Origin of the sequence: Burkholderia sp. AU33545, from assembly GCF_020419685.1 — a bacterium.
Lineage (GTDB): Bacteria > Pseudomonadota > Gammaproteobacteria > Burkholderiales > Burkholderiaceae > Burkholderia > Burkholderia diffusa.
The window spans coordinates 341,605-398,665 of the sequence record NZ_JAIZRQ010000001.1 but is presented as its reverse complement, the minus strand read 5'-3'; the positions used below and the strand labels follow the sequence as shown (position 1 = coordinate 398,665).

Sequence of the window (57,061 nt, the reverse complement as noted above, 5' to 3'; positions counted from 1 at the left end):
ACGACGCGTCACGCGCACCACGCCGACGCCCCACGTCACCCCGCACAGGCACGCCCGGCGTGCATCCGTGCGACTGGCACATGCCTTGCGTTAGTCGGATGCCGGCGCCGTCATGGCGCACGCCTACCAAACACGTCAAGGGGAACTCGATGAAACGTCGCAGTCTGCTGAAGTTCGGTTCGATGGCCGGTGCACTCGCGCTGGCGGGCAAGAGTCCGTTTGCGCACGCGGCCGATGCGGGCACGGGTCCGATCAAGGTCGGTATCCTGCATTCGCTGTCGGGCACGATGGCGATCTCCGAAACGTCGCTGAAGGACACGGCGCTGATGACGATCGCCGACATCAACAAGAGCGGCGGCGTGATGGGCCGCAAGCTCGAGCCCGTGGTCGTCGACCCCGCATCGAACTGGCCGCTGTTCGCGGAGAAGGCGCGCCAGCTGCTCACGCAGGACAAGGTCGCATGCGTGTTCGGCTGCTGGACGTCGGTGTCGCGCAAGTCGGTGCTGCCGGTGTTCGAGGAACTGAACGGCCTGCTCTACTACCCGGTGCAATATGAAGGCGAGGAAATGTCGCGCAACGTGTTCTACACGGGCGCCGCGCCGAATCAGCAGGCGATCCCCGCCGTCGAGTACCTGATGAGCGCGGAAGGCGGCGGCGCGAAACGATTCTTCCTGCTCGGCACCGACTATGTGTATCCGCGCACGACCAACAAGATCCTGCGCGCGTTCCTGAAATCTAAAGGTGTGAAGGACGCCGATATTCAGGAGGTCTACACGCCGTTCGGACACAGCGACTACCAGACGATCGTCGCGAACATCAAGAACTTCGCGCAGGGCGGAAAGACGACCGTGGTCTCGACGATCAACGGCGATTCGAACGTGCCGTTCTACAAGGAGCTCGGCAACCAGGGGATCAAGGCGACCGACGTGCCGGTGGTCGCCTTCTCGGTCGGTGAGGAAGAGCTGCGCGGGATCGACACGAAGCCGCTCGTCGGCCATCTCGCCGCCTGGAACTACTTCATGTCGGTGAAGAACCCGACGAACACGAAGTTCAAGGACCAGTTCGCCGCGTGGGTGAAGGCGAACAATCTGCCGGGCGGCGCGAAGCGCGTGACCAACGATCCGATGGAAGCGACCTACGTCGGCATCCACATGTGGAAGCAGGCGGTCGAGAAGGCGAAGAGCACCGACGTCGACAAGGTGCGCGTCGCGATGATCGGACAGACGGTTGCCGCGCCGTCGGGCTTCACGCTCTCGATGGACGGTAACCATCACCTGCACAAGCCGGTGATGATCGGCGAGATCCGCGGCGACGGGCAGTTCAACGTCGTGTGGAAGACGAAGACGGTCGTGCGCGCGCAGCCGTGGAGCCCGTTCATCGCGGGCAACCAGGGCAAGCCGGACATCGTCAGCTCGATCCCGGCGTTCCTGCGCCGGCAGCGCGCGGCGCTCGCCTGATGCGATGCGGAGCGCCGCGCACCGGCGTGGCGCTCCGTTCGCAGGCCGGTGCAGGCACGCCGCCGCGATTGCGGTAACGCGCCGCACTCGCTCGCGCGCCACCGCACGCGTTCGCTTTCCCACGCCCGACAGGATTTCTCGATGCCTACACGCTTTCGCCGCGCCGCCGTCGCGGTCGTCGCCTGTGCCGCGCTGACGGGCGCGCTGCCGCACGCCGCGTTCGCCCTGACGGCGGCCGATACCGCCGCGCTTGCCGGCGACGACTTCGACGCGAAAACGGCCGCGATCGAACATCTCGCCGCCGATGCCGATCCGCGCGCCGTCGCGTTGCTCAATGCGCTGTCGACCGGCGACGCGCTCGCGACCGGCGACGGCCGCCTGCTGATCCAGACCGGCGACACCGCGCACGACGCGCTCACGCAGGCCGCGACGCCGGCCGGCGACGCGCAGCCCGTGATGCTGAACAACCTGCTGCGCACGAAGATCGCGGGCGCGCTGTCGGGTCTCGCTCTGGCGTCGCCGGATGTCGCCGCGCGTCGCGACGCGATCGACGCGCTGCTGAAGTCGCCCGACCCGGCGCTCAAGCCGATGATCGAGCGCGCCCGCGCCAAGGAAACCGATCCGGCATTGAAACGCCGTCTCGACGCACTGTGGGCGATCGCCGCGCTGCACGACGCCGATCCGGCGAAGCGTCTCGAAGCCGTGCAGGTGGTGGCCGCGCGCCACGATCTCGACATGATCGAGCAATTGCGCCCGCTCGTCGCGCAGAACGCCGACGGCAGCCATGCGGAGCCCGACGCGCGCGTGCGCGAAGCCGCGCAGCAGGGACTCGATGCATTGCACACGCTGCAGCGCCGCGGCGAGATCGCGGGCACCGTGTTCGCGGGCCTGTCGCTCGGCAGCGTGCTGCTGCTCGCGGCGCTCGGCCTCGCGATCACGTACGGGCTGATCGGCGTGATCAACATGGCGCACGGCGAATTCCTGATGATCGGTGCGTACGCAACCTATGTCGTGCAGACGCTGATCCAGCGCTATGCGCCGGCCGCGTTCGACTGGTATCCGCTCGTTGCGGTGCCGGTGTCGTTCGCGGCGGCGGCGCTGGTGGGCATCGTGCTCGAGCGGCTCGTGCTGCGGCACCTGTACGGCCGCCCGCTCGAGACGCTGCTCGCGACGTTCGGCGTGAGCCTGATCCTGATCCAGGCCACGCGCATGCTGTTCGGCGCGCAGAACGTGCAGGTGGTGAACCCGTCGTGGATGAGCGGCGGCGTGACCGTGATGCAGAACCTGATCCTGCCGTACAACCGGCTCGCGATCCTCGCGTTCGCGCTCGCGGTCGTGTGCGTCGCCTGGGGCGTGCTGACGAAGACCCGGCTCGGCCTGTTCGTGCGCGCGGTCACGCAGAACCGCCGGATGGCCGCGTGCGTCGGCGTGAAGACCGCGCGCGTCGACGCGTATGCGTTCGCGTTCGGCGCGGGCATCGCGGGCCTCGGCGGGTGCGCGCTGTCGCAGATCGGCAACGTGGGCCCGGACCTCGGGCAAAACTACATCATCGATTCGTTCATGGCGGTCGTGCTCGGCGGCGTCGGCCAGATCGCCGGCACCGTGCTCGGCGGCTTCGGGCTCGGCCTCGTCAGCAAGGCGATCGAGCCGTTCTGGGGCGCAGTGCTCGCGAAGATCGCGGTGCTCGTGATGATCGTGCTGTTCATCCAGAAACGTCCGCAGGGCATGTTCGCCCCGAAGGGACGCAGCGCGGAGGCCTGACATGACTTCAATCACCGATTCGTTGTCGAATCCGGTCGCCGGCGCGCCGAAGCCCGCCGCAACCGCGCGTGCCGAGGACGGTTTCGCGCTCGGCCTGCCGCCCCGCCCCGCGCTGCTGTCGCGCCGCGCATGGCTTGCCCTCGTCGCGCTGTGCATCGCGATCGGCATCGGCGTGCCGCTCGCCGCGCTGGTCGCGCCCGAGTCGAGCGCGTTCCACCTGTCCGCGTATGCGATGACGCTCGCCGGCAAGCTGATGTGCTACGCGATCGCCGCGCTCGCGCTCGATCTCGTGTGGGGCTACTGCGGAATCCTGAGCCTCGGCCATGGCCTGTTCTTCGCGCTCGGCGGTTATGCGATCGGCATGTACCTGATGCGCGAGATCGGCCGCGACGGCAAGTACGGCAGCGACCTGCCCGACTTCATGGTGTTCCTCGACTGGCATCAGCTGCCCTGGTACTGGAGCGGCACGCAGCATCTCGCGTGGGCGCTCGCGCTGGTCGTGCTCGTGCCGGCCGTGCTCGCATGGGTGTTCGGCTTCTTCACGTTCCGCTCGCGCGTGAAGGGCGTCTACCTGTCGATCATCACGCAAGCGCTGACGTTCGCCGCGATGCTGCTGTTCTTTCGCAACGAGACGGGCTTCGGCGGCAACAACGGCTTCACCGACTTCAAGCGCATCGCAGGCTTTTCCGTCACGTCGCCCGGCACGCGCACGGTGCTGTTGCTGCTGACCTTCGCGACGCTCGTGCTGGCGTTCATCGCCGCGCGCGCGATCGTCACCAGCAAGCTCGGGCGCGTGGTCACCGCGGTGCGCGACGGCGAGACGCGGCTGATGTTCCTCGGTTACAGCCCGCTCGCGTACAAACTGTTCGTATGGACGCTGTCGGCCGTGCTGTGCGGTATCGCGGGCGCGTTGTACGTGCCGCAGGTCGGCATCATCAACCCCGGCGAGATGTCGCCCGGCAACTCGATCGAAATGGCGATCTGGGTCGCGGTGGGCGGGCGCGGGACGCTGATCGGTCCGATCGTCGGCGCATTCGCGGTGAACGGCGCGAAGAGTCTCTTCACCGCGTACTTCGCCGAATACTGGCTGTTCTTTCTCGGGCTGATCTTCGTGCTCGTGCCGCTCTTGCTGCCGCGCGGCATCATGGGCCTCGTGGAAACGCTGCTCGCAAAGGGGAAACGCGCATGAACGGCACCGCCCTCTACCAGTTCACGCCACCGGCCGAGGACGAGCTGCTGGCCGTCAGCGGCACCGCATCGATGGGCCGCGTGGTGCCGCCCGGCATCGACACGTCGCACGGCACGATCCTCTATCTCGAGGACATCGAGGTGAGCTTCGACGGCTTTCGCGCGCTGAACAAGCTGTCGCTCGCGATCGACGCGGGCGAACTGCGCTGCGTGATCGGCCCGAACGGCGCGGGCAAGACGACGATGATGGACGTGATCACCGGCAAGACGCGACCCGATGCGGGCAAGGTTTTTCTCGGCCAGACCATCGACCTCGCGAGGATGAACGAACCCGAGATCGCACGTGCGGGGATCGGCCGCAAGTTCCAGAAGCCGACCGTGTTCGAACAGCATCCGGTGTGGGAAAACCTCGAACTGGCGATGCAGACCGACAAGGGCTGGCTCGCGTCGCTGCGCGCGCGGCTCGATCGCGCCGCACAGGCGAAGATCGAGGAGACGCTCGCGCTGATCGGCCTCGAAAGCGACGCGTATCGCGCGGCCGGCGAGCTGTCGCACGGGCAGAAGCAGCGGCTCGAGATCGGCATGCTGCTGATGCAGCGCCCGGCTCTGTTGCTGCTCGACGAGCCGGCCGCCGGGATGACCGACCACGAGACGATGGAACTCGCGAAGCTGCTGAACACGCTGCGCGGCACCTGCTCGATGATGGTCGTCGAACACGACATGGAATTCGTCGCGGCGCTCGCGGGCGACACGGGCCGCGTGACGGTGATGGCCGAAGGCGCGGTGCTCGCGCAAGGCACGCTCGACCAGGTCAAGCGCGACGACGCGGTGATCGAGTCCTACCTCGGACGGTAATCCAATGCTGAAGATCGATGCACTGAACCAGTACTACGGCGGCAGCCATATCCTGCGCAACGTGACGCTGGCCGCCGACGACGGCAAGCTCACCGTGCTGCTCGGCCGCAACGGCGTCGGCAAGAGCACGCTGCTGCGCTGCCTGATGGGCGTCGTCACCGCGAAAAGCGGCAGCGTGTCGTGGCGCGGCACGGCGCTCGGCGCGCTGCCGCCGTATGCGCGCGTCGCGGCCGGCCTCGCGTACGTGCCGCAGGGCCGCGACATCTTTCCGCGGCTGACCGTCGAGGAAAACCTGCTCGTCGGCGCGGCGAGCCGCAAGGCGCCGTCGAAAGTGCCCGATCGCATCTACGACCTGTTCCCGGTGCTGAAGGACATGCGGGCGCGACGCGGCGGCGACCTGTCGGGCGGCCAGCAGCAGCAGCTCGCGATCGGCCGCGCGCTGATGAGCGAGCCGCAGCTGCTGATCCTCGACGAGCCGACCGAGGGCATCCAGCCGTCGATCATCCAGGACATCGGCCGCACGCTGCGCCAGCTCGTCGACGAATCGAAAATGACCGTGCTGCTCGTCGAGCAGTATTACGACTTCGCGCGCTCGATCGCGGACCATTACTGGGTGATGAGCCGCGGCGAGGTCATCGCGGGCGGCGATGCGCGCGACATGGAAACGAACGGTGTGCGCGAACTGATCGCGGTGTGAGCGGCGACACGGCGGCGCGCACGGGCGGCCGGTTCGCGGTGCGGCCGCACGCCGCGCTTCCAACGAACGCGGCATCTGCATTATTGTTCCGGTAGCATCCACGTTCTTCGCGCCCGTTTCCGTCGTTTCCCGCTCGCCGCCGATGTCCGCCCTCGACTCCCACGCCCCGCTGTCCCGCCCCGCCGTCGCCAAGTCGTGGCGCGGCCGTCTCGAACTCGGCTTCGAACGGCACGGCGCGCGCACGACGCTCGTCCACCGGCTGCACGACGGCCCGTTGCGCGTCCAGCGGCCGCTGTATCCGGAGGGCGACGCGATCTGTCACGCGGTCATCGTTCACCCGCCGGGCGGCGTCGCGGGCGGCGACCGACTCGACATCGACATCACGCTCGGCGACGGCACGCACGCGGTGCTGACGACACCCGGCGCGACCAAGTGGTACAAGTCGAACGGGCTCGACGCGACGCAGCGCATCGGCATCACGGTCGGCGAGCACGCGAAGCTCGACTGGCTGCCGCAAAACAACCTGTTCTTCGACGCGGCCCACGCCGCGCTCGACTTCACGGTAACGCTCGGCGCCGGCGCGAGCGCGATCGGCTGGGACGCGACGCAGCTCGGCCGGCAGGCGGCCGGCGAAACGTGGTCGGCGGGCCGCATCGCGTCGGGTTCGGCACTCGTCGATGCCGATGGACGGCCGCTATGGACCGAGCGCGCGCTGCTCGACGCGCACGATCCGCTGCGCGGCGCACTGCAGGGTCTCGCCGGCTTTCCCGTGTACGGCACGCTGTGGGCGGCTGGCGCCGCGTGCGACGCCGCGCTAGCCGAAGCGCTCGCCGGGCGGATGCCGTTCGACGACACACTGCGCGCGGGCGCGACGTGCGTGACGCCGGGCGTCGTGCTGGTGCGCGCGGTATCGACGTCGATGGAAGCACTGCAGCATCACTTCGCCGACTGCTGGCTTTACCTGCGGCCGCTCGTGCACGGCGTCGACGCACGGCCGCTGCGCCTCTGGCAGACCTGAGCGCTCGGCCCGGCACGCACCGTTTCGGCGCAGCCGCGCTGCCTACCCTGCCCACGATTCATGCATCGCGCACCACGATCGCGCATCGAGACGCGTTCCATCGACATGGCACGCGCCTTGCTGCTTACATAACGGCTACACGACGCACGAAAAACGGCGCGGTGCTACGATGACCCGCGCCCCGGCCGGAACCCCGCGCACCGATAAAAATTACGTTTTCCTGAACGATTGCCTTCATGAAACTGACTCCCCGAGAAAAGGACAAGCTGCTGATCTTCACGGCGGCGCTGCTGGCCGAGCGCCGCCGCGCGCGCGGGCTGAAGCTCAACTATCCTGAAGCGGTCGCGTTCATCACCGCCGCGTTGATGGAAGCCGCGCGCGACGGCAAGACCGTCGCCGAGGTGATGCACTACGGCACGACGCTGCTCACGCGCGACGACGTGATGGAAGGCGTGCCGGAGATGATCCCCGACATCCAGGTCGAGGCGACCTTCCCCGACGGCACCAAGCTCGTCACCGTCCACCATCCGATTCCGTGACCGAGGTAGCACGCATGATCCCCGGCGAAATCCTCACCGACGACGGCGAGCACGAACTGAATGCAGGCCGTGCGACGCGCTCGCTCGTCGTCGCGAACACCGGCGACCGCCCTGTGCAGGTCGGCTCGCATTACCACTTCTTCGAAGTCAACGACGCGCTGTCGTTCGACCGCGCGGCCGCGCGCGGCTTCCGGCTCAACATCGCGGCCGGCACGGCCGTGCGCTTCGAGCCGGGCCAGACGCGCACCGTCGAGCTGGTCGAGCTGGCCGGCGAACGCGCCGTCTACGGTTTTCAGGGCAAGGTGATGGGGCCGCTGTAAGCCGCGCCCCGCTCTTCAGGAACAGCACATGACATTACGCTTGAGCCGCCGCGCATACGCGGAAATGTTCGGGCCGACGACGGGCGACCGCGTGCGGCTCGCAGATACCGAACTGCTGATCGAGATCGAACGCGACTTCACGACCTACGGCGAGGAAGTGAAATTCGGCGGCGGGAAGGTGATCCGCGACGGCATGGGCCAGTCGCAGCGCGTGGCCGCCGACGTGCCCGACACGATCATCACGAACGCGGTGATCCTCGATCATTGGGGCATCGTGAAGGCCGACATCGCGATCAAGCACGGCCGCATCGCGGCGATCGGCAAGGCCGGCAATCCGGACATCCAGCCGGGCGTGACGATCGCCATTGGCGCCGCGACCGAAGTGATCGCCGGCGAAGGGCTGATCGTGACCGCGGGCGGCATCGACACGCACATTCACTTCATCAGCCCGCAGCAGATCGACGAGGCGCTCGCGTCGGGTGTCACGACGATGCTCGGCGGCGGCACGGGGCCGGCCACCGGCACTAATGCGACGACCTGCACGCCGGGCCCGTGGCACATGGAGCGGATGCTGCAGGCCGCCGACGGCTGGCCGATCAACCTCGGCTTTCTCGGCAAGGGCAACGCGAGCCTGCCGCAGCCGCTCGTCGAGCAGGTCGCGGCCGGCGCGATCGGGCTGAAGCTGCACGAGGACTGGGGCACGACGCCCGCCGCGATCGACAACTGCCTTTCCGTCGCCGACGACACCGACACGCAGGTCGCGATCCACACCGACACGCTGAACGAAGCCGGCTTCGTCGAATCGACGGTCGCCGCGTTCAAGGGCCGCACGATCCACACGTATCACACCGAAGGCGCGGGCGGCGGCCATGCGCCCGACATCCTGAAGGTGTGCGGCGAGGCGAACGTGCTGCCGTCGTCGACCAACCCGACGCGCCCGTACACGATCAACACGCTCGACGAGCATCTCGACATGCTGATGGTGTGCCATCACCTCGATCCGTCGATTGCCGAGGATCTCGCGTTCGCGGAATCGCGGATCCGCCGCGAGACGATCGCGGCCGAGGACATCCTGCACGATCTCGGCGCGCTGTCGATGCTGTCGTCCGATTCGCAGGCGATGGGCCGCGTCGGCGAAGTGATCATCCGCACCTGGCAGACCGCGCACAAGATGAAGGTGCAGCGCGGCGCGCTGCCCGAAGACGGCGCGCGCAACGACAACTTCCGCGCGAAGCGCTACGTCGCGAAATACACGATCAACCCGGCGATCACGCACGGGATCGCGCATGAAGTCGGTTCGATCGAGCCCGGCAAGTGGGCCGACCTCGTGCTGTGGGAGCCGGCGTTCTTCGGGATCAAGCCGTCGATGATCCTGAAGGGCGGGATGATCGCGGTCGCGCAGATGGGCGACCCGAACGCGTCGATCCCGACGCCGCAGCCGGTCCACTACCGCGAGATGTTCGCCACGCGTGGCGGCGCACTCGCGCGCACGTCGCTGACCTTCGTGTCGCAGATGGCCGCCGATGCCGGCATCGCCGAACGCTACGGACTCGCGAAGCGCATCGTGCCGGTGCGCAACTGCCGCAACGTGACGAAGGCCGACATGATCCACAACGCGTGGCGTCCGTCGATCAGCGTCGATCCCGAAACCTACGACGTGATCGCCGACGGCCAGCTGCTCACCTGCGAGCCGGCGTCGGTGCTGCCGATGGCGCAGCGCTATTTCCTGTTCTGATTTCCGGTTTTCGCTCCATGCGCACCCTCGACAAACGCATTGCCCCGAACGTGAAGCTCGCCGCGTCGCTCGTCGCGCGTGCGCCGACGCTCACGCTCGCCTATGACGCCCGCTGCAAGAGCCGCCTCGCGGCGACGCTCGACACGGGCGAGGACGTCGCGGTCCTGCTGCCGCGCGGCACCGTGCTGCGCGACGGCGACGTGCTCGTCGCCGACGACGGCGCGCTCGTGCGAATCGCCGCGGCGCCCGAGACCGTGCTGCTCGTGCGCGCGGCCGACCCGCTCACGCTGGTGCGCGCCGCGTATCACCTCGGCAATCGTCACACGCCGGTCGAGATCGGCGACGGCTATCTGAAGCTCGAAGCCGATCCGGTGCTCGCCGACATGCTGCGCCGGCTCGGCACGCAGGTCGACGAAGCGAGCGCACCGTTCCAGCCGGAAGCCGGTGCGTACGGCGGCGGCCACAAGCACGGGCACGATGCCACGTTCGCCGAGGATTACGCGCTCGCGCAGCAGGTTTTCGGCGAACACCACGGCCACTCGCACGATCACGATCACGATCACGATCACCAGCATGGTCCGGGCTGCTCGCACGGCCACCACGGTCATGACCACCACTGAACTCGTCGCGCTGCTGCATCTCGCGTCGCCCGCCCTGCCGATCGGTGCGTACAGCTATTCGCAGGGACTCGAAGCCGCACTCGACGCGAACCTGATCCGCGACGCCGACACCGCGCGCGACTGGATCGCCAGCGGGCTGACCGACGTGCTCGCGCACGGCGAGCTGCCGTTCCTCGCACATCAGCTCGCGCGCTGGCAGGCGCACGACGCCGACGCGCTCGCGCGCGAAAACGCATGGTTCGTCGCGAGCCGCGAATCGGCGGAATTGCGCCGCGAGACCGAGCAGATGGGCTGGTCGCTCGGGCAGCTTTGCGCGTCGCTCGAATGGGGCGATGCCGCGCGCCGCGCGACGCTCGCGTCGCTGTCGCCGGTCGCACTGCCGACCGCATTCGCCTACGCGGCCGCCGCGCACGACGCCAGCGCCGACGCCACGCTCGCCGCGTACGCATTCGGCTGGGTCGAGAACCAGACGTCGGCCGCGCTGAAGGCCGTGCCGCTCGGCCAGCTCGCGGGCCAGCGCATCATCGTCGCGCTGCGCGGCGCGATCGACGCGGCCGTACGCCGCGCGCTCGCGACACCACCCGACGCCATCAACACGTTCGCGCCGCAGCTCGGCATCCTGTCCGCGCGGCACGAAACCCAGTACTCGCGGTTGTTCCGCTCCTGAACCCGACCCACACCATGAACGCACCCGCTCCCTCCTCCGCCCGCCGCACGAAGAAACTGCCGCCGCTGCGCGTCGGCATCGGCGGCCCCGTCGGCTCCGGCAAGACCACACTGCTCGAAATGCTGTGCAAGGCGATGCGCGAGCGCTACGACCTCGTCGCGATCACGAACGACATCTATACGAAGGAAGACCAGCGCCTGCTGACGGTCGCGGGCGCGCTGCCCGAGGAACGCATCATGGGCGTCGAGACGGGCGGCTGCCCGCACACGGCGATCCGCGAGGATGCGTCGATCAACCTCGAGGCCGTCGACCGGATGCTGTCGCGCTTTCCGGACGCCGACATCGTGTTCATCGAGTCGGGCGGCGACAATCTCGCGGCGACGTTCAGCCCCGAGTTGTCGGACCTGACGATCTACGTGATCGACGTCGCCGGCGGCGAGAAGATTCCGCGCAAGGGCGGCCCCGGCATCACGAAATCCGACCTGCTCGTGATCAACAAGACCGATCTCGCGCCGCTCGTCGGGGCGAACCTCGACGTGATGGCCTCGGACACGAAGAAGATGCGGGGCGAGCGGCCTTACGTGATGACGAACCTGAAGGCGCTCGAAGGCCTCGCGGACGTCGTCGCGTTCATCGAGAAGAAGGGATTGTTGACGGTGTGAACGGCGGCGCGGCGGCCCGCTGCCGCCTCGCCTGCCCGGGGCGGCCTTGCGCCGCCCGCTCAGTCGCCGGATGCTTCCGACGCGTCGGTTACGCCGGGCATCGCGCCGCTGCCGCGCTCGACCGGCGGCAGCAACGCCGCGAGCACGTCGACCGAGCGCGCGGTCGCGCCGCGATGACGCGACGCGAACGCGGCACCGGCCGCGCCCATCGCGATACGGCGCGCGTGATCGGCGAACAGCGCGTCGAGTACATGCGCGAGATCGAGCGGATCCGCGACCTGCATCGCCGCGCCGGCCGCGACCGCATCGGCGGTCGCCTGCGTGAAGTTGAACACGTGCGGGCCGATCAGCACCGGCACGCCGACCGCACACGCCTCGATGAGATTCTGCCCGCCGAGCGGCAGCAGGCTGCCGCCGATGAACGCGACGTCGCTGGCCGCGTAGTACGCGCCGAGTTCACCCATCGAATCGCCGAGCAGCACCGTCACGTCGGCCGGCATCGGTTCGGCCGCGGCGGGCCGGCCGGCCGCGAGCGCCGCCGCGTCCGCGCCCCACGCTGAACGCCGCACGCACTTGAATCCGTTGCGCACGACGAGCGCCTCGACTTCGGCAAAACGCTGCGGATGACGCGGCACGAGAATCAGCAGCGCACCGGGCGTCTTCATCGCCGCGAATGCCTGCAGCACCAGCGCCTCTTCGTTCTCGCGCGTGCTTGCTGCGACCCACACGGGCCGCGTGCCGATCGCGTCGCGCCATGCGTGGCCGCGCGCCGCCAGCTCCGGCGGCGTCGTCATGTCGAACTTCAGGTTGCCCAGCACCGTCACGTTACGCGCGCCGAGCGACGTCAGCCGCTCCGCGTCGGCCGGGCTCTGCGCGAGCACGCGCGAGAAACCGCCGAACACGTCGCGCGTCGCCGCGCCGAACTTCGCCGCGCGCCGATGCGAGCGCGCGGACATCCGCGCGTTGGTCAGCACGAGCGGCACGTCCGCGCGGCGGCACTCGTCGATCAGCGTCGGCCACACCTCGGTTTCCATCACGAGGCCGAGCGTCGGCCGCCATGCGCGCAGGAAGCGCCGCACCGCGCCCGGCATGTCGTACGGCAGGTAGCAGCGCAGCACGCGGTCGCCGAAGATCTGCTCGCCGGTCGCGCGGCCGCTCGGCGTCATGTGCGTGAGCAGGATGCGCGCATCGGGACGTGCGCGCATCAGCGCGTCGATCAGCGGCTGCGCGGCGCGCGTCTCGCCGACCGACACCGCATGCACCCAGATCAGCGGCGCGCGATCGTCCGGTGAACGGCCGGCGACGTGGCCGAAGCGCTCGCCGATGTGCTCGCGATAGCCGCGCTCCTTGCGCGAGCGCACGCAGAGCCGGATGACCGCGATCGGTGCAACGAGCCACCACAGCGCGCGATAGATCGCCCTCAGCATGAGCGGACTCCGTCACCGCGGAGGATGCGGTGCGCGCTCAAACCAGCGCCCTGCCCTGCAGGCGCTCGAGAATCCCGAGCGGCGCGCATTCGCGACGCACCATCGCGTCGACCGGCAGGAAGAAGGTCTGCTCGAGCATGAACTGGCCGGACATCACAGCGTGCGAAGTCTGATCCGAGAAACATATCCACACGCTGCCCGGCGGAAACGGCATCGTCTGCTGCGGGCAGGTCTTCTGGTAGTCGAGATCGGCCTTCATGCTGTCGTGCAGGTTCAGCATCAGGTGGTCGTACGCGCTACGCGGCGACTTCGTCACGTGCAGCAGGTTCAGCAGCCACGCCGAACCCGGGAACTGCGGCCGGATCTTCGGCAGGAAGCGCTTCGCGACATCCTCGAACGGCTCGCCGACGCGCCATACGCGCGGCTGGCCGGCCGGGTTCACGTTCGTGAACACGCGCAGGATCCGCTCGCCGTAGTTCGGCCGCGACGGGAACGCGTCGACGTGCAGCCGGCTGTCGTCCTTGCGCCACGACGTCTGGCGCGTCTCGACCTGCATCAGCCGCAGGCTCGTCGGCGCGACGCGCAGCTTGCCGCGATATTCGGGAAAGAGGCCGTCGACGAGCGTGCCGGCCTGCTGCTGGAAGCGCGCGACCAGCGCGCGCACGGCCGACTGCGTGACGCTGTCGCCGAGCACGCCGGCGAGCGCACCGCCGTTCGGCGCGAGGCTGATGTTCTTGCGTTTGGGATCGGCGAGCGCCGGATCGAGCAGCGCTTCCTCGCCGCCTTCGATCGCGAAGCGCAGGTGCGGGAAATACAGCACCTTGCCTTCCTCGACCGCGGCGAGCAGTTGCTCGCGCGGCGCCGACAGGTTGTGTCCGCTCCAGTCGGCGGACGGGACTTCGATGATCTGGGATTCGCTCATGATCGGTTCGCGTGCGTGACGGGCAGGGCAGGCATGACGGGCATCACAGCAGACCGAAGCCCGCGAGCACCGCCTTCACCTGCGAGATCGACGGCGGCTGCCCCGCCGTGCCGAGATTGACGACGTTCGGCGACCAGTAGCCACCGGTGCGCCAGGCCGTCGCGAAATTGTACAGTTCGACCGTCGGACGCTTCAGCGCGGCCGCGATGTGAACCAGACCTGTATCAACCCCGACCGTCGCGGCTGCGCCGTCGATCAGGCCGACGACGGCCGGCAGCGACAGTTTCGGCGGCACGATCGCCGCCGCGCCGAACTCCTTCGCGAGCCGCTCGCTGGTCGCGCGCTCCGCGTCGTTGCCCCACGGCAGCACGAGCGACGCGCCGCGCCGCACGAGCGCCTGGCCGAGCTCGATCCAGGCGGCGTCCGGCCACTGCTTGTCGGCGCGCGACGTCGCATGCACGAACACCACGTACGGCACCGGCAGGTTCAGGCCGAGCGCCGCGACCGCGAGCGCCGCCGCACGCGTATCGAGGCCGAAGTCGACCGGATCCGCCGGCGTCGGCGCCGGGTCGCCCAGCGCGGCCGCGACCAGCTGGCGCGAACGTTCGACCACGTGCGTGCGCGGTGCGATCGGCACGCGCTTGCGATAAAAGAAGCGCACCGGCCATTCGTAGCCCGCGCCGTCGGTGCGGTTGCCGAGGCCCGCGAGCGGGCCGCGCGCCCAGCTCGCGACCCAGGCCGTCTTGATGAGCCCCTGGCAGTCGATCACGAGGTCGTACTGCTCGGCCGCGAGGCGTTTGCGAAACGCGCGGATCTCGCGCCACGTCGCACCCGAGAGCGGCTTCTTGCGCCAGCGGCGCAGCGAGAACGGCAGCACGTCGCGCACGCCGTCGACGAGCCGCACGAGGTCGACGAAGCTCTCCTCGACGAGCCAGTCGATCTGCGCGTCGGGGTGGCGACGCCGGATATCGGCGATCACCGGCATGTTGTGCACGACGTCGCCCAGCGACGACACGCGCACGATCAGAATCTTTTGCACGCTGAAAAAACGCCGGCGGACGGCCGGCGACAGGCATAAAGACGCGATTTTATCGCGCCCGGGGGACCACACAGGCAAAAAGCGGCCGCACGCCGTCGGCGTGCGCCGCTTTTCGGGGATGGCGCGACGATCCTTCGACCCTCATCGCGCCGGCGGCCCGCAGGCCGCCCAGGCTCAGAACGGCAGCTTGACGTCCGGCTTCGCAGCCGTCAGCACGCGGCGAAAATCCGCCTGGATGCGCGCGAGCCCTTCCTGCGTCTCCGATTCGAAACGCATCACGACGACCGGCGTCGTGTTCGACGAACGCGCGAGGCCGAAGCCGTCCGGGTACTCGACACGCAGGCCGTCGATCGTCACGACTTCGTCGGCGCCGTCGAACTTCGCTTCCTTCTGCAGCTTCTCGATCAGGCGGAAGTTCTCGCCTTCGTCGAGCCAGAGCTGCAGCTCGGGTGTGCTCATCGCGTCCGGCAGCGCATTGAGCACCGCGCTCGGATCGGCCGTCTTCGCGAGGATCTCGAGCAGGCGCGCGCCCGTGTAGAGACCATCGTCGAAACCGTACCAGCGATCCTTGAAGAACACGTGGCCGCTCATCTCGCCCGCGAGCGGCGCGCCCGTCTCGCGCAGCTTCGCCTTGACCAGCGAATGGCCCGTCTTCCACATCAGCGGCTCGCCGCCCTTCGCCTTCACCCACTGCGCCAGATGGCGCGTGCACTTCACGTCGTAGATGATCTGCGCGCCCGGGTTGCGCGACAGCACTTCCTCCGCGAACAACATCAGCTGGCGGTCCGGATAGATGATCTGGCCGTCCTTCGTGACGACGCCCAGGCGGTCGCCGTCGCCGTCGAACGCGAAGCCGAGCTCGGCGTCGGTGTCCTTCAGCGCCTGGATCACGTCCTGCAGGTTTTCCGGGTGTGCCGGATCGGGATGGTGGTTCGGGAACGTGCCGTCGATGTCGGTGAAACGCTCGACGAGCGTGCAGCCGAGCGCCTTGAACAGGCGCGTCGCGAGCGGGCCGGCGACGCCGTTGCCGGCGTCGACGACGAGCTTCAGCGGGCGCGCGAGCTTCACGTCGCCGACGATGCGCTCGATGTACTGGTCGGCAACGTCGAATGCCTCGTACGAGCCGCTGCCCGTCTCATAGCGCTCGTCGACGATGCGACGGTACAGCGCCTGGATCTGCTCGCCGTAGATCGCCGCGCCGCGCAGCACCATCTTGAAGCCGTTGTAGTCGGGCGGGTTGTGGCTGCCCGTGACGACGATGCACGAATCGACGCGACGCTCGCCGCCCTTCAGCGGAAGCGGCACGCTCGCCGCGAAATAGCCGACCGGCGTGGGCACCATGCCGACGTCGACGACGTCGACGCCCGCCGCACGCAGGCCATCGGCGAGTGCGCCGACGAGCTCGGGCCCCGACAGGCGGCCGTCGCGCGCGACGACGACCGCGTCACCGCCCTGTGCGCGCACTTCGCTGCCGAATGCCCGGCCGATCGCGCGCGCCGTGTCGGCGTCGAGCGTCTTGCCGACCACACCGCGAATGTCATATGCCTTGAAGATGGATTGGGAGATCATCGATTCTCTCTCGGTTGCGTGCATGGAAAATAATCTGGCCGCCTTTCGCGCATGCCCGGCATCATACATGCGGGCCCGGCGCTGCAAGGAACGGGACGGCTGGAGCGGCCCCGATCCCACTTATAATCGCGGGTTTTGATGACGCGGATTCCGTCCATTTTAATGCCTAGCCGTTCCGCCGCCGCCACCCTGCCGCCTCCGGGCGCCCTGCCGGCCGCCTCGCGCGCGCGCGGCTGCCCCGCATGCTGAAGCGATTCGGCAACCCGGACGTCGCGAAGGCCGTCGCGAATCTCGTCTGGCTGGGGCTCGAACGGCTCACGCAGATCGGCGTCGCGATCGCGATCAGCGGTCTTCTGGCCCGTTATTTCGGGCCGGACGTGTTCGGCAAATGGCAGTATGCGAATACGCTTCTCCTCGTACTGGCACCGCTCACCTGGGTGTGCGGCGCCGAAATCCTGGTTCCGACCATCGTCCACCGACCGCCCGCGCAACTCGGCGCGGTGCTCGGCAGCGCATTCGCGCTGCGCATCGGCGTGTCCGCCGCAGCGCTCGTCGCGACCTGGGTCGCAATCGGCGCCGGTGCGTTCGACCCGCTCGTCGGCGCGATGCTCGCGGGCCTCGCGGTCACGATGGTGTTCCGCGAGCCGTTCGTCGGCGTGATCAACGCGTGGCTGCAGAGCATGACCTACAGCAAGCCGCAGCTCGTGACCAGCATGCTGACCGCGCTGGCGAAGGCGCTGCTCGTCTGGCTGCTGGTCCGCGCGGCCGCCGGCCCGGCCCGCTTCGCATGGCTGTGGGCGCTGGAGGCCGCCGCGATCGGCTTCGCGCTGCTGCTCTACTACCGCCATCGTAACGGCGGTACGCTCGGCTGGACGTTCGACAAACCGCTGTTCGGGCACTTTGCCACCGCCGGCACCGTGTTCTGGCTCGGCCTGATCTGCATGTATCTGTTCCTGAAGCTCGACCGCCTGATGCTCGAGCGTCACGTGTCGTTCGCCGACCTCGGCCGCTATTCCGCGGCCCAGCAGCTCAACGAGAACTGGATCACGCTCGCACTGATGCTCGCGCAGACCATCGCGCCCGCGTTCGTGTACCGCGTGCAGGACATCGCGCGGCTGCGCCGCAACATCGTCCGGCTGATCGCGATGACCGCCGCCCTGATGACGGGCGGCGCGCTGGTGCTGGACGCAGCCGCGCCGCTCATCGTCGGCAAGGTGTTCGGCCGCGGCTACGAGGCGTCGGTCGACATCTTCCGCTGGGCCGTCTGGCTGTCCGTGCCGGCCGGCATCGAGGCGATAGGCAATCTTATCGTTCTCAAATATCAAGCAAAATTCGTGTTGCTGGCGAAATGGGTGCTCGCGCTCGCGATCGCCGCGCTCGTCAACGTGTTCGCGATCCCCCGGCTCGGCCTGTACGGCGCGCTCGTCGGGCTGGCGGCCGGCTATGTTGCCGCCGCCACCGTTAATTTTTATTACATTCGTCTCAAGCTGCGCCCATGACGCCTCCCGCTTGCCCGCCCCCGCTCGACGACGTGGCCGTGCTGATGCCGGCCTACAACGGCCACGACGACGTCGTCCGCACCCTCGCGTCGTTTCGCGAGGACGCGCCGGTGCACGTGCTGATCGTCGACGACGGCAGCACGCCGCCGATCGCGGCGCCCGACCTGCCCGGCCTCCTGGTCGAGGTGCTGCGCATGCCGCAGAACGGCGGCATCGAGCGCGCGCTCGAGGCCGGCATCGACGCGCTCGCGGCGCGCGGCTTCCGCTATGCCGCACGGATCGACGCCGGCGACCTCGCCGCGCCGCAGCGCCTCGCCAAAGAGCGCGCCTATCTCGATGCGCATCCGCGCGTGGCCTGCGTCGGCATGTGGACGCAGGTCGTGTCGCGTGCCGGCGAGCCGCGCTTCATGCTGACGCCGCCCGCCGATCCGCGCACGCTGCGCCGCACGCGCTTCCTGCGCTCGCCACTCGTGCATCCATCGGTCATGTTGCGCATCGACGCGGTGCGCGAAGTCGGCAACTATCGGGCGAAGTACCGCGCGGCCGAGGATCTCGATCTTTTTTTACGGTTAATGCAACGCTACGATTGCGCGAACCTGCCCGAGCTCGGCCTCTATTACGAGCTCAACGAGGGCGGGATCAGCGCGACCAAGCGCCGCCGCCAGCTGATATCGACGCTCTCGCTGCTGCTGCGACACTTCAACGCTCTGAACCCGTACGACTGGGCCGGCCTCGCCAAGAACCTGCTGCATTTCGTGACGCCGTACCGTACGTTGCAGCGGATCAAGCGGACGCTGTTCGCGGCGCGCCCGTCCGCCTAGCCCGCATCCGGCATTTTCGACGCTTTATTTTTTCTTTTTTTTCATGTCCGCTACCTCCTCGCTGCGCATCGCGCTCGTCTGCAACACGGCCTGGGCGATCTACACGTACCGCCACGGGCTGATCCGTGCGCTCGTCGCGCGCGGCGCCGAGGTCATCGTGATCGCGCCGCACGACCGCACGGTGCCGCTGCTCGAGCAGATGGGCTGCCGCTACGTCGCGCTCGCCGTCGCGTCGAAAGGCACGAGCCCGCGCGAGGATCTCGGCACGCTTGCCGCGCTGGTGCGCCATTACCGCGCGCTCAAGCCCGATCTCGTGTTCCATTACACGATCAAGCCGAACATCTACGGGTCGATCGCGGCGTGGCTCGCGCGCGTGCCGTCGATCGCGGTCACCACAGGCCTCGGCTACGTGTTCATCCAGAAAAGCCGCGCGGCCAGTGTCGCGAAGCGCCTGTACCGGTTCGCGTTCCGCTTTCCGCGTGAAGTCTGGTTCCTGAACCGCGACGACCTCGCGACCTTCACCGACGAGCAACTGCTTGCGCACCCCGACCGGGCGCGCCTGCTGCACGGCGAAGGCGTCGACCTCGAACAGTTCGCACCGGTTCCGCTGCCCGCCGGCCGTGGCCCGGTGTTCATCCTGATCGGCCGGCTGCTGTGGGACAAGGGCGTGCGCGAATATGTCGAGGCGGCGCGCGTCGTGCGGGCCCGCTACCCGGACGTGCGCTTCCAGTTGCTCGGGCCGCTCGGCGTCGACAATCCGAGCGCGATCGGCCGCGCGGACGTCGACGCGTGGGTCGGCGAAGGCGTCGTCGAGTATCTCGGCGAGGCGCACGACGTGCGCCCGCACATCGCGGCGGCCGACTGCGTCGTGCTGCCGTCGTACCGCGAGGGCGTGCCGCGCACGCTGATGGAAGCGTCCGCGATGGGCCGCCCGATCGTCGCGACCGACGTGCCGGGCTGCCGCGACGTCGTGGCCGATGGCGAAACGGGCTTCCTGTGCCGCGTGCGCGACAGCGCGAGCCTCGCCGAGCAGCTGATCCGCATGATCGCGTTGCAGCCGGAAGGACGCACGGCAATGGGTGCACGCGGTCGACTCAAGGTTGCAGCCGAATTCGACGAGCAGACAGTCGTCGATCGCTACAGGCGTACCATTCATACGTTGACAGGCATCACATTCTGAAGGAGCACATGAGCAATGAGCGCTAAAGGCACCATCCTCGTCACCGGCGGTGCGGGTTACATCGGTTCGCACACAACCGTCGAGCTGCTCGACAGTGGCTATGACGTCGTAATCGTCGACAACCTCGTCAACAGCAAGGCCGAATCCGTGCGCCGGATCGAACGCATCACCGGCAAGACACCGGCATTCCATCAGGTCGACGTGTGTGACGAAGCCGCGCTCATGAAAGTCTTCGACGCGCATCCGATCACCGCCACGATCCATTTCGCGGCGCTCAAGGCGGTCGGCGAATCGGTAGAGAAGCCGCTCGAGTATTACCAGAACAACCTCGGCGGCTTGCTGACGGTCCTGAAGGTCATGCGCGAGCGGAATGTCAAGCAATTCGTGTTCAGCTCATCCGCAACCGTATACGGCGTGCCGGAGCGCTCACCGATCGACGAATCGTTCCCGCTGTCCGCGACCAACCCATACGGCCAGTCGAAGCTGATCGCCGAGCAGATCCTTCGCGATCTCGAGGTATCGGACCCGTCGTGGCGCATCGCGACGCTGCGCTACTTCAACCCGGTCGGCGCGCATGCGAGCGGGCTGATCGGCGAGGATCCGGCCGGCATCCCGAACAACCTGATGCCGTACGTCGCGCAGGTGGCGGTCGGCAAGCTCGAGAAGCTGCGCGTGTTCGGCTCCGACTACCCGACGCCGGACGGCACCGGCGTGCGCGACTACATCCACGTCGTCGATCTCGCGAAGGGGCACATCGCCGCGCTCGACGCGCTCGCGAAGCGCGATGCGAGCTTCGTCGTCAACCTCGGCACGGGCCAGGGCTACAGCGTGCTGGAGGTCGTGCGCGCGTTCGAGAAGGCATCGGGCCGCCCAGTGCCGTACGAACTCGTCGCGCGCCGCCCCGGCGACATCGCCGAGTGCTACGCGAATCCGCAGGCCGCCGCCGACCTGATCGGCTGGCGCGCGACGCTCGGGATCGAGGAGATGTGCGCCGACCACTGGAAATGGCAGGAGGGGAACCCCCGCGGTTTTGTATAATCCGCTGTCCATTTTTCGAGCGATCCCATGCTCAGCTTCGCATCCGGCTTCATCGTCTCCCTGCTCGTCACCCTGTTCATCGTGCGCTATGCGCATCTGCACGAGAAATTCTCGATCGACAGCGACCTGGCCGGCGTGCAGAAATTCCACGTGCGGCCGGTGCCGCGCGTCGGGGGCATCGGGATCCTCGCCGGCGTCGTCATTGCCGCGCTGCTCCTGACCCGGCGCTATCCGACGATCGCCGGCAGCATTCTCGGCATCGTGGCCTGCGGGCTGCCGGCGTTCCTGTCCGGGCTCGTCGAGGACCTGACCAAGCGCGTGTCGCCGCGCGCGCGGCTGCTGTGCACCATGGGCGCGGCCGCGCTGGCGTTCTGGCTGCTGAACATCGCGGTCACGCGCATCAGCGTGCCGCCGCTCGACTTCCTGCTCCACTACGTGGCCATTTCGGCGTTCATCACGGTGCTCGCCGTCGCGGCACTGGCCAACGCGATCAACATCATCGACGGCTTCAACGGCCTCGCGTCGATGGTCAGCTTCATGATGTTCGCGTCGCTCGCCTACGTCGCATTCCACGTCAACGACCCGGTCGTGATGTCCGCATCGATCATCATGATGGGCGCCGTGCTCGGCTTCTTCCTGTGGAATTTCCCGGCCGGCCTGATCTTCCTCGGCGACGGCGGCGCGTATTTCATCGGCTTCATGCTCGCCGAGCTCGCGATCATGCTGGTGATGCGCAATCACGAGGTGTCGGCGTGGTACCCGGTACTGCTGTTCATGTATCCGATCTTCGAGACCTGCTTCTCGATCTACCGGAAGAAGTTCATCCGCGGGATGTCGCCGGGGATTCCGGACGGCGTGCACCTGCACATGCTCGTGTACAAGCGGCTGATGCGATGGGCCGTCGGGACGAAGCATGCGCATGACCTTACGCGCCGGAATTCGCTGACGTCGCCGTATCTGTGGCTGCTGTGCCTCGTCGCGGTGATTCCGGCGACGCTGTTCTGGCGGCACACGGTGCACCTGTTCGTGTTCGTGGTGCTGTTCGCGCTGACCTATGTTTGGCTGTATATCAGCATCGTCAGGTTCAGGGCGCCGAGGTGGATGGTGGTGAGGAAGGAAAAGCGCGGGCATTGAGGGGTGGCGGCCAGCGTGTTACTGCTGGCCGCGGTCAACCACAGAGCGCTAGCTTCCGGCAGTGTTGGTACTCCAGTGCGGCACTTGCGCATAGATCACGACGTTACCATCGTCTTGTACGTAAGTTGCTGCCCCCGGATGTCCACTCGTACCAGAATTCCATAGCGCGGCGCCAGCCGAACTGTAGACGACTAGATTGCCATCGGTCTGCATCGCCGCATACGCACCGGGATGACTGGAAGTCCCTGAATTCCATTGCGGAACCCCCTGGCGAAGCAGCACCAGATTGCCGTCGCCCTGCATGACCAGAACATTCGCGCCGTTGCCCGAAGCGAAATTCTGGCCGCTCACGAGGGTGGTGCCGCCATTCCAGACAGCAGGCCCGCTTGGAGAGTTCGGATAGCCTGTCGTAGCGGTCCCCGTGGAAAACAAAGGCACATGTGCCTCGTAGATCACCATGTTGCCGTCATCTTGTACGGCGAGATGTTGATCATAAGGCGTGCCGTTGGTCGACGAGGACCACAGCGCCTTGCCGCCCGCTCCGTAAACAACGAAGTTTCCATCAAGCTGGAAAGCGGCATATGCCCCCGGATTTCCCGATGTTCCCGAATTCCATATCGCAGCACCGTTAGCCACGTTGTAAAGCACGAGGTTACCGTCATATTGCATGACGAGTTCATGGTTTCTGGAGGCTGAATATAGTATTTGGCCCGGGCTCAGCGTTGTTCCTTCGTTAAGATTGCCGCCGTAGATCGGCGTCGTGGGAACGCAAATCGCAGAATGCAATATGCTGACGTTCGGCGTGCCCCAACCGGTCACAAAGTCCCAGCCTGGACCAGCACTATATGCACCGTTCGAACCGCTGGAGATATCGCGGAAAATGGACGGCGTCGTCGCTTGAAATCCATACAAGGCCGGCGGTGCGATTCCCGGATTCGCCGCGCAACTGCCGGAGAGGATGCGCGCCCACGTCGCGGCAAACAACGGCGCGGCCAGACTCGTCCCGCCCCATTGCTGGGTCTGCCCCCCTACAATGATCAGCGCACCACTATTAGGATCAGCATCAAACGCAATGTCTGGCGTGCCGCGATTGGCTCGCCCATTGAGCGGAGGTACGTTCGACTGCCACGACGGAATAGGTTCCACGACGCTGATGCCGCCGCCACCCGAGTTCCATGCCGTCTCGCCGGCATAGCTTCCGTCCGCGTTCGTGTACAGCGTTGTGCCACCCAAGGCGGCGACGTACGGCGAACTAGCAGGATATTCCACTGAGGTTCCCGAGCAACCGTATGCAACGCTGCCTGAATCGCCAGTGCTCACCGAAAACGTCTGCCCTTGCGCTACGGCGAGTTTGAGCATCTGATCGATGGACGCAGTAGGCGCGAAGCTCTCGCATCCGCCAATCGACATGTTAATAACCCGAGCAGTATTGTCCGACACCGCCCGATTGATGGCGCTGGCCATATCGCTCCATGCGAAGGATGACGCAACATAGAAATTGAGTTGCCTCACGCCACCTGACATACCGACAATGCTTTGGCTATCGAGCGACCATTCCGCGTTCGCGCTCGTATCGGGACTTGGCGTTCCTGCATTGATTACCGAAACGGGTACAGCGGGCAACCGGTTGTTATTTGTGAATGTAGTCAGATCAGCAAGAGGTTGCGATAGATTTCCTTCGGCAATGATGCCCACGGTGATGTTGCCTGCCGCCGGCGTGTTGCCCACGGAGTAGATGGCGGGAAAGGCCGTGGGGTAATGCCCTGCCGCTACTGCCGCAGTTGTCGGCGACTCGCTCGCCGTAGGACCGCTTGTCGAGACTGAAGCCCGGATGCCGTGTGTGCGCAAGCGGGTTGCGGTATCCAAACCCAGAACGGACCGAACAATGCCGCTGATGGCACTGGGCACCGTCTCGGCGGTAGTATTGATATGCGTTTGACTTCCGTCGGCCATTGCGACCGATACCAATGTCGTCCGGAACGCGTCGGAAACCACATTGGCTGGCGCATCGGCTTCGACAAGCATATTGTTGCCAGCCACCGTGATGTTCGTGAAGCCATTATTTTGCAAATAGGCTTTCACGGCGGAGACCTGCCCGGTAGTAGGTGCGTATCTGGCCGCGACTTGCGCCGAGCTAAGCACGGCTCCGAAGCTGGCATTGCCTGGCGTCCTTGCTCTCCGTAAAAAATCGTCGAGCTCGGCTTCGTTATTCAGCTTCAGAACCAACGCAACGTGAACGGGTGCGGTAGCGCTCAACGGCGTCGAGCCCACAACATTTCCCGAGGCCCGCAGTGTTGATAACTTGTAAGCCTGCGCCGTAGCCGCAGCTGAATTATCGCCATCCCCGCAACCACCAAGCGCCAACGCTGCAAGCGCCCCGATCAAAGATCGTGCAATATGCCCGGTTTTCATTGGATTGGTCTCAATTTATTTATTAAATTTCTTACGGTTTCCCCTCTACCACAACAGCGCGTCAGCAATCGCGGCTTTTCGTTGGTCCGCGACATGTCCGACATATGAAGAAAGGAAGCAAGAGCGAACGCGATTACCCCAGCCAATCAAGTTCTGCCCCGTCGCCAAACATACGCAGGAGCATGCCAATAGTCAATCACCTCAACTCGGCTTCTTCAAGATTAATTAATTGTTAAATCCAGACGCGTGATGAGGGCAATATTTTCACATTAATTTCTTAAACCGAATGCAAGCACAAGGATCCACCAACATTACGACTTATATCGAACTTAATATATCCTCAAATTATTTTCGAAGCTTGCAACATGCGCCAACGTACATCACCCAACATCACTTGCCTGCTGCTACCCACCAACAAAAAAGCCGTTCAGCAACTTACTGAACGGCACAGTTCCATAACCTACAGGTTTGATTAGCGCGATCGTATCAAGCCGATTCACCCGACACCACACGCCTTGGCACACTCTGCAACACCGGCGCCACAGCCGTCTGATATTCAGGCACCCAGCGCCGGAGATCGCGCCGCACTTCGTCATCGGTGAGCACGCGGTGCTGCATCAGCCACGGCAACAACTCGTCGAGCAGATGGTCCGGCACTTCCCGCGCACGTGCGATCCGTAGTTTCGGATGCGGCGTGCGCGTGGTGGTCTCGTCGTCCGCGAGCAGTTCCTCGTAGAGCTTCTCGCCTGGCCGCAGTCCCGTGAATTCGATCCGGATCTGCCCTTCCGAGAATCCGTACAAGCGAATCAGATCGCGCGCGAGATCGACGATCTTGACCGGCTCACCCATGTCGAGGATGAAAATCTCGCCGCCGCGCCCCATGCTCGACGCTTGCAGCACGAGTTGCGACGCCTCCGGAATGGTCATGAAAAAGCGCGTGATCTCCGGATGGGTGACCGTCACCGGGCCGCCCTTCGCGATCTGCTGCTGGAACTTCGGAATCACGCTACCTGCGCTACCGAGTACGTTGCCGAAACGCACCGTCTCGAACTGCGTGCGCGCGCTCGTCTGTTGCAGCGCTTGGCAGGCCATCTCGGCGAGACGCTTGCTCGCACCCATCACGTTGGTCGGATTGACGGCCTTGTCGGTCGAGATAAGTACGAAATGGCGCACGTCGTGGCGGATCGCCGAACGCGCGACGCGGTAGGTACCCAGCACGTTGTTGCGCAGCGCCTGCCATGCGTTGTGCTCTTCCATCAGCGGCACGTGCTTGTACGCCGCCGCATGGAACACGATATGCGGGGCGTAGCGCGACATCACCTGGTCGAGCAGCAGCGAATCCTTTGCGTCGCCGATGATCGGTATCACCGGCTGGTCGGGGAAGCGTTCCCGCAATTCCTCGGCGAGTCGATACATCGCATATTCGGAGAGATCGAACGCAACCAGTTGCGCCGGCTTGAAGCGGAGGATCTGCCGGCACAGCTCGGAACCGATCGAACCGCCCGCGCCGGTTACCATCACGACGCGGCCGCGCAGCAGCGCCTCGACGTGCGGCGTGTCGATCGTCACCGCATCGCGGCCCAGAAGGTCCTCGAGGTCGATATTGCGCACCTGCGACAGGAACCCCTGGCCCGGCATCAATGCGGTCAGCGAAGGCAGCACCATCGCCTTCACACCGGCACGCACGCACAGCGTCGCGACGCGACGCTGCGTTTCAACGGACGCGGATGGAATCGCGATAATCGCGTATTCGACCTTCATCGCGTCGGTCCAGTGCTTCAGGTCGTTGAACGAGCCGAGCACCTTGTAGCCGTAGATCTCGCGCCCCTGCTTGGTCGGATCGTCGTCGAGGAGGCCCACCAGACGCCATTCCCCCGAACGCGACAGTTCGCGCGCGAGGCTCGCGCCGGCCGTGCCGGCGCCGAGCACGAGCACAGGCTTGCCCTGCCCGACCAGCCCGCCGTACAGGTAGAACTCCTTCGTTGCTCGGTACAGCGCGCGGGCGCCGCCCATCGCGAGGAACAACATCAATGGCGACACGAGCAGTACCGAGCGCGGGATAATCGGCGACGGCTGGAACATCACGGCGCCGATCATCACGATCACGCCGCCGCCGCTCACCGCCTTCGAGATGCGCACAAGGTCAGGGAGGCTCGCGAACACCCACAGGCCGCGATACAGGCCGAACACGTGGAACATCAACGCGTAGACGGGGAGCACCCAGACGAGCGCCGTCAGCGCGCCGCTCATGAAATCGAACGGAACGCTTCCGTTGAATCGGACGAGATAGGCGAACAACCACGCGGCGGTGACCGCCGTCAGGTCAAACAAGAAAGCGCTCAGCGAAAGCCATGATGCTTTGGATCGCAACATCGGCAGGAAACCTCAAGAGTTGTTTTCGGCGGCAGACTGAAACCGGCGCCAGCGCACGTCGATCACCAATCCGAGACATGCGAGGACGCCATACCATGCGAAAAACAACAGCCATTGCTGCTGTTCAGGGCGGCCCTTTGCCCACACGGCGACGATTATGCCCGCGAGCATGATGAGGTACCAACAAAGCGCAGTTCGGCGGTGACCTACGCCCGAGCGGACCATCCTTTGATAATAATGCTCTCGATGGGCCTGCCAGAACTTTTCTCCACGTAACAGACGCCTCAAAAGTGTTACAGATGCATCAGCGATAAAGGGCGCGAACACCAGTGCCGGAAACCAGATCGGCCAGATACCGGCACGCCATCCCCAGTAACCGAGCGCCCCGGCCAGGAATCCCAGCGGAATCGAGCCTGCGTCGCCGAGAAACAGGCGGGCCGGATGGAAGTTGAACAACAGGAAGCCGAACGCCGCACCGGCTATCCCCGCGCCAGCCACGGCGAGTTCCGGCGACGGCTTCGCACTGGTCAGCGCCGCGATCGCGTATGCCCCGAAGCCGAACAGGGCCATACCGCCCGCGAGGCCGTCGGCACCGTCCATGAAGTTATACAGGTTCGTTAGCCAGACCATCACGAAGCCGACGCCGGCGAGCAGCCACCAGGGCGCCGCGGCTGGATAGGAGACGATCAGCACAACCACTGCCGCAAGGTGAGCCGAGAAGCGCACGCGGGCCGGCAACCCGCGCCGATCGTCGATTTGCGACATCGCGGCCAGCCCGGCCGCAGCCGCAGCGATCAGCCACAACGCGGGCGCAAGCGCCATCAGCGCGACAACGCACACGGGCACGATGCCCCATCCGCCGACGCGCGGCGTCGGCAGCGTATGGAGCGAACGATTGTTCGGAATGTCCGTGGCGAGGCGCCATGCGAGGCCGGTCGCGAGCAGTACGCGCAAGATCGCCGTCGACGCGACGGCGGCGACCAGCGCCACCGCGATCACACCAGGCCACGTGGATATCGGGAAATGCATGTCGGCTATTGTTGTGTATCGCGCGAACGATACCATGCTGCAGTCGCTTCGAGGCCCTCTCGTGTCGTATGAGGCGGATGCCAGCCGAGCACGCGGGTGATCCGTCCCGTATCGAGCTGCAGGCTGCCGGTCAAGCGCGCGACTGCTGCTTTGCGGCCGGTCAGCGCGCCGAGCGCACGCAGCACGACGGAGGGCACGGCGATCAGGCGCGCCGGCTTGCCGAGCGCGTCGCCGACAACACGCAGCAGGTCCGTGACCGATGGTGCGTCGTCGTCGGCGACGTGGAAGCATTCGCCGGCCGCACGCGGATCGATGGCGCATTGCAGCAGCGCGTCGGCAAGGTTCTCGACGTAGACGATGCTGCGGCGCGCCGCGATGGCACCGAGCGGCAGCGGCATCCCGCGCGCGACCGCATCCATCATTCGCAGGAAGTTCGCGCGGACCGCAGGACCGTAGACCAGAGGAGGCCGAACGACCACGACGTCGAGCTGGTTCGCCGCACCGAACAGCGCAAGTTGCCGCTCAGCGCGCAGCTTCGAACGGCCGTATGCGTCCTGCGGATCGGGATTCGCTGCCTCAGACAACGGCACCCCACCATCGCTCTCGCCTATCGCCTTGATGCTGCTGGCGTACACGATGCGGCGCACGCCGTGATGGCGCGCTGCTTCCGCGAGACGCAGCGTACCGGTAACGTTGGTTGCGTCGAACGCGGCGTCCGGATCGGGCGACTCGTCACGCATCACGTGCACGCGAGCGGCGAGATGGATCACGCAGTCGGCGGCCAGATCGGCTGGCCACCCTTCATCGAGGCCCTCGAAATCGGTACCGCCGTGCACCCATTCGCGCACGCCACCGATGCATCCTCCCGAACGCCTCACCAGTGCGGTAACGGTATGCCCGGCCGCCAGCGCGCGGCGGCATACCGCGCGGCCGACGAAGCCGTTTGCGCCGGTAACGACGAGATGGCTCACCACAGCCTCCAGCCGAAGCGGTTGTAGAACTTGAAAGCCGATGCGACAAACATGCGAATGTGTGCAAAGCCCATGCGGGACGCTCCACCGCCGTGATGGACCACGCGGACCGACGGCACATACGCGACGCGGGCAATTTCATGCGCGCGCAGGCTGAGGTCGTAGTCCTCGAAATACAGGAAGTAGCGCGGGTCGAAACCGTCGAGCTTCCTCAGGACCTCGGTCCTGAACAGCATGAAGCAGCCGCTGACGATAGGCGGATCCCACACGATGTCGTGATCGTTGATGAGGTCGCGCATTTCGTAGCGAGCCAGGCGCTTGCCGAACAGGCGACGCACCGATTGCGGCAAGAATCCGCGAATCGCCAGATCCGGAACAGTGGGAGGACGGCGGCACAGATATTGCAGCTGTCCGAATTCATCCGCGATAAGGGGCGTGAGCAGACCCACATCCGGATGCGCATCGAGAAAGGCAAGCGCGCGCTCGAGCGACATCGGATCGAGATCGATATCGGGATTCAGGATCAAATGGTACGCACTCGATATGCTTTCGACTGCGAGGTTGTGTCCTCGCCCGTATCCGACGTTACCGTGACCGGCACGTACCGTGCAGGCAATACCCTGCTCGCGCAACGCCGCCAGCATCTGATCCAGCACCGGCGAGCCGCCGTTGTCCACCAGCACGACATGCCCCCGAATTGGCCGTACCCCCTCGCGCAAGCCGCAAATGGCTCGACGCAGGCTTTCGAGTGTCGCGACGAGCCTCGCCTCGTCCGGCCGGTAGAGCACGATGGAGACGGACAGTTCAGCTTCGCTGCCAGCCTGCAGCAGGCGCACGTCATCTTGCGTTTGTTTCACGCGTGGGGTTCCCTGCATGGCAACTCAAACAGCGCGGATATGCGGCAACGCACGTCGGCGCCTGCAATGAAGCATCAGACATCGGAGGGTTTGCAGCCTGTTCGGCCGACGAGCCCATGAGCGAACCCGAACATCATGCACCTCAATCGCTGCAACCTCGGGGAGACGCCAAGGCCGAAAAAGACGAGAAACTGGCAGAGGCGATAAAGAAAGTGCAATTTCCACGCGAGCGGCATCGGCGTACCGCGCATCATGAGGATGGTATTCCGAAATACGTAGTAGTCGCGGGTAGGCGAATGAACGAATACATGACGCCACCGTCCGAGCCAGACACGCCGAGCACTGTCGCCCAGCTCGTGGGACAAACGCGCACGGCCTACGCCGAAGAGCCGGCCTCCTCGATCACGCGCACGAAAGCACCAGTCGGTATCCACGTGATCGATGAACATACCCTCCTTCATCATTCCGACGTCGGCCAGTACCGCGGCATGAATCAGTGTGCCCGAGGCAATCAGGAAATCCGCCTCGACGACGTCGTCCTGGTTTTCACAAGCGAGGCGCTTCACCGACCAGCCCTCGAGTTTGACGAACTGCCCCTCGACATCGTTGCGCTTGTCTACCGTCACGGGACCAACCGCGGCGACGTTGACGCCGCGCGCACGCAGCGCGCGGTCCGCCTCGACCAAGGCGTCCACCATGCATTCAAACGGCACACTGTCGTGATCCATCAGCAATACGTAGTCCGCATGCCTCGCCAGTGCGTGCTCGATACCACGATTCTGCGCGGCCCCGATGCCGGCGTTCCTGCCGAGCGGAATCATGTCGCAATCGAGACGCCGGCCCAGTTCCGCCACCGATGCGAGCGCTGAGGCGTCGGAGCCGTTGTCGACCAGGACGATTCGCGAGACCTGCGGACGCAATGACGTCAACTGGGCTTCCAGTGTTGGGAGCACAGGGTTGAATGTGACGACGACGGCGGCGACCCCCGGCCGCGCCGGTTGACCGACTGTCATGTTGTCGCGAGTACTGGAGATCAACGCGAAAACTGCGTGGAGGCCGCACCCCGGGACGCGACCGCCGATTCGTAGACCGATCGGATGCCGTCGATCAGCGCCACGCGGGGCGACCAGGCGAGCGAACGCGTGGCTCGTGCGATGTCGAGCACATTTTTGGGTACGTCGAAGCTGCGCTGCTCCGACCAACGGACATCGGGTAGAACGCCGGTAATTTCATGCAGGCACGAAAGTATCTGCTTCAGGCTGTGACCGACACCCGAGCCGATATTGAAAATCTTATCGGCGCCCGTATCGTCCGCGCTACGCAACAATGCCGCGATCACGTCCGACACATGGATATAGTCGCGAATCACTTCGCCGTCGCCCCAAATCTCGATCGGATTTCCGTTCACGATTCGATTCACGAACGTCCCGATGACTCCCTGCCCACGCCCGGCTTGCTGCCGATCGCCATACGGATTCGAGACGCGCAGCACCGCATAATCGAGACCATAAAGGGTATGGAACAGATGCAGATACTTCTCGACGGCCAGCTTCGTGATGCCATAAGAGCAGATCGGTTCGGTCGGGTGTGCCTCCGAAAGCGGCAGCGACTGCGGAATGCCGTACACGGTTCCACCCGACGAGACGAATACCACCTTGCGCACGCCGCTTGCTCGTGCCTTCTCGAGCATATTCAGCGTTCCGCATACATTGGACGTCACGTCGAATAACGGCGACTCGTTCGACGACTTCGGCAGTGTCGTCGAAATGAGGTGGTAGACGACATCCACCGAATCGAGCACGGGCATGAGCTTCTCGGTATCGCAAAAGTCACCGTATGCCGTACGTACCGACGCTCGCACCGACTCGGGCAATAGCGGCCCCCGGTCACGATCGAAAAGAGAGACGCGATGACCGGTCGCGACCAGAGCCTCGACGAGATGAGAACCAATAAATCCTTCCCCGCCCAATACCAGTACGTTCATAGCGGTTTCCTCGCTTGGCCATTCTCTGTATGTTGGTTCTCCGCCAGCTGCGTCAAATACTCGCTCACCAGGCGGCCTTCCCGCTCCCAATCGGTTTGCAGGCAAAACTCAAGGCCGGCCTCCTTGAACTGCTCCCGCTGATGGGTGTCTTCCAGTAGTTCGCAAATTGCGTCCGCCATCGCACCGACATCGGACTCCACCAGTTTTGCGACTTTGTCGTTCAGCAACCATTCGACGTGGGGCCCGTCGTTGCTCACGACGACGCACCCGCACGCCATCAATTCCAGCGGCAGCAAGGACGCGTTCGAGTAAGACAGCACCAGGGCGACGTCACACGATCGAAACAGCGCCGGCAACGCGTCGAGACTCAGGATTCCGGCATCGCGGAAATTGAACGGCATGGAATAGCCGGACAAGTCCCAGCCCGCCATCACGATTTCAACCTCGGGGTGTCGGGCAGCCACTTCGGCCAGCACCAGGACACCCAGTTCGAAGGCACGCCGGGCGGTCGGAGGACGCGCATAAAAGAACACGCGCCGCCGATCGTCCGCCGGACGGGGAGCGCCGTCGTTCGCGTATAGCGCCTTGTCGTACGAGAAACCGAATGGATACGCACGCATTCCGTACTCCTTTCCGAGCTTCTCAGCCAGCCAGTTCCCCGCCGTGATTCCGGTCAGCCCCCATTTGTAAGTATTCTCGGCAAATATGTACTCGCTGCCGTGCGCATAGAAATACGGTTCGAAGTCCTGCACGAAATAGCAACGATGCCGGGTGTCGCTGAATGCACGTACCGAATAGGCGGTATGCCAACTCGTCGCAAACGTGAACTCAGCCGGCGGCATGTTGCCCGCGCCGATCACGACCTGCGCGTTCAACGGGACAAAATGACGCCGGATGCTCTCCCGCGCATCATGCCCCGATGCAAACTGGCTCGATCCATCGATCACGATCGTACAGGTGAAGCCGGCCCGCTCCAACGCGAGTGCAAAGCGAAAGATGTTCAGATGTCCGCCGGATCCGATGCCGAAATCCGGGATCACCCAATTTACCGTGCGAAGGGGGATGATGCCGGCCGACGTGCCGCTCGCCGGCTGCGCCAGCACGAATTGGTAGTGGCGAACAATATCGGGCACCATCGTGCCCTGTCCCTGCATACGCCCGCGCATACGGGCAAGGAAGCGACGCGGACGAAAAACGAGCATGCACAAGTTCCTGGCGATCCGTATCGCCAGAAAACCCAGAAACTGGCGCCAGCCCAACTTTCTGCGAATGAGAATCAAATGTTGAATCGTTTGCCTAATCATCACAAATCAGTTCCGCTGTCATCACAATCCGACTCTCTTCTTTCGATCCAGCGATAGCCTCCCTACCATCGAATGTTCGCCCCACTCGCCTCCAAGGTAGTAGCCGGCCTGCTTCGCGAAATTCAACAACGGAGCCACCACGAGGAAGCGCAAGGGGGTATCGCGATGCGTCAGACAGTATTGCCAGTCGCGCTGCGTCGTCCGGCCAGCCATCAACAGCATCTGCATCAGTGACGGACAAAGGCGGTAGCCAAACAGGCGACGGAACGCCCGTGATTCATCAAAGCTGCGGCGCAGGGTCTCCACCACGCCGAAATCGTGACTGTGATACACCGCCGCCGCATCGCTATAAGCCTTCGCGTAGCCGGCTTCGATCACTTTCTGCGCCCAGATCTGGTCTTCCGCGAAATCGACATCCGGATATGGGATGCGCTCCCACACCGATTTTCGGACACATGCGTTGTTGTCCGAGAAGAAGTGCAGGAACTGACGGTACCCGGCTTCGCGCTTGTAGCGTTCCGGGTCATCCAGTTTGACGATCGCGTCGTGCCGCGCGAAGCCATCGAAGTGCAACTGCAGATCGCGCTTGACGAAGGGACTGGCACTCATATACGGCAAATGACGTCCGAATGCCCCGGCAATATCGTCCCGTTGCTCGCACGCCGACACCAAGTTCGCGAGCCAGTGTTCATCAACGGGCAACGCATCCTGCGTGATGACTGCGACGAATTCACCGTTTGCAAGCCGAATTCCCTGATTACGCGTCTTGCCGTGGCCGAATTCGTGCGGTTCGATTTGAACGAGCCGAATGTCAGGATATGACCGGCACAGCGCCACGGTCTCGTCTTTCGATCCGGAATCGATCACCAGAATCTCGAACGGCCAGGGCACGCGCTGTTCGAGCAAACGCTCCAACACCTCCCGGAACAGTGGCCCGGCGTTCTTGGTGGGGATCAGAACGGTTGCCTTCATCAGAAATCCTGCCTTTTGTCAGCGCGCCATTGCCGCTTCTGGCGAGCGAGATACCGGGCAGCCTTCCAGCCGAGCAAACCGCCTCGACGCAATAAGGCATACAGCACCTGATAACGCGCGATACCATCGGCAGCACGCCGCACCGCCCGCATCGATGCGCGATCGAGCTGCTTCTGCTGCGCGGCGGCCAGCGCCTCCAGCGAAGCGATATGGCCATTCAAACCGGTGATTTGCGCCTGCAATGCGCTCTGCGACGCCTCGGTTTCACGCAGATACCGCATCATCGCCTGCAGCCGGAAATTCTCGAAGCGCGGCAGGCCGTTCATGTTGCGGGCCAAACGGCACATCGCCGGCCAGGTTCGATACGTCCTCAGCATCGACGATGAACGTACCCGATACAGGCAACCTGCCTTGGGTATGACGGCAATCTTTTTTCCACTGGACGTGATCTTGAGATACAGCGCCCAGTCTTCCCACATCGACTTCGACGTCGCGTCCCATCCGCCATATTCAAGCAAGGCCTCACGCTTGAAGCCCGAATTGGCATGGCCGAGCAGATTGTCCAGCTGCGATGCGATGACGCCGTCGCCAAGCGGCCGATAAACGTATCCGCCCTTGCGCGCACGATTGAAATCCGGCTCGTCGTCAAACGCCTGCAGATAAGGAGTTGCAGCGACAACGTCATCGTCCGATTCCAGCGCACGCGTGATATCGCGCACGAAATCGTTCAACGGCACGTCGTCGGAATCGACGTTGATCACATATTTCGACTTGGCGGCGGCAAGACCGGTATTGCGCGCGCCCGCCAGCCCCTTGTTCTCGCGGTGACGCAAGAGCCGGTACGGAACGTGCAGCGCCGTCTCGAGCGCTTCCGCAAGCCGGGAGTGATAGTCTCCATGGGAGGCGTCGTCGACGAAGATGACCTCTTCCGGAATGACCGTCTGCCGGTTCAGCGCGTACGCAAGATCTTCAAGATACGGAATCGGCGTGTTGAACACCGGCACGATGATGGTGGCCCGACCTGTCTCCGGCCCCCGCGGCGCAACCGCCCGCGTCGAAGGAAATGCCTTGACGCTCTCGTTGATCTGGTTCTGCTTGTCGAGCATCGCGCGCAGGAAATCGCCCTGCAGACGTCCCCGTTCGACAATCGGCATCTCGATAAGGTCGATCATGACGTTACGCAGTGCCGTATCGTCCGGCGCGCTCATCAACGCCTTGCGGTACTCCGCCGGAATCAGGTCCGCCACTCCACCGGCACGGACCATGCACGGGAGTGCGGTCGAATACGTCACGTCCAGCAACGCAAGCGGATGATTGTCGGCGAGATACGGCATCACGCAAATGGAACGCGGGGCGCGCCGATGGATCGCCTCCATGGCGGCGGAACGATCCAGGTTCGTGAACTCCTCGACGTTGTACTCGCGCTTCAACGAGTCGAGCAACACGGCGTTTTCAGCGCTGTGATCGACGTTCGGACCGATGATCGTAATAGTCCGAATCCCAAGCCCTTTCCACAAGCCTGCGTCATCGCGGGCAAGTGCTTGCAGGAAGAGCCCATACCCTTTCATGGTCGAACGCTTGCCAAAGAAGACCAGCGTATCGATTCGCTCGGCTGGCTTCTGCTCGGCGACCGGAGCATGGTACGGATAGCGCAGCATCGTGATGCGCTCGGGAGCAATCAGGAATCCGGTTTCGTCATAGAGGTCGCGCAGGAATTCCGTCGGGAATACGACGCGATCCGCCTTTTCTACGGAGATCTTCTCCCTTTCCGCCACCCCGACATGCGACGTACCGAACCAACTTTCGTGCGCGTTCTCGAGATAGTGCGTTACACCGTGGCAATGCACGATGACCTCGACGCTCTGCGGCAGCATACCGGCACGCTTCGCCTGAGCGATTCGACATCCGATGCCCTGATAGTCGCCGTACTGGATCGAGTCCAGGTCAGGAAAGTAGAAAAGCAGCTGCTGAACCGCGCGCAGGATCCGGTCTTCAAGTGGAAGCAGCTCGATATCGGCCTCATCGAGCAAAACGGCCGGGGTAACGAGCGCGAGTTGCCGAATGAGCTGCGCGTCGATGTCCGCCACCGCACCCGCAAACAGGCAAAGCGTCACATCGCTGCCATATGTGAGGCGTTGTTCGGCTACAAACGTTCCGATTCCACCCGTGCTGTGCAGCCCGGCGTACTCGGTCGTGACCAGCAGGTGCCGCGGCAATGCGTCGTGATAAATCAGCCCTGCTTGCTTGAGAAACGACAGGTACCCTTCACGCGTACAGGCTAGCTCGAAGAGAATTGTCGAAAAACCGGGATCAAACTGGTTCATGCGCGTCATGCCGCGCCGGACGATCTCGAATCCGGACGATGCGAGGAAGCACGACAGTTCGTCGAGAGACCATTCACGCAGGTGAGCGTCGTTTGCCGGCTTGCCGTTTTCGTCGGCATAGCCCTGTTGCAACCGATCCGGAGTCGATATGACGAGACGATTCTGCGGGTTTTTCAGCAGAAAACTGCGCAACCACGCCAGCAGCGGCAACGGATCCGCCAGATGCTCGATAACGTCCGACAGGATGAACAGCGCCGGCCCATCGACCGCAAGCGTATCTGCCGCACGCGCCAGATCATCCTGCGAGGTCAGGTCACATTCGATCCAGCGACGCTCGGGAAACGCCGCACGCACGAGCGACAGGGAACCCTGGAAATCGAGTCCGACCGTACGGAACCGCTCTTCGGGAAAATAGTGGGCAAGCTTCTCGCCATTCCCGCAGCCGACATCGATCACGGTCGTAACTGCCATCCGCTCCGCGATCTGCGACGCTTCCCAATACACATCGGGCTGCCAGACGACCCGCGTTTCCGGCGCGTCTTCGTAAATTTCGTTCAGCGCACGCGCCGCGCCCAAACAAGCGAAGTTGCGCTCCGACGTCGCGTTCCTGCAATCAACGTCGACATCCGCAACAGGCGCTTCCATCAACGGAACCGCTTCGAAATCGATCTTACTCATCATTCTCATCTTTACGATGTCACCGGTATGCGTCATTCACGAACGAACTGGGCATCATTAGGCAAAACATGCGATATCTCGGAAGGTAGCTTCACGCCACCCCAGAACTTTCGGTCACCCGTTACGGTGATGGCGCAGAAATCGTACAAGCCATAGCATTCCTCATAGACTTGCAATGACAAATGACGCGCAACGCCCGCGACCATCAGGTATTCGCCCGGCTGCACGTCGAGCTTGATCCGTGCCCGCAACAGGTGACGCTCTCCGGCTACGACCGGACCGAACGATTCGCGCGAGTAAAACGAATGTGCGCCACCGATCAGCGTGCCGACGCGATCGCGAATGCCGACGCCAAAATCGATCTCCTCCATGTCGGTATCGAAGCGAACGTTCAGCGTGACGGTCAACCACTCTCCGACGACGAAATGCTGACGACTTTCACCGGCGTCATCGGCAAAGAATACGTCCTCGATAAACGCGGCGCCGTTCGTGACGGTGTGATCGCGACGGACTGAAATCGGCTCTGCATGACCGAGCGCCACTGCATCCGACGGCCCCTTGTTCGCGACGACTGTTCCTCCTGCATCGGACTTTCCGGCAGCACCATCGACAATGGCAGGCGCGTCGTCTTTCGCTTCGACGCGGCTCATCTTGTAATAGGTGTTGACCGCGTCGGCCGTATTGCCTTCGAATACCTTCACGCCTCGGTCCAGCACGACACCGCGCGTACAAATACGTTCGACCGCGTGTGTGTCATGAGTGACGAAAAACACCGTGCCCCCGCTCTCGCGAAACTCGTCTAATTTCCGCATGCAGCGCGCCTGGAAGAAGACGTCGCCAACGGAGAGAATTTCATCGACGATGAGAATTTCCGGATCGAGAGAGATCGCTACCGCGAAGGCCAATCGCGCATACATCCCGCTGCTGTACGTCTTGACCGGCTGATCGATGAAGTCGCCAATGTCAGCAAAGGCCGCAATCTCGTCGTACTTCTCCTCGATGACATCACTGTCCAACCCGAAAATCGAGGCATTCAAAAAAACGTTCTCACGCCCGCTAAATTCCGGATTAAAACCGGCGCCAAGCTCGAGCAAAGCAGTGATCTTGCCGTTGATCTCAACATTGCCGGCAGTGGGCGACAACGTCCCGGAAATGATCTGCAGCAACGTCGACTTGCCGGAACCGTTTCGCCCCAGTACACCGATCGTTTCCCCACGCCGCACTTCGAATGAAACATCTCGAAGCGCCCAAAATTCCCGATAAAGCTGTCGATGCTGACGCCAGAACATCTGCATCAGGCGGTCGCGCGGGTTCGCGTATATCTGATAGACTTTGCTGACATTCTCGACACGAATGAGTACATCAGAGGACATCTGCAAACCCCTTACGCGAACGTTGAAACCACATCAATCCAAGCGCGAACACGATAACGCTTGCAATACTGTAAATAGCGAAACCGGAGACATCGATCAGCTGTCCATTGATCAGCACTGCACGCGATTGCTCGACCGCATACGTTACCGGATTCAGAAAGAGAAATTTTCGCAACGGCGCGGGCAAGGCGCTCGCCGGATAAAACACCGGCGACATGAAGTTGAATACGACCGTAATCAAACCAATCGATTGCGCAATATCGCGTATAAACACGCCGAGCGACGCCAGGAACCAGCTCAATCCGAGCACCATCAACGAAAACGGCAAGAGGACGAGCGGCCAAAGCAGCATGGTGACGGACAATCCGCCCTTCACGACAAGCACGCCGATAATCAAGACGATGGCGCTCACCGCCGCGTGAAACAGCGCCGACAGACAGGTCACGACCGGTAATATTTCGAGCGGAAACACAACCTTCTTCACGAAATTCGGATTCGAGACAATCAGCGAAGGTGCCTTGTTGATACACTCCGCGAAAATCTGGAACACGATCATCCCGGCAAACAGCGTCACGGCAAACTCGGCCTTGCTACCGCTACCTCCTGTTCCCCAACGTGCCTTGAACACGTAGCCGAACACGAATGTATAGACTGTCAGCATCAGCAGCGGGTTGAAGAAGGACCAGAGCAGCCCCAGCACCGAGCCGCGATAGCGCCCCACCACATCGCGCTTCGTGAACTGCCAGATCAGCGAGCGTTTCGCCATCATCAAGCGAATTGCCTGAATCGGCGAGGTCGATAGTTGCTGCATATACGCCTATTGAAAATGGATTTCGGTCGATTCGCCAGGGACTCGTGTCGTTTGATGAGTCGCTGCCGTACCGCGTCGTCGAACCGCTGGATCAGTCGAGCAGCGGCCGAAGCGCCACGCGATACAAATTCGCCGCCTCGGCAAGATCAGCGATCGTTCTGTGCAAGTCGTCGCGCCAGTCCGGCCGATTCAGGCCAAATCGCGCTTCAAATTTCTGATTGTCGAGAACAGAGTTCTTCGGGCGCATGGCTGCGGTAGGAAACTGATCGGACGACACGGGCAACACCCGGCTCGTCTTGATTGTCTTTTCCGGAAACACTCGACGCGCGCCATCGACAATCGACTCGACAAAGCCGTGCCTGTTGGTACTTCCGCTTGCCGTCATATGGTAGAGATCCGACATAAAGCTGCCGGTGCGCATCTGCCCGAGCGCCTGAACGACCGCATGAGTCGTCAGCGAAGCAATCAGCCGCGCGGATGTGGGTGTGCCCGTTTGATCGGCGACGACGCTCAGCTGTTCATGCCGCGCAGCGAGCCGCAGCATCGTCAGGAAGAAGTTTTCCGCTCGATCTGCGTACACCCACGCGGTACGAAATGTCAGCCAGTTACCGCCAGCTTCGGCCACTGCCCGCTCGCCTGCCAGCTTGCTTCGCCCATATGCGTTGAGCGGATTGGTCTGCGCGTCTTCGCGATAGTGACCGGTCGATCCATCGAACACGTAATCGGTGGAGTAATGCACGAACAGGCCGTCGACCTCTCGCGTCGCTGCAGCAAGCACGCCAGGTGCCTCGCCGTTGATGAGCGTTGCTAACGGCTCCTCCTCCTCCGCTTTGTCGACCGCGGTGTAGGCCGCCGCATTGACGACCACGGTCGGTCGCAGGTCGAGCACCAGCTTGCGCAGCGACGCCGGGTTCGACAAATCGGCCATACGGCGATCAGCCGCGATGACGCTGCCCAACGGGGCCAGCGCACGCGTCAGCGCCCAGCCTACCTGTCCGCCCGCACCCGTGATCAAGATATTCACTCGAACACCTCCGCATCGGCAAGCTGAGGGGCAGCAGCATCCTTGTTGGCCAGAACCGGCATCCCGTCGATCGGCCATTCGATTCCGATGGACGGATCATTCCAGACAATGCCTCGCTCATGCTCCGGATACCAGTAGTCCGTGGTCTTGTAGAGAAACTGCGCGGACTCCGAAAGCACCATGAAACCATGAGCGAACCCTGGCGGAATCCAGAGCTGACGGCAGTTGTCGGCAGAGAGCACCACGCCGACCCACTTGCCGAAGTTCGGCGAGCTGCGCCGGATGTCGACCGCGACATCGAACACTTCGCCCGCAACGACACGCACGAGCTTACCCTGGGCATGCCGGATTTGATAATGCAGACCGCGCAGCACCCCTTTCGCCGAGCGAGAGTGATTGTCCTGCACGAACGTAAATCCGGACGCGATCTTTTCCTCGAACTCGCGCTGATTGAAGCTCTCGTAGAAGAAACCGCGTTGATCGCCAAATACCTTCGGCTCGATCAGCTTGACTTCGGGGAGTGCCGTTGCCGTTACTTGGATGGCCATGCGACTCGATCCATGAGAATGTTCTTCAGGTACTGCCCGTACGCGTTCTTCGCGAGCGGCTGCGCAAGCTTCAGCACTTGCTCCGCGTCAATCCAGTTGCGACGATAGGCAATCTCTTCCGGGCATGCGACCACGAGACCCTGCCGCTTCTGCAGCGTCGCGATGAAGCTGGCCGCCTCGATCAGCGAATCGTGCGTACCGGTATCGAGCCACGCATAGCCACGCCCCATGATCTCGACGTTGAGCGAGCCATCCTTGAGATAGCGCGAATTGACATCGGTGATTTCCAGCTCGCCGCGCGGCGACGGCTCGATGTCGGCCGCGATGTCACACACGCGATTGTCGTAGAAGTACAGACCGGTCACCGCATAGTTCGAACGCGGCTGCGCAGGCTTCTCTTCGATCGACAGTGCGCGGAACGACTTGTCGAATTCGACGACGCCATAACGCTCCGGATCGTGCACGTGATACGCAAACACCGTCTCGCCGCTTTCCCGCGCATGCGCGCGCTCGAGCTGCTTCGCGAGATCGTGGCCGTAGAAGATGTTGTCGCCGAGGATCAGCGCCGACGGATCGTTGCCGACGAATTCCTTGCCGATGATGAACGCCTGCGCAAGCCCATCCGGCGACGGCTGCACCGCGTACTGAATGTTCATCCCCCACTGGCTGCCGTCGCCGAGCATCGACTCGAAGCGCGGTGTATCCTGCGGCGTCGAGATGATCAGTACGTCACGAATGCCCGCGACCATGAGCGTCGATAGCGGATAGTAGATCATCGGTTTGTCGTACACCGGCAACAGCTGCTTCGACACGACGTGCGTAATCGGATACAGCCGCGTGCCGGAACCGCCCGCGAGGATGATGCCTTTACGTGCCATCGCGTTTCTCCTCAGGTGCGTTTCGCGTAGTTGGTCTCGACCCACTTGCGGTACTCGCCCGATGCAACCTCGTCGGCCCAGACCTGATTGTCGAGATACCAGTCAACCGTTTTCGCCAGGCCGGTCTCGAAGGTCTCTGCGGGCTTCCAGCCAAGCTCGCGCTCGAGCTTGCGCGCATCGATCGCATAGCGGCGATCGTGGCCGGGGCGATCCGTCACGTAGGTAATCTGGTCGCGATACGAACCGGCTGCCTTCGGGCGTGCCTTGTCGAGCAGATCGCACAGCGTGTGCACGACTTCGAGGTTCTTCTTTTCGTTCCAGCCGCCGACGTTATAGGTCTCGCCCGGCACGCCGCGCGCCAGCACTTCGCGAATCGCGCTGCAGTGATCGCCGACATACAGCCAGTCGCGCACGTTCTGGCCGTCGCCGTACACCGGCAACGGCTTGCCGGCGAGCGCGTTCGCGATCATCAGCGGAATCAGTTTCTCGGGGAACTGGTACGGACCATAGTTGTTCGAACAGTTCGTCGTCAGCGTCGGCAAACCGTACGTATGATGGTATGCACGCACCAGATGATCCGAGCCGGCCTTGGTCGCGGAATACGGGCTGTTCGGCGCGTACGGCGTCGTCTCGGAGAATTGAGGATCGGTTGCCGACAGCGAGCCGAACACCTCGTCGGTCGACACGTGCAGGAAGCGGAATGCCGCCTTGTCGGCGTCGTTCAGCCCGTTCCAGTATTGGCGGGTCGCCTCAAGCAGCGTGAATGTGCCGACGACGTTCGTCTGAACGAAATCGGCCGGGCCGTGGATCGAGCGATCAACGTGGCTTTCGGCGGCGAAGTGCAGCACCGCGCGCGGCTTGTGCTCGGCGAACAGCGCGTCGAGCGCCGCGCGGTCGCAGATGTCGACGCGTGCAAACACGTGATTCGGATTGCCGTCCAGCGATTGCAGCGTCCGCAGATTGCCCGCATACGTCAGCTTGTCGACGTTTAGCACAGCCTCGTCAGAGTCACGGAGCCAGTCGAGTACGAAATTGGCACCGATAAAGCCCGCGCCGCCCGTAACCAGAATCATGAGGTTCCCTCGTTGGTAGTGTGCGGCGCACATTCCAGGCGCCGCCGCATCAAATTCGAAGCAAGTGGCCATGGTCGCCACGTCAGACCGGGAATTTTAACCGGTCGGCATGACCGCCAAAGTCATGAAATGCTAATTTTGTTCGGGAAAACGACAATTATAGGGAGCCACGCGGCGCAAAAGCCATGCCGCTAACAACTTGATACAGCGCTCCGCACCCTTGTCGAGAATGGAATTTCCTGTTACATCAATCACATTTCGGAGAACGACGCTCGCGAAATTTCAGCGAAATTCCGAGTGTTTTTCCTTTATGCGCGAAACCTGCAGGATCTGCCTCTCATGACCCGCCCCCCCATCGCCATCGGCGACATCCAAGGCTGTCATTCAGCTTTCCAGTCGCTGTTCGAAAAGCTTTCAGCCCCCGCCGACACCCCACTCTGGATCGCCGGCGACATCGTCAACCGCGGCCCTGACTCTCTCGCCGCGCTGCGTGCGATGGTCGACCTCGGCCCGCGCGCGACCGTAGTCCTCGGCAACCACGACCTCCACCTGCTCGCCGTCTCGGCCGGCATCCGCACGGAACGTCCGGGCGACACGATTGGCGAGATTGTCGACGCCCCCGACGCCGATGCACTGCTCGACTGGGTACGCCACCGCCCGTTCGCGCACTTCGAGGACGGGATGCTGCTCGTCCACGCAGGCGTGTTGCCGCAATGGGACACCACGCTCGCACTGGAACTCGCGGACGAGCTGCAACGCGCGCTGCGCGCCCCCGATTGGCGCGACACACTGCAAGGCCTTTACGGCAACGAGCCGAACCAATGGAGTCCGAACCTAAAAAAACGCGACCGGATGCGCGTCGCATTCAACGCGTTCACGCGCCTGCGCTTCTGCACGTCCGACGGCACGATGGAGTTCAAGGCGAATGGCGGCCCCGACAGCGCGCCGCCCGGCTATCTGCCATGGTTCGACGCACCGCAGCGCCGCACCGAAAACGTGACCGTCGTATTCGGGCACTGGGCCGCGCTCGGCCTGATGCTGCGCGACAATATCGTCGCGCTCGATTCCGGATGCGTGTGGGGAAATCGGTTGTCGGCCGTACGACTGACGGCCGACCCGGCGCAACGCACGGTCACGCAGGTGCAGTGCGAAGCATGCCGTGCGCCGGGCGGCGAATAGCCTGCCCGCGTCGCACCGGGGCGCAATGAAGCCTTACCCCTCGCGCCCCGCCACCGGCTCTTCGGCCGCCGCATCGCCCGTCGCCCCGGCACCGACTTCGGTTACCGGATACGCATGCTTCTCAAGCTCCGCAAGCGCGTCGGGCGACGGCTTGCCGACCTTCGCCTGCATCGCTTCGAGTGCAGCGGCGATCGCGTCACGCGCGGCAGCAGAGGTCGCGCGGCGGTCGCCACCCGGCGCAATGGGCTCGCACACGTACAGATGCGCGACCAGCGGGCCGCCGCGCAACACCATGTCGAGCGACTTGCCGAGCGACAGTTCGCCGGTATAGGCCGGCGTGACCGACTGCCGCCCCTGTGCATCCTCGTACATGAGGCAGATCGGCTGCACCGCGCAGCCTGCCGACACCGCCGCCTGGAACAGGTTCGCGTGAAACGGCAGCAGCCCCTGCCCGTCCGACGTCGTGCCTTCCGGAAACACGCACATCACGCCGCCGTTGCGCAGCCGCTCCGCCATCTCGTGCATGACGCGCATCGCCTCGGTACGCTTCTCGCGCTGCAGGAACACGGTGTCGAGCTTCTCGGCCAGCCAGCCGACCACCGGCCACTGCCGCACCTCGGCCTTCGACACGAACGGCGTCGGCCGCCACGCATTGACGGTGTAGATGTCGAGCCACGACACATGGTTGCCGACGACGAGCGCGCCCGCGTCGAGGCGCGCGCCGTCGTTGTGGACGACGAGCCGCATCCCGCAAATCCGCAACAGCTTGAGCGACCAGCGGCGCGTGAGCTCGAGGCGCCGCGGGGCGCTCACGTGCGAAAAGCGCAGCGCGACGGTCGCCATGCCGCGCAGCAGGTGAAAGACGAGACGCAGCTTGCGAAGTGCGATCATGGCGAAGATCCGGCGTGGTTCAGTGGCGCTCGAACGCGACCTGCCCGGCCACGAGCGTCGCACGCACGCAAGCCGGCAGTTCGTAGCCGAGGAACGGCGAATTGTGACCCTGGCTCTTCAGCGCGCGCGGCTCGACACGCCAGTGCGCGCGCGGATCGAACACGCACAGATCGGCCGCACCGCCTTCGGCAAGACGCCCGGCCGGCAGCTGCAGCACGTCGGCCGGCGCCGCGGTGATGCGGCGCAGCGCCTGCGCGAGCGGCGTCCTGGTTTCGTCGGCCCACTTCACCGTCAGCGACAGCAACAGTTCGAGCCCCGTCGCACCGGGCGTCGCTTCGGCGAACGGCAGCAGCTTCTCGTCGTCGTCGACCGGCGTGTGATCGGAGCAGATCGCATCGATCGTGCCGTCGGCGAGCGCCGCGCGGATCGCTTCGCGATCGCGCTCGCCGCGCAGCGGCGGATCGAGCCGGAACTGCGAATCGAAATAGCCGATGTCGACGTCGATCAGGTGCAGATGATTCACACCGACGTCGCAGGTCACGGGCAGCCCCTCGGCCTTCGCCTCGCGCACGAGCGCGAGGCCCGCCGCCGACGACAGCCGCGCGAGGTGCACGCGCGCGCCCGTCACGCGCATCAGTTCGAAGATCGTGTGCAGCGCGATCGTCTCGGCCGCGACCGGCACGCCGGACAGCCCGAGCCGCGACGCGAGCGCACCGCTCGCCGCGACACCGCCACGGCCGATGAACGCGTCGAGCGGACGCAACCACGTCGTGTAACCGTAGGTGCTCGCGTACTGCAGCGCACGCAGCAACACCTGCGTGTCGCGCACCGGCACGTTCGCGTGCGTGAAACCGACGCAGCCCGATTCGGTCAGCGCGACCATCTCGGTGATCACTTCGCCCTTGAGGCCGACGGTGAGCGCGCCGAGCGGATGGACGTTGGCCTGGTGGAGGTTGCGGGCGCGGAACTTGAGCATCTCGACGAGGCCCGGCTCGTCGAGCACGGGGTCGGTGTCCGGCGGGCACACGAGGGTCGTGACGCCGCCGGCGACGGCCGCGGCCATCTCGGACGCGAGCGTCGCCTTGTGCTCGTAGCCGGGCTCGCGCAGCCGCGCGCACAGGTCGACGAGGCCGGGGGCGACGATCAGGCCCGCCGCGTCGATCGTCTTGTCCGCGTTGAAACCGGCCGGCGCCGCACCAGCCGCCGCGATCGCGGCGACCTTGCCGTCCGCGACGAATACGTCGGCCTGCCGTTCGGTGCCGGCGACCGGGTCGATCAGCGTGCCGCCTTGGATATGAATCTTCATGCGCTGTCTGTGAATGCGTTGAATGCGTTGAATGCCTGGATAAGGATGCGCGTACGCGGGCTCAGTCGCTGTTGCCGGCAACGATGCCCATCACCGCCATCCGCACGGCGATGCCGAACGTGACCTGGTTGAGGATCACCGACTGCGGACCGTCGGCGACCTGCGAGTCGATCTCGACGCCGCGGTTCATCGGGCCCGGGTGCATCACGATCGCGTCGGGCGCGGCGAGCGCGAGGCGCTCCGGCGTCAGGCCCCAGGTCTTGAAGTATTCCTGCGCGGACGGCAGCAGCGCGCCGCTCATCCGCTCGTTCTGCAGGCGCAGCATGATGATCACGTCGACGCCCTTCAGCCCTTCGTCGAGGTTGTGGAACACCTTCACGCCCATCTGTTCGAGGCCGCCCGGCAGCAGCGTGCGCGGGCCGATCGCGCGCACTTCCGGCACGCCGAGCGTGGTGAGCGCATGAATATCGGAGCGCGCGACGCGCGAATGCAGGATGTCGCCGACGATCGCCACGCGCAGCTTCGTGAAGTCGCGCTTGTAGTGACGGATCGTGTACATGTCGAGCAGGCCCTGCGTCGGGTGCGCATGACGGCCGTCGCCGGCGTTGATCACGTGCACGTGCGGCGCGCAGTGCTCGGCGATCAGATACGGCGCGCCGCTCGACGCATGGCGCACGACGAACAGGTCGGCATGCATCGCCGACAGGTTGTTGATCGTGTCGAGCAGCGACTCGCCCTTGCTCGTCGACGACGCGTTGATGTTCAGGTTCAGCACGTCGGCCGACAGGCGCGTCGCGGCGATCTCGAAGGTCGTGCGCGTACGCGTCGAGTTCTCGAAGAACAGGTTGAACACCGACTTGCCGCGCAGGAGCGGCACCTTCTTCACCTCGCGGTCCGTCACGCTGACGAACTGCTCGGCCGTATCGAGAATGTGGTTGACGATCGAGCGCGGCAGCCCCTCGATCGACAGCAGGTGTTTCAGCTCGCCGTTTTTCGTGAGCTGCGGGTTGCCCTTCAGGAAACCGTAGCGGAACCGCTCGGGGCTCGCGGTCGCAGCGGGATTGCCGGTGCGGCCAGTGGTGTCGGTAGTCATGGTGTGCGTGATTCCAACTATGCAAACGGGCCGCGGTACGAACCGGCGGCCCGGGATACGGTTTCGCGGTTCGGTCAGGCGCCGTGCGCCTCGATGCGCAGCGTCAGCTGCGCGGCTTCGTCGCGCGCGAGCACGAGCGTCGCATCGGCCGGCACGTCGAGCGTGCCGCCCGCGAAGCGCGCGGCGACCGGCAGCTCGCGGCCGCCGCGATCGGCGAGCACCGCGAGCTCGACCGCGGCCGGACGGCCGTAGTCGAACAGTTCGTTGAGCGCGGCGCGCACGGTGCGTCCGGTGTACAGCACGTCGTCGACGAGCACGATGCGCGCGCCGTCGACGTCGAACGGCAGCGACGTCGGGCTCGCCTGGCTGTGCAGCCCCTTCTTCGCGTAGTCGTCGCGATGCAGCGCGACGTTCACGACGCCGAACGCCGGCGCGCCGAGATCGCGCGCGAGGCGCTCGGCGAGCCACGCGCCGCCGCTGTAAATGCCGGCGAGCCGCGGGCCGCCCGGCTCGGCGAAGGCCGTGCCGTATGCGTCGCGGATCTGGTCGAGCAGGACGCGGTAGAGCGCGTCGGCGTCAATGGTGCTCATGGTCGGACAATTGATCGAGATACTGTTGAAGGATCACGCGCGCGGCCTCGGCGTCGAGCATCTCGGCACGTGCGCGCCCGCGCACGTTGCGCTCGCGCAGCCCGGCCTCGGCCTCGACCGACGAATAGCGTTCGTCGACCCACGTGACGGGCAGCCCGAAGCGGCCGTTCAGCTGGTTGCCGAAGCGCTTCGCCTGCTGCGTCATGTCGTGCGGCGTGCCGTCCGGATGCATCGGCAGGCCGACGACGAGCGCGTCGGGCCGCCATTCGGCCAGCAGTTCGCCGACCGCCTTGAAGCGGTGCTCGCGGTTCAGGTTGGGAATCACGACGAGGGCACGGGCCGAGCGCGTCAGCGCATTGCCGATCGCGACGCCGATTCGCTTTTCGCCGTAGTCGAACGCCAGGAGCGTCGCATCGCGCGCGCTCGCGCCACTCATGCGTGCCCTGCTTCGCCGGACAGCATCGACGAGCTGACGCCGAGCAGGCCCAGTGCGGCTTCGAAGCGTTCCTCGGCCGGCGTGTCGAACACGATGCGGGGATCGGCGGCCACGGTCAGCCAGCCGTTGCGGGAAATTTCTTCCTCGAGCTGACCGGCGCCCCAGCCTGCATGGCCGAGCGTCAGCAGGAAGCGTTTCGGGCCGGTGCCCGTCGCGACCGCCTCGAGCACATCCTTCGACGTCGTCATCTCGAGCCCGCCCTCGACCGACATGGACGAGTTGTAGTTCGCGCCCTCGACCGGCTCGTGCAGCACGAAGCCGCGCTCGGTCTGGACCGGGCCGCCGAAGTACACGGGGATGTGCAGCAGCGGCTCGATGTCGAGCTTCAGGTCGATGCGGTTGAACAGCGATTCGAGGTCGATGTCGGTGGGACGATTGATGACGAGGCCGAGCGCGCCGCGCTCGCTGTGATCGCAAAGATAGACCACCGTTCCCGAAAACGTCGGATCCGCCATGTTCGGCATGGCGATCAGGAACTGGTTGGTGAGATTGATGCGATCGGAAGGCTTTGACATGGTTTGAATTTTAGCAAAGACGCCGCGACCTGACCGGGCCGCGATCAACAAGCAACGCCGCGCGACGCTGGCAACGACGGCGCGGATCACACGGCACTCTAACACGCGCGCGGGCGCTGTCGGCAGCGTGTTGCCGGCCCGCGCGACAAGGGCTGCCGCTGCGGTCGCGCCCCGTTGTGCGTCAGGTCCGGCCGAGCGCCGCGCCGAGCGCCCCGGACGCCGCGGTCAGGTCCGGCGGCGCCACCCCCGCGGCGATCTTCAGCAGCGCGGCGCGCAGCATGTCGGACGCGCGGGCGTGTGCATCGAGCCCGCCGTCGGCGAGCGGCATGCCGTGCGCGGCGCGGCGCCACGCGAGCCCGAGCGTGTCGGCCAGCAGCGCCGCATGACCGAGCCCGAGCGCGCACGCGGCCGTACCGACCCGGTAGGCGGCCGCGGATGCGCGCCATGCAGCCCCCGCATCGGCCGCGGCCGGATCGACGGCCAGATCGGCCATCGACGCGTCGGCCGTCTGCAGGAAATCCTCATACGCATGCGCGTTGACGGTCACGACGCCGAGCGCACGGGTCGGCGCGACGGCAACCGCGTCGTGCTCGGCCCGCGCGGCGTCGGCCTCCCACAGCGCCTCCGACGCGGGCGTGCCGGCGACATGCCAGTCCACGGTCAACCCATAGTCGTGCAGCACGTCGACGAGCGCGACGTCTTCCGCGGCTGCGCCGAACAGCGCGAAATCGCGCCACAACAGCGCGACCGTCTCGCGCACGAGCTCGGGCGGCGCGCTGCGCCGCCGGCCCTGCGCCTGCTCGCCGAGCAGCAGGTTCGTCCGCGCGAGAAAGCGCTTCAGTTCGGGCGCGCCGGTTGCGCGCAGCGCACGCTGGCACGCTGCCGCGAGCCGCCAGAAATCGTACGGGCCATCGTCGGCCAGCGCAGCCTGCATCGCACCGAGTTCGTCGAGCGCGGCGTCGGGCGCGCCGTGCTGCGCACGCAGCACGCCGAGCAGCGCCTGCTCGTAGCGGGCGCGTACCCGGGTCGCGATCTCCTCGGGCAGTACGCGCAGCGTGGCCTGCGGCACCGCGCGACCGACGAGCGCGAGCGCGTCGAGCGGCGTGCTCGCACGCAGGTCGGCGGCGCTCTGCGCACGCAATGCACGGAAATGATCGAAGAGAACGGACGAACAGGCGAGTTCGCGCAGGTTGTGGCGGCCGACGGCCGCGCGGAAGTCGCGCAGCGCGGCCCGCCAGCCGGCCGAAGTCGGCTCGGCGGCGACGAGCGGCACGGCGGCCGACAGTTGCCCGGCGAAACGGGCGGCCGGCAGCCAGCCGGCCTCCGCCAGCACGGCGGCGGCGGCTGACAGCGGCGCGGCCGCGTCGTCCCGGTGCTCGAATGCGTCGGCGGCTGCCGCGAGCCACGCGTCGGCGGCGCGCACGGCCCCGCCACGCGGATTGGGCAGTGCGTCAGGATGAGAATCGTTGGCCGGATCGGACGTCATGGACACGCGCGCCTGTCATCGTCAAGTCGCTCGCGCCGGCCGCGGCGCGAGAGCGCCGGGCAACCGCGAGGCCGAAGCGGTGTGTCCGTGGGCCAAGGGTCCGGTCAGATCTGGACCATCTCGAAGTCTTCCTTGCGCGCGCCGCATTCGGGGCACGTCCAGTTGATCGGGACGTCTTCCCAGCGCGTGCCCGGGGCGATGCCCTCTTCGGGCAGCCCGGCTTCTTCGTCATAAATCCAGCCACAAATCAGGCACATCCAGCTCTTGTATTCCATCTTAAGCCGCGTCGGGAAAAGTCGGTAAATTCGGGAGCCATGATGGTACCGTGTCGGGGCCGGACTGCCTAGCAATCGCGCTGGAGTACGGCGACTACGTTGCGCTGCGCTAAAAATTCCGTCGTGCGGGCCGGATTCCGCCGCATAATGACTGAAAAGTGCGGCCTGCCGGGCAACACGGGGCCGAAACGCCCACTTCGCCTCGCCGTCCGCAGTTCTGTCGCTTCCCCGTTTTTTTCTTGCCCCATTTCTACATGTCCAGCAACGCCCCTCCGATCGTCCTCACCTTCGGCCTGTCCGATCCCACCGGCGGCTCCGGCCTCCAAGCCGATCTGATGACCCTGGCGAGCATGGGCTGTCACGGCGTGTCCGTCCTGACGGGCTACACCGTGCGCGACTCCGCCGCCTGCGACGAAGTGACCGGCCTCGATCCCGATGTCGTCGCCGCCCAGGCGCGCATGCTGCTCGAGGACATGCCGGTCGCCGCGTTCAAGATCGGCGCCGCGACGCGCGCGGAAGTCGTGAGCGCGATCGCGGAAGTGGTCGCCGACTACGACGGTGTGCCGCTCGTGCTCGCACCGGACTTCACGCTCGACGACGAGCACGTGCTCGCCGCCGACGACCTGCGCGAATCGATCGCCGACCTGCTCGCACCGCAGACGACACTGCTGGTCGCCGACCACGCGACGCTGATCGCGCTCGCGCAGCCGGACGGCGATGCCGAGGCGCCGAATCTCGACGCGGCCGTGTCGCACCTGCTGTCGCAGGGCTGCGAGTACATCCTGTCGTCGGAGACGGGTTCGCACCGGCTCGTCAACACGCTGTACGGCGAGGAAGGCCAGCTTCGCGAAGACATGTGGGATCGCTCGCCGCACCGGCTGATGGGCATCACCGACACGCTCGGCGCGGCGATCGCGGCACTGCTCGCGAACGGCCAGGAGCCGCCCGAAGCGGTGCGCGAGGCGCAGGAATACCTGTACCAGGCCGTCCGCGACGCGTTCCGGCCCGGCATGGGCGCGTACCTGCCCGACCGGTTCTTCTGGGCGCGCAGCAACGATGAGGAAGGCGGGCGTCCGGTGACGGACAGCAGCAAAACCTCGCCGCGAATCGCCCGGCATTGACGCCGCGCGGCGGCCCTGCGCCGCCGTTACGCGCCGCCTGCTCTCGCTCAGGAGCCGCATGTCAGCCCCTTTCGCGTGCGCATAAAAAAAGACCCGCATCGCTGCGGGTCTTTTCTTTTGGCTGGAACGCGCATCGCTGCGCGTTCCGGACACCATCGACCGAAGTCGATTACATGTCCATGCCCATGCCGCCCATGCCGCCCGGCATGCCGCCCGGCATCGGTGCATCTTCCTTCGGCAGTTCTGCGACAGCTGCGTCCGTCGTCAGCAGCAGGCCTGCAACCGAAGCTGCGTTCTGCAGTGCGGTGCGCGTGACCTTGGTCGGGTCGACGACACCGGCTTCGACCATGTCGACGTACTCGCCCGTCGCTGCGTTGTAGCCGTAGTTGCCCTTGCCTGCTGCAACTGCTGCGACCACGACGCTCGCTTCTTCGCCGCCGTTCGTGACGATCTGGCGCAGCGGCTCTTCCATTGCGCGCAGCACGATCTTGATGCCTGCGTTCTGATCGGCGTTCGCGCCGGTCACGCCTGCGATCGCGGTACGTGCACGGATCAGCGCAACGCCGCCGCCCGGGACGATGCCTTCTTCAACGGCAGCGCGGGTTGCGTGCAGCGCGTCTTCGACGCGTGCCTTCTTTTCCTTCATTTCGACTTCGGTCGCAGCGCCGACCTTGATCACTGCCACGCCGCCGGCCAGCTTGGCCACGCGCTCTTGCAGCTTTTCACGGTCGTAGTCCGACGTCGCTTCTTCGATTTGCGTGCGGATCTGCTTGACGCGCGCTTCGATGTTCACGGCTTCGCCTGCGCCGTCGATGATCGTCGTGTTTTCCTTGCCCACTTCGATGCGCTTCGCCTGGCCCAGTTCAGCCAGCGTTGCCTTCTCGAGCGTCAGGCCGGTTTCTTCCGCGACGACCTGACCGCCGGTCAGGATCGCGATGTCTTCCAGCATCGCCTTGCGACGATCGCCGAAGCCCGGCGCCTTGACCGCAACGGTCTTCAGGATGCCGCGGATGTTGTTGACGACCAGCGTTGCGAGCGCTTCGCCTTCGACGTCTTCGGCGATGATCAGCAGCGGACGGCCTGCCTTCGCGACTTGTTCGAGCACCGGCAGCAGATCGCGGATGTTCGACACCTTCTTGTCGTGCAGCAGCACGAACGGGTTTTCGAGGACGGCGACTTGCTTGTCCGGGTTGTTGATGAAGTACGGCGACAGGTAGCCGCGGTCGAACTGCATGCCTTCGACGACGTCGAGTTCGTCGGCCAGCGACTTGCCGTCTTCGACGGTGATCACGCCTTCCTTGCCGACCTTGTCCATCGCTTCAGCGATGCGATCGCCGATCGACGAGTCGCTGTTCGCCGAGATCGAGCCGACCTGTGCGATTTCCTTGTTCGTCGTGCACGGCTTGCTGATCTTCTTCAGCTCTTCGACAGCCGCTGCGACTGCCTTGTCGATGCCGCGCTTCAGGTCCATCGGGTTCATGCCCGATGCGACGTACTTCATGCCTTCGCGAACGATCGATTGCGCGAGGACGGTTGCCGTCGTCGTGCCGTCGCCTGCGTTGTCGCTGGTCTTGGAAGCGACTTCCTTGACCATTTGCGCGCCCATGTTCTGGAGCTTGTCCTTCAGCTCGATTTCCTTCGCGACCGACACACCGTCCTTGGTGACCGTCGGGCCGCCGAAGCTGCGCTCGAGCACGACGTTGCGGCCCTTCGGACCCAGCGTGACCTTGACTGCGTTGGCGAGAATGTTCACGCCTTCGACCATCTTCGAACGGGCGGAATCGCCGAATACGACGTCTTTAGCTGCCATCTTCTAACTCCTTGAATTCTTGGGAATATGTACCGTCAGTGGACGCTTACTTCGCGTTGACCACGGCCATGATGTCTTCTTCGCGCATGACCAGCAGTTCCTGGCCGTCGACCTTGACGGTCTGGCCTGCGTACTTGCCGAACAGGACGCGATCGCCGACCTTCACGTCGAGCGCGATCGGAGCGCCCTTGTCGTCACGCTTGCCCGGGCCGACCGCGAGGATCTCGCCTTGATCCGGCTTTTCAGCAGCGGCTTCGGGGATGACGATGCCCGAGGCGGTCTTGGTTTCTTGATCCAGACGCTTGACGATCACGCGATCGTGCAAAGGACGAAGGTTCATATTCACTCCTCTCTTGACTGAGATTGAAGAACGCTTGGGGAATCTGCCCGGCAAATCGCCCGGCAGAGAATTGTTAGCACTCTCGTGCAGCGAGTGCTAATTATATGGACGGGTTTTGACAAATTCAAGAAGGGGAGCCGGAGGTTTTTTCGTGCGAGGCGGAACGACGGAAAAACGGGGGTGAATCACAAAAATTCAGTTAAAACAATTACATAAGCATCAATCTCGCACACCGGGAGCGGACGGGATACGGGAAATCCCGACCCTCGCCCCAATTTGACACGGGGCGAGCACCGAGTTCCCGCGGTCGTCCGGCATCGCGTGAAAAAGGCAGCTCGGACCCGACAGGGGCCCAAACGGCGGCCACGGGATCGTCACATGTCCGGACAGCCCGCCACTGGCTGGAACGTCCGGCCGTCGGTCACGACCGTCGCGCCGAGCAGTCGCGCGAGGCCTTTCGCGCCTTCGCGCATCACGACGTCGTGATTCCAGGCGAACAGCGGGCGCGCGATCGGCTCCAGCCAGTTCATCCAGCGCTCGCGCGTGCGGATGTGCCAGTCGTAGCGCACGACGGTGCGCGCACCGTCGCCGGCGAACGACCAGCGGCCGTCGCCTTCGATCGCGCCGCTCGCGCGGCCTTCGAGCACATGCGGCCGCTCGACGCGCAGCACGCGCATGTCGAAGGTCAGCCGGTACGGCAACGCACCTTTCCACGTGTATCGCTGCAGCGCGCCGACGCCGCGCGCGTCGCCGCGCTCGATCTCGGCGGTCTGCACGGCACTCTTCCACCAGTCGGGCCAGCGATCGACCTGGTAGATCGCGTCCCAGACAGCCGCGAGGGGCGCGTCCACGCGCCACGTCGTCGAAAACCGGTATTCCGCCATGCTGCCTCCGGCGCGAATCAGAATCGGGATCAAGCGCGCGATCAGGGCGCGAAAAAGCGGGCGGGAAACGCGACGTCGATCTCGACGTCGTCGAGCGTCACCGTTTCGAGCGGCGCGCCGTCGTCATCCGCGAAGCTGACGACCTTCAGCGGAAAGCCGTCCTCGGCGTCCAGCCACAACAGATAGCGATGCACGCCGTCAACCACGTGTGCGGGCGCGCCCGTCACCGATACGCGCAGCGTGGCACGGCCGCCGATGGTTTCCTTGCCTTCCGTCACGGTCGCACCGCCCTGCTGCAGCGCGTGTACGTTACGCAGCAGCACGCCGACATCCGACCGGTCGACGCGATGGCCGCTGCGGTCGCGCAGGAGCGGATTGGACGGCGACAGCGTCAGCGCGGGCAGCGCATGCTCGCCGAACGGGCGCAGCCGCACCTTGCCCGCGTCGGGGTCGTACGCGAGCACCGCGCCGTGATGCGGCGACACGAAGTCCATCCGGACGAAACCGGGTTTCCGGTAGGCATAGTGGAATTCGGCGTGCTCGCCGCTTCGCGCGGACGAGCGGATCGTCGCGCGGTACGAATGGACCTGGTCGAAATGCGACTGCGCGATGGTAACGGGATCGGCTGTCATGCTCGCTCCTATCAGGCTCGCGGCCAGCAATGCGGTGATCACGGCGCCGCCTCGACGTCGAGCACGCCTTCCATTCCGCGCTCGCGATGGCTGCGCAGGAACAGCAGCCGATGCGTGCAATAGTAGGCGAAGCGGCCGGGCGCCGTCGGCGTGAAGCGCAACGTGCGCGGCGTCGTGCCCAGTTCGGTGTGCACCGCGATCCCGGCCTGCGGCGCGTCGATCTCGAAACTGTGCGGCACGACGCCCGGTTCGGCCGATACCGTGAGTTCGACCGGCACGTGCGCGCGGACGATCACGTGGTTCGGGCGAAAGAAATAGCTGCCGCCGACGATCGCCACCCGCTGCACGCCGTCGGCATCGACCGGCACGCGCGCCGGCGCATCGCCGTCCGCCCGCGCGAGCCCGGCGCCCGCCGCAAGCGCCACCGCCGCCATCACCGCCTTCGTGTTCATGTTGGCTCCCTGCCGATGTCGCGCGCGTCACCCCTTCCACGCGTCGGTCGGTCCGCCGAGCGCGCCGCATGCTTCGATCGCGAGCTCGCGCAGCCGTCGTTCGTCGGCGCGTCCGGAGAGCGCATAACCCATGCCGCGATCGGACCAGAAATACGTGTCGCGGCCGCCGGCCGACATCGACTGCGGCGCGAAGCGCCGCGCATCGTAGGCCGTCATGTAGAGCGTCACGCGCTTGCCGTCCGCACGCTGGTACATCAGTTGCGCGGCCGGCCCCGCGTCGCCCGGCAGCAGCCGGCCGCCCAGCAATGCATATCCGTATTCGTCGAGCGACGGCGCGCGCACGGGCCGCCCGAGACGCGCGGACAGCCACGCGGCAAGGCGCGCCGGATCGCGTGCGTCGACCTCGACCGGATGCTCCCGATCGGCCGCGTATACGGCGTACGCGACGTCCGCGCGCGCGGCGAAGGCCGGCTCGGCACCGAACGTCGTCCAGCCCGCGTGCAGCGCGACGCCGATCACCAGCCCGGCCGCCAGTCCCGCGAATGCATGCGCGACGCCGCGCCAGCGCGGTGCGCGCCGCTGCACAAACAGCGCGGGTGCGGCGGCAGGCAGCGGGAACAGCGCGTGCAACGCGTCGCGCTGCGCGCCGTAATGCGCAAACCGGTCGGCTTCGCGCGGATCGGACTGCAGCCGTTCGAGCACCTCGCGGCGCTCCTGTCCGGACAGTTCGCCGTCGAGCAGCGCCGACAGCAATTGCGCCGATGCATCGGCTCCGCCGTCCCGATCATTCGAAGGTTTGCGCGGATCGTCGTCCATCATGTCTTCCCGATCACCCGTAACGCGGCCGCGCCGCGCGCCGGCGACTCGCCGGACAGCAGCGCACGCATCTGTTCACGCGCCCGCGACAACCGCGACATCACCGTCCCCACCGGCACGCCGAGCACCTGTGCGGCTTCGCGGTAACTCAATTCCTCGAGCGCGACCAGGAGCAGCACCTCGCGCTGCTCGACGGGCAGCCGATACAGCGCGCGCTGCACGTCGCGCAGCAGCAGCCCGCCGATCTCGTCGGTCGGCGCGGCCATCGTCTGCCATGGCGCGGTCGCATCGTCGACCGCGATCTCGTGCCGCGCGCGCAACTGGTCGATGAAGCGGTGGCGCAGCAGCGTCAGCAGCCACGCACGCAGGTTTCCGCCGTCGCGCGGCGGCCGGTTCAGCGCGCGCTCGAGCGTGTC

54 protein-coding genes (1 of these 54 cut by a window edge) are annotated in these 57,061 nt (G+C 65.1%); 19 read left to right on the top strand and 35 right to left on the bottom strand.

The features are described from left to right. Positions 1-149: 149 nt before the first annotated feature. From urtA to ureG, 12 genes are all read left to right on the top strand, one after another. Positions 150-1,457, top strand: coding sequence for an urea ABC transporter substrate-binding protein (gene urtA, locus LGM71_RS01735; RefSeq protein WP_059605640.1), 1,308 nt, complete (start codon positions 150-152; stop codon positions 1,455-1,457). 141 nt (positions 1,458-1,598) lie between these two features. After that, on the top strand, positions 1,599-3,218 hold the full coding sequence (urtB, locus tag LGM71_RS01730; RefSeq protein WP_226113762.1) for an urea ABC transporter permease subunit UrtB: 1,620 nt from the start codon (positions 1,599-1,601) through the stop codon (positions 3,216-3,218). A 1-nt stretch (position 3,219) separates the two neighbouring features. Further along, positions 3,220-4,407: an urea ABC transporter permease subunit UrtC gene (urtC, locus tag LGM71_RS01725; protein WP_226113760.1), complete on the top strand. Its 1,188-nt coding sequence runs from the start codon at positions 3,220-3,222 to the stop codon at positions 4,405-4,407. After that, a complete protein-coding gene (gene urtD / locus LGM71_RS01720; RefSeq protein ID WP_059509652.1) occupies positions 4,404-5,261 on the top strand; it encodes an urea ABC transporter ATP-binding protein UrtD in 858 nt (285 codons plus the stop codon). Before urtC ends, urtD begins: the two co-directional genes overlap by 4 nt. Before the next feature lie 4 nt (positions 5,262-5,265). Further along, positions 5,266-5,958 carry an urea ABC transporter ATP-binding subunit UrtE gene (urtE, locus tag LGM71_RS01715; RefSeq protein WP_226113758.1) on the top strand — a complete coding sequence of 231 codons (693 nt, stop codon included), beginning with the start codon at positions 5,266-5,268 and terminating at the stop codon, positions 5,956-5,958. 142 nt (positions 5,959-6,100) lie between these two features. Further along, complete coding sequence (locus tag LGM71_RS01710) at positions 6,101-6,976, top strand: urease accessory protein UreD (protein WP_226113756.1); 876 nt, start codon at positions 6,101-6,103, stop codon at positions 6,974-6,976. A gap of 236 nt (positions 6,977-7,212) precedes the next feature. Then, positions 7,213-7,515, top strand: a complete 303-nt coding sequence (gene ureA / locus LGM71_RS01705; protein ID WP_006048588.1) for an urease subunit gamma — start codon at positions 7,213-7,215, stop codon at positions 7,513-7,515. A 14-nt stretch (positions 7,516-7,529) separates the two neighbouring features. Then, positions 7,530-7,835, top strand: a complete 306-nt coding sequence (locus LGM71_RS01700; RefSeq protein WP_059455900.1) for an urease subunit beta — start codon at positions 7,530-7,532, stop codon at positions 7,833-7,835. 28 nt (positions 7,836-7,863) lie between these two features. Continuing rightward, entirely contained in the window at positions 7,864-9,570 is a 1,707-nt protein-coding gene (ureC, locus tag LGM71_RS01695) for an urease subunit alpha (protein WP_226113747.1), read from the top strand. A gap of 17 nt (positions 9,571-9,587) precedes the next feature. Next, entirely contained in the window at positions 9,588-10,190 is a 603-nt protein-coding gene (ureE, locus tag LGM71_RS01690; RefSeq protein WP_226113745.1) for an urease accessory protein UreE, read from the top strand. After that, positions 10,177-10,857 (top strand): urease accessory protein UreF, encoded by a 681-nt coding sequence (locus LGM71_RS01685; protein WP_226113743.1) that lies wholly within the window; start codon positions 10,177-10,179, stop codon positions 10,855-10,857. The genes ureE and LGM71_RS01685 overlap by 14 nt, the downstream gene beginning before the upstream one ends. A 14-nt stretch (positions 10,858-10,871) precedes the next feature. Then, the gene (gene ureG / locus LGM71_RS01680) at positions 10,872-11,519 is read left to right on the top strand and encodes an urease accessory protein UreG (protein WP_059605594.1); all 648 of its coding nucleotides are present in this window, start codon (positions 10,872-10,874) and stop codon (positions 11,517-11,519) included. Positions 11,520-11,578: 59 nt separating this feature from the next. Here the strand turns inward: ureG and waaA are convergent, their stop codons facing one another. The 4 genes from waaA to LGM71_RS01660 form a co-directional block, all read right to left on the bottom strand. Next, a complete protein-coding gene (waaA, locus tag LGM71_RS01675) occupies positions 11,579-12,946 on the bottom strand; it encodes a lipid IV(A) 3-deoxy-D-manno-octulosonic acid transferase (RefSeq protein WP_226113741.1) in 1,368 nt (455 codons plus the stop codon). Between the two features lie 37 nt (positions 12,947-12,983). After that, complete coding sequence (locus LGM71_RS01670; RefSeq protein WP_059605588.1) at positions 12,984-13,868, bottom strand: Kdo hydroxylase family protein; 885 nt, start codon at positions 13,866-13,868, stop codon at positions 12,984-12,986. A 43-nt stretch (positions 13,869-13,911) separates the two neighbouring features. Beyond that, entirely contained in the window at positions 13,912-14,907 is a 996-nt protein-coding gene (waaC, locus tag LGM71_RS01665) for a lipopolysaccharide heptosyltransferase I (RefSeq protein WP_059605585.1), read from the bottom strand. A gap of 174 nt (positions 14,908-15,081) precedes the next feature. Further along, positions 15,082-16,476 carry a phosphomannomutase/phosphoglucomutase gene (locus LGM71_RS01660; RefSeq protein ID WP_226113739.1) on the bottom strand — a complete coding sequence of 465 codons (1,395 nt, stop codon included), beginning with the start codon at positions 16,474-16,476 and terminating at the stop codon, positions 15,082-15,084. Between the two features lie 242 nt (positions 16,477-16,718). On the opposite strand from LGM71_RS01660, the gene LGM71_RS01655 reads away from it, so the two are divergent. From LGM71_RS01655 to LGM71_RS01635, 5 genes are read left to right on the top strand one after another with little or no spacing between them, the layout of a single operon-like run. Continuing rightward, positions 16,719-17,975, top strand: coding sequence for a lipopolysaccharide biosynthesis protein (locus tag LGM71_RS01655; protein ID WP_226113737.1), 1,257 nt, complete (start codon positions 16,719-16,721; stop codon positions 17,973-17,975). Beyond that, a complete protein-coding gene (locus tag LGM71_RS01650; RefSeq protein WP_226113735.1) occupies positions 17,972-18,796 on the top strand; it encodes a glycosyltransferase in 825 nt (274 codons plus the stop codon). The genes LGM71_RS01655 and LGM71_RS01650 overlap by 4 nt, the downstream gene beginning before the upstream one ends. A gap of 43 nt (positions 18,797-18,839) precedes the next feature. After that, the gene (locus tag LGM71_RS01645; protein ID WP_226113733.1) at positions 18,840-19,976 is read left to right on the top strand and encodes a glycosyltransferase family 4 protein; all 1,137 of its coding nucleotides are present in this window, start codon (positions 18,840-18,842) and stop codon (positions 19,974-19,976) included. Between the two features lie 15 nt (positions 19,977-19,991). Further along, positions 19,992-21,014: a UDP-glucose 4-epimerase GalE gene (galE, locus tag LGM71_RS01640; RefSeq protein ID WP_059605565.1), complete on the top strand. Its 1,023-nt coding sequence runs from the start codon at positions 19,992-19,994 to the stop codon at positions 21,012-21,014. 27 nt (positions 21,015-21,041) lie between these two features. Then, positions 21,042-22,148, top strand: coding sequence for an MraY family glycosyltransferase (locus LGM71_RS01635; protein WP_226113731.1), 1,107 nt, complete (start codon positions 21,042-21,044; stop codon positions 22,146-22,148). A gap of 48 nt (positions 22,149-22,196) precedes the next feature. Here the strand turns inward: LGM71_RS01635 and LGM71_RS01630 are convergent, their stop codons facing one another. From LGM71_RS01630 to rfbB, 16 genes are all read right to left on the bottom strand, one after another. After that, positions 22,197-24,560 (bottom strand): protease pro-enzyme activation domain-containing protein, encoded by a 2,364-nt coding sequence (locus LGM71_RS01630; RefSeq protein ID WP_226113729.1) that lies wholly within the window; start codon positions 24,558-24,560, stop codon positions 22,197-22,199. Between the two features lie 486 nt (positions 24,561-25,046). Further along, positions 25,047-26,933: a polysaccharide biosynthesis protein gene (locus tag LGM71_RS01625; protein WP_226113727.1), complete on the bottom strand. Its 1,887-nt coding sequence runs from the start codon at positions 26,931-26,933 to the stop codon at positions 25,047-25,049. A gap of 12 nt (positions 26,934-26,945) precedes the next feature. Then, on the bottom strand, positions 26,946-27,962 hold the full coding sequence (locus LGM71_RS01620; protein ID WP_226113725.1) for an MraY family glycosyltransferase: 1,017 nt from the start codon (positions 27,960-27,962) through the stop codon (positions 26,946-26,948). A gap of 5 nt (positions 27,963-27,967) precedes the next feature. Next, the gene (locus tag LGM71_RS01615; RefSeq protein WP_226113723.1) at positions 27,968-28,933 is read right to left on the bottom strand and encodes a UDP-glucose 4-epimerase family protein; all 966 of its coding nucleotides are present in this window, start codon (positions 28,931-28,933) and stop codon (positions 27,968-27,970) included. Beyond that, positions 28,930-29,790, bottom strand: coding sequence for a glycosyltransferase family 2 protein (locus tag LGM71_RS01610; RefSeq protein WP_226113722.1), 861 nt, complete (start codon positions 29,788-29,790; stop codon positions 28,930-28,932). The genes LGM71_RS01615 and LGM71_RS01610 overlap by 4 nt, the downstream gene beginning before the upstream one ends. 74 nt (positions 29,791-29,864) lie before the next feature. Then, positions 29,865-30,803 carry a glycosyltransferase family 2 protein gene (locus LGM71_RS01605; protein WP_226113721.1) on the bottom strand — a complete coding sequence of 313 codons (939 nt, stop codon included), beginning with the start codon at positions 30,801-30,803 and terminating at the stop codon, positions 29,865-29,867. A gap of 20 nt (positions 30,804-30,823) precedes the next feature. Further along, positions 30,824-31,774: an NAD-dependent epimerase/dehydratase family protein gene (locus LGM71_RS01600; protein WP_226113719.1), complete on the bottom strand. Its 951-nt coding sequence runs from the start codon at positions 31,772-31,774 to the stop codon at positions 30,824-30,826. Next, positions 31,771-32,976: a glycosyltransferase gene (locus tag LGM71_RS01595; protein WP_226113717.1), complete on the bottom strand. Its 1,206-nt coding sequence runs from the start codon at positions 32,974-32,976 to the stop codon at positions 31,771-31,773. The genes LGM71_RS01600 and LGM71_RS01595 overlap by 4 nt, the downstream gene beginning before the upstream one ends. Before the next feature lie 123 nt (positions 32,977-33,099). Further along, on the bottom strand, positions 33,100-34,050 hold the full coding sequence (locus tag LGM71_RS01590; RefSeq protein WP_226113715.1) for a glycosyltransferase family A protein: 951 nt from the start codon (positions 34,048-34,050) through the stop codon (positions 33,100-33,102). Beyond that, entirely contained in the window at positions 34,050-37,052 is a 3,003-nt protein-coding gene (locus tag LGM71_RS01585) for a glycosyltransferase (protein ID WP_226113713.1), read from the bottom strand. The genes LGM71_RS01590 and LGM71_RS01585 overlap by 1 nt, the downstream gene beginning before the upstream one ends. 32 nt (positions 37,053-37,084) lie before the next feature. Further along, positions 37,085-38,425, bottom strand: coding sequence for an ABC transporter ATP-binding protein (locus LGM71_RS01580; RefSeq protein ID WP_226113711.1), 1,341 nt, complete (start codon positions 38,423-38,425; stop codon positions 37,085-37,087). Next, positions 38,415-39,236, bottom strand: coding sequence for an ABC transporter permease (locus LGM71_RS01575; RefSeq protein ID WP_226113710.1), 822 nt, complete (start codon positions 39,234-39,236; stop codon positions 38,415-38,417). Before LGM71_RS01575 ends, LGM71_RS01580 begins: the two co-directional genes overlap by 11 nt. Before the next feature lie 91 nt (positions 39,237-39,327). Continuing rightward, positions 39,328-40,260, bottom strand: coding sequence for a dTDP-4-dehydrorhamnose reductase (gene rfbD, locus LGM71_RS01570; protein ID WP_226113709.1), 933 nt, complete (start codon positions 40,258-40,260; stop codon positions 39,328-39,330). Beyond that, positions 40,257-40,808, bottom strand: a complete 552-nt coding sequence (gene rfbC, locus LGM71_RS01565; RefSeq protein ID WP_226113708.1) for a dTDP-4-dehydrorhamnose 3,5-epimerase — start codon at positions 40,806-40,808, stop codon at positions 40,257-40,259. The genes rfbD and rfbC overlap by 4 nt, the downstream gene beginning before the upstream one ends. Beyond that, positions 40,793-41,686, bottom strand: coding sequence for a glucose-1-phosphate thymidylyltransferase RfbA (gene rfbA / locus LGM71_RS01560; RefSeq protein WP_226113707.1), 894 nt, complete (start codon positions 41,684-41,686; stop codon positions 40,793-40,795). The genes rfbC and rfbA overlap by 16 nt, the downstream gene beginning before the upstream one ends. An 11-nt stretch (positions 41,687-41,697) precedes the next feature. Further along, positions 41,698-42,759 (bottom strand): dTDP-glucose 4,6-dehydratase, encoded by a 1,062-nt coding sequence (rfbB, locus tag LGM71_RS01555; RefSeq protein WP_226113705.1) that lies wholly within the window; start codon positions 42,757-42,759, stop codon positions 41,698-41,700. 339 nt (positions 42,760-43,098) lie between these two features. On the opposite strand from rfbB, the gene LGM71_RS01550 reads away from it, so the two are divergent. Beyond that, positions 43,099-43,938, top strand: coding sequence for a symmetrical bis(5'-nucleosyl)-tetraphosphatase (locus tag LGM71_RS01550; protein WP_226113703.1), 840 nt, complete (start codon positions 43,099-43,101; stop codon positions 43,936-43,938). 33 nt (positions 43,939-43,971) lie between these two features. Here LGM71_RS01550 and LGM71_RS01545 read toward each other — a convergent pair whose 3' ends face one another. The 8 genes from LGM71_RS01545 to LGM71_RS01510 all read right to left on the bottom strand — a co-directional run bounded on the left by LGM71_RS01545 (position 43,972) and on the right by LGM71_RS01510 (position 50,590). Continuing rightward, positions 43,972-44,829, bottom strand: coding sequence for a lysophospholipid acyltransferase family protein (locus LGM71_RS01545; protein ID WP_059681463.1), 858 nt, complete (start codon positions 44,827-44,829; stop codon positions 43,972-43,974). A gap of 19 nt (positions 44,830-44,848) precedes the next feature. Next, positions 44,849-46,135 carry a dihydroorotase gene (locus LGM71_RS01540; protein ID WP_226113701.1) on the bottom strand — a complete coding sequence of 429 codons (1,287 nt, stop codon included), beginning with the start codon at positions 46,133-46,135 and terminating at the stop codon, positions 44,849-44,851. A 61-nt stretch (positions 46,136-46,196) separates the two neighbouring features. Further along, positions 46,197-47,228 (bottom strand): aspartate carbamoyltransferase catalytic subunit, encoded by a 1,032-nt coding sequence (locus LGM71_RS01535; protein WP_059608134.1) that lies wholly within the window; start codon positions 47,226-47,228, stop codon positions 46,197-46,199. A gap of 74 nt (positions 47,229-47,302) precedes the next feature. Beyond that, positions 47,303-47,818, bottom strand: coding sequence for a bifunctional pyr operon transcriptional regulator/uracil phosphoribosyltransferase PyrR (pyrR, locus tag LGM71_RS01530; RefSeq protein ID WP_059681461.1), 516 nt, complete (start codon positions 47,816-47,818; stop codon positions 47,303-47,305). Then, the gene (ruvX, locus tag LGM71_RS01525) at positions 47,805-48,254 is read right to left on the bottom strand and encodes a Holliday junction resolvase RuvX (protein ID WP_059820149.1); all 450 of its coding nucleotides are present in this window, start codon (positions 48,252-48,254) and stop codon (positions 47,805-47,807) included. The genes pyrR and ruvX overlap by 14 nt, the downstream gene beginning before the upstream one ends. Beyond that, a complete protein-coding gene (locus LGM71_RS01520; RefSeq protein WP_006751106.1) occupies positions 48,251-48,829 on the bottom strand; it encodes a YqgE/AlgH family protein in 579 nt (192 codons plus the stop codon). Before LGM71_RS01520 ends, ruvX begins: the two co-directional genes overlap by 4 nt. 181 nt (positions 48,830-49,010) lie before the next feature. Then, entirely contained in the window at positions 49,011-50,315 is a 1,305-nt protein-coding gene (locus LGM71_RS01515; protein ID WP_226113699.1) for a hypothetical protein, read from the bottom strand. Between the two features lie 104 nt (positions 50,316-50,419). Next, positions 50,420-50,590: a rubredoxin gene (locus tag LGM71_RS01510; protein ID WP_004186709.1), complete on the bottom strand. Its 171-nt coding sequence runs from the start codon at positions 50,588-50,590 to the stop codon at positions 50,420-50,422. Between the two features lie 254 nt (positions 50,591-50,844). On the opposite strand from LGM71_RS01510, the gene LGM71_RS01505 reads away from it, so the two are divergent. After that, entirely contained in the window at positions 50,845-51,711 is an 867-nt protein-coding gene (locus tag LGM71_RS01505) for a hydroxymethylpyrimidine/phosphomethylpyrimidine kinase (protein ID WP_059608131.1), read from the top strand. Between the two features lie 169 nt (positions 51,712-51,880). On the opposite strand, the gene groL is transcribed toward LGM71_RS01505, so the two are convergent. The 7 genes from groL to LGM71_RS01470 all read right to left on the bottom strand — a co-directional run. After that, the gene (gene groL, locus LGM71_RS01500; RefSeq protein WP_059611329.1) at positions 51,881-53,521 is read right to left on the bottom strand and encodes a chaperonin GroEL; all 1,641 of its coding nucleotides are present in this window, start codon (positions 53,519-53,521) and stop codon (positions 51,881-51,883) included. Between the two features lie 46 nt (positions 53,522-53,567). Then, the gene (locus LGM71_RS01495) at positions 53,568-53,861 is read right to left on the bottom strand and encodes a co-chaperone GroES (protein WP_011544732.1); all 294 of its coding nucleotides are present in this window, start codon (positions 53,859-53,861) and stop codon (positions 53,568-53,570) included. Positions 53,862-54,235: 374 nt separating this feature from the next. After that, positions 54,236-54,745, bottom strand: a complete 510-nt coding sequence (locus tag LGM71_RS01490) for an SRPBCC family protein (protein WP_059608129.1) — start codon at positions 54,743-54,745, stop codon at positions 54,236-54,238. A 41-nt stretch (positions 54,746-54,786) separates the two neighbouring features. Beyond that, on the bottom strand, positions 54,787-55,419 hold the full coding sequence (locus tag LGM71_RS01485; protein ID WP_226113697.1) for a LolA family protein: 633 nt from the start codon (positions 55,417-55,419) through the stop codon (positions 54,787-54,789). Further along, positions 55,416-55,829 (bottom strand): quinol oxidase, encoded by a 414-nt coding sequence (locus LGM71_RS01480; RefSeq protein ID WP_226113696.1) that lies wholly within the window; start codon positions 55,827-55,829, stop codon positions 55,416-55,418. The genes LGM71_RS01485 and LGM71_RS01480 overlap by 4 nt, the downstream gene beginning before the upstream one ends. Before the next feature lie 27 nt (positions 55,830-55,856). Beyond that, positions 55,857-56,645 carry an anti-sigma factor family protein gene (locus LGM71_RS01475; protein WP_226114235.1) on the bottom strand — a complete coding sequence of 263 codons (789 nt, stop codon included), beginning with the start codon at positions 56,643-56,645 and terminating at the stop codon, positions 55,857-55,859. Further along, on the bottom strand, positions 56,645-57,061 hold the 3' portion of the coding sequence (locus LGM71_RS01470) for a sigma-70 family RNA polymerase sigma factor (protein WP_059608125.1). Its footprint extends 99 nt past the window's final position; only the last 417 of its 516 coding nucleotides appear in the window; the start codon falls outside the window, past its right edge; it ends in the stop codon at positions 56,645-56,647. Before LGM71_RS01470 ends, LGM71_RS01475 begins: the two co-directional genes overlap by 1 nt.

What these genes read in the sequence shown, in the direction of transcription:
- urtA (WP_059605640.1), top strand. Translation starts at nt 150, where the DNA reads ATGAAACGTCGCAGTCTGCTGAAGTTCGGTTCGATGGCCGGTGCACTC.
- urtB (WP_226113762.1), top strand. Translation starts at nt 1,599, where the DNA reads ATGCCTACACGCTTTCGCCGCGCCGCCGTCGCGGTCGTCGCCTGTGCC.
- urtC (WP_226113760.1), top strand. Translation starts at nt 3,220, where the DNA reads ATGACTTCAATCACCGATTCGTTGTCGAATCCGGTCGCCGGCGCGCCG.
- urtD (WP_059509652.1), top strand. Translation starts at nt 4,404, where the DNA reads ATGAACGGCACCGCCCTCTACCAGTTCACGCCACCGGCCGAGGACGAG.
- urtE (WP_226113758.1), top strand. Translation starts at nt 5,266, where the DNA reads ATGCTGAAGATCGATGCACTGAACCAGTACTACGGCGGCAGCCATATC.
- LGM71_RS01710 (WP_226113756.1), top strand. Translation starts at nt 6,101, where the DNA reads ATGTCCGCCCTCGACTCCCACGCCCCGCTGTCCCGCCCCGCCGTCGCC.
- ureA (WP_006048588.1), top strand. Translation starts at nt 7,213, where the DNA reads ATGAAACTGACTCCCCGAGAAAAGGACAAGCTGCTGATCTTCACGGCG.
- LGM71_RS01700 (WP_059455900.1), top strand. Translation starts at nt 7,530, where the DNA reads ATGATCCCCGGCGAAATCCTCACCGACGACGGCGAGCACGAACTGAAT.
- ureC (WP_226113747.1), top strand. Translation starts at nt 7,864, where the DNA reads ATGACATTACGCTTGAGCCGCCGCGCATACGCGGAAATGTTCGGGCCG.
- ureE (WP_226113745.1), top strand. Translation starts at nt 9,588, where the DNA reads ATGCGCACCCTCGACAAACGCATTGCCCCGAACGTGAAGCTCGCCGCG.
- LGM71_RS01685 (WP_226113743.1), top strand. Translation starts at nt 10,177, where the DNA reads ATGACCACCACTGAACTCGTCGCGCTGCTGCATCTCGCGTCGCCCGCC.
- ureG (WP_059605594.1), top strand. Translation starts at nt 10,872, where the DNA reads ATGAACGCACCCGCTCCCTCCTCCGCCCGCCGCACGAAGAAACTGCCG.
- waaA (WP_226113741.1), bottom strand. Translation starts at nt 12,946, where the DNA reads ATGCTGAGGGCGATCTATCGCGCGCTGTGGTGGCTCGTTGCACCGATC.
- LGM71_RS01670 (WP_059605588.1), bottom strand. Translation starts at nt 13,868, where the DNA reads ATGAGCGAATCCCAGATCATCGAAGTCCCGTCCGCCGACTGGAGCGGA.
- LGM71_RS01660 (WP_226113739.1), bottom strand. Translation starts at nt 16,476, where the DNA reads ATGATCTCCCAATCCATCTTCAAGGCATATGACATTCGCGGTGTGGTC.
- LGM71_RS01655 (WP_226113737.1), top strand. Translation starts at nt 16,719, where the DNA reads ATGCTGAAGCGATTCGGCAACCCGGACGTCGCGAAGGCCGTCGCGAAT.
- LGM71_RS01650 (WP_226113735.1), top strand. Translation starts at nt 17,972, where the DNA reads ATGACGCCTCCCGCTTGCCCGCCCCCGCTCGACGACGTGGCCGTGCTG.
- LGM71_RS01645 (WP_226113733.1), top strand. Translation starts at nt 18,840, where the DNA reads ATGTCCGCTACCTCCTCGCTGCGCATCGCGCTCGTCTGCAACACGGCC.
- galE (WP_059605565.1), top strand. Translation starts at nt 19,992, where the DNA reads ATGAGCGCTAAAGGCACCATCCTCGTCACCGGCGGTGCGGGTTACATC.
- LGM71_RS01635 (WP_226113731.1), top strand. Translation starts at nt 21,042, where the DNA reads ATGCTCAGCTTCGCATCCGGCTTCATCGTCTCCCTGCTCGTCACCCTG.
- LGM71_RS01630 (WP_226113729.1), bottom strand. Translation starts at nt 24,560, where the DNA reads ATGAAAACCGGGCATATTGCACGATCTTTGATCGGGGCGCTTGCAGCG.
- LGM71_RS01625 (WP_226113727.1), bottom strand. Translation starts at nt 26,933, where the DNA reads ATGTTGCGATCCAAAGCATCATGGCTTTCGCTGAGCGCTTTCTTGTTT.
- LGM71_RS01620 (WP_226113725.1), bottom strand. Translation starts at nt 27,962, where the DNA reads ATGCATTTCCCGATATCCACGTGGCCTGGTGTGATCGCGGTGGCGCTG.
- LGM71_RS01605 (WP_226113721.1), bottom strand. Translation starts at nt 30,803, where the DNA reads ATGACAGTCGGTCAACCGGCGCGGCCGGGGGTCGCCGCCGTCGTCGTC.
- LGM71_RS01600 (WP_226113719.1), bottom strand. Translation starts at nt 31,774, where the DNA reads ATGAACGTACTGGTATTGGGCGGGGAAGGATTTATTGGTTCTCATCTC.
- LGM71_RS01595 (WP_226113717.1), bottom strand. Translation starts at nt 32,976, where the DNA reads ATGCTCGTTTTTCGTCCGCGTCGCTTCCTTGCCCGTATGCGCGGGCGT.
- LGM71_RS01590 (WP_226113715.1), bottom strand. Translation starts at nt 34,050, where the DNA reads ATGAAGGCAACCGTTCTGATCCCCACCAAGAACGCCGGGCCACTGTTC.
- LGM71_RS01585 (WP_226113713.1), bottom strand. Translation starts at nt 37,052, where the DNA reads ATGAGTAAGATCGATTTCGAAGCGGTTCCGTTGATGGAAGCGCCTGTT.
- LGM71_RS01580 (WP_226113711.1), bottom strand. Translation starts at nt 38,425, where the DNA reads ATGTCCTCTGATGTACTCATTCGTGTCGAGAATGTCAGCAAAGTCTAT.
- LGM71_RS01575 (WP_226113710.1), bottom strand. Translation starts at nt 39,236, where the DNA reads ATGCAGCAACTATCGACCTCGCCGATTCAGGCAATTCGCTTGATGATG.
- rfbC (WP_226113708.1), bottom strand. Translation starts at nt 40,808, where the DNA reads ATGGCCATCCAAGTAACGGCAACGGCACTCCCCGAAGTCAAGCTGATC.
- rfbA (WP_226113707.1), bottom strand. Translation starts at nt 41,686, where the DNA reads ATGGCACGTAAAGGCATCATCCTCGCGGGCGGTTCCGGCACGCGGCTG.
- rfbB (WP_226113705.1), bottom strand. Translation starts at nt 42,759, where the DNA reads ATGATTCTGGTTACGGGCGGCGCGGGCTTTATCGGTGCCAATTTCGTA.
- LGM71_RS01550 (WP_226113703.1), top strand. Translation starts at nt 43,099, where the DNA reads ATGACCCGCCCCCCCATCGCCATCGGCGACATCCAAGGCTGTCATTCA.
- LGM71_RS01545 (WP_059681463.1), bottom strand. Translation starts at nt 44,829, where the DNA reads ATGATCGCACTTCGCAAGCTGCGTCTCGTCTTTCACCTGCTGCGCGGC.
- LGM71_RS01540 (WP_226113701.1), bottom strand. Translation starts at nt 46,135, where the DNA reads ATGAAGATTCATATCCAAGGCGGCACGCTGATCGACCCGGTCGCCGGC.
- LGM71_RS01535 (WP_059608134.1), bottom strand. Translation starts at nt 47,228, where the DNA reads ATGACTACCGACACCACTGGCCGCACCGGCAATCCCGCTGCGACCGCG.
- pyrR (WP_059681461.1), bottom strand. Translation starts at nt 47,818, where the DNA reads ATGAGCACCATTGACGCCGACGCGCTCTACCGCGTCCTGCTCGACCAG.
- ruvX (WP_059820149.1), bottom strand. Translation starts at nt 48,254, where the DNA reads ATGAGTGGCGCGAGCGCGCGCGATGCGACGCTCCTGGCGTTCGACTAC.
- LGM71_RS01520 (WP_006751106.1), bottom strand. Translation starts at nt 48,829, where the DNA reads ATGTCAAAGCCTTCCGATCGCATCAATCTCACCAACCAGTTCCTGATC.
- LGM71_RS01515 (WP_226113699.1), bottom strand. Translation starts at nt 50,315, where the DNA reads ATGACGTCCGATCCGGCCAACGATTCTCATCCTGACGCACTGCCCAAT.
- LGM71_RS01510 (WP_004186709.1), bottom strand. Translation starts at nt 50,590, where the DNA reads ATGGAATACAAGAGCTGGATGTGCCTGATTTGTGGCTGGATTTATGAC.
- LGM71_RS01505 (WP_059608131.1), top strand. Translation starts at nt 50,845, where the DNA reads ATGTCCAGCAACGCCCCTCCGATCGTCCTCACCTTCGGCCTGTCCGAT.
- groL (WP_059611329.1), bottom strand. Translation starts at nt 53,521, where the DNA reads ATGGCAGCTAAAGACGTCGTATTCGGCGATTCCGCCCGTTCGAAGATG.
- LGM71_RS01495 (WP_011544732.1), bottom strand. Translation starts at nt 53,861, where the DNA reads ATGAACCTTCGTCCTTTGCACGATCGCGTGATCGTCAAGCGTCTGGAT.
- LGM71_RS01490 (WP_059608129.1), bottom strand. Translation starts at nt 54,745, where the DNA reads ATGGCGGAATACCGGTTTTCGACGACGTGGCGCGTGGACGCGCCCCTC.
- LGM71_RS01480 (WP_226113696.1), bottom strand. Translation starts at nt 55,829, where the DNA reads ATGAACACGAAGGCGGTGATGGCGGCGGTGGCGCTTGCGGCGGGCGCC.
- LGM71_RS01475 (WP_226114235.1), bottom strand. Translation starts at nt 56,645, where the DNA reads ATGGACGACGATCCGCGCAAACCTTCGAATGATCGGGACGGCGGAGCC.